Here is a 49,269-nt window from a genome sequence, read left to right as displayed (position 1 = left end):
CGCAGGGCGAACTGCTCGTGCTCGACGATGCGAACCTGTCGCTGCGCGAAGGCGAGATCGTCGGCCTGCTCGGCCGTTCCGGCTCGGGCAAGTCGACGCTGCTGCGCATCATCGCCGGGCTGATCGAGCCGACCGGCGGCGAGGTGACCTATCTCGGCAAGCCGCTGCGCGGCCCGGCCGAAGGCGTCGCGATGGTGTTCCAGACCTTCGCGCTGTTCCCGTGGCTCACCGTGCTGCAGAACGTGGAAGCCGGGCTGGAAGCGCTCGGCGTCGGCGCGCGCGAGCGGCGCGAGCGTGCGCTTGCCGCGATCGACCTGATCGGTCTCGACGGTTTCGAGAACGCGTACCCGCGCGAGCTGTCGGGCGGCATGCGCCAGCGCGTGGGCTTTGCGCGCGCGCTCGTCGTCGACCCGACGATCCTGCTGATGGACGAACCGTTCTCCGCGCTCGACGTGCTGACCGCCGAGACGCTGCGTACCGACCTGCTCGACCTGTGGACGCAAGGCCGCATGCCGATCAAGTCGGTGCTGATCGTCACGCACAACATCGAGGAAGCCGTGTTCATGTGCGACCGGATCCTCGTGCTGTCGTCGAACCCGGGCCGCGTGATCGCCGAGATCAAGGTGCCGTTCAAGCATCCGCGCAACCGGCTCGACCCGGCGTTCCGCAAGCTCGTCGACGACATCTACGCGAAGATGACGGCCCGCCAGACCGGCGAGGCGACGAAGAAGGGGCTGGAGCTCGGCAGCTGGCTGCCGCAGGTGTCGACCAACCTGATGGCCGGCCTGATCGAGACGCTCGCGATGGCGCCGTACCACGGCCGCGCGGACATGCCGGAAATCGCGCGCACGCTGCATCTCGAGGTCGACGACCTGTTCCCGATCGCCGAAGTGCTGCAATACCTCGGCTTCGCGGACGTGCGGGAAGGGGACGTGTTCCTGACGCCGCCGGGGCGCGTGTTCGCGGAATTCGGCACGCAGGAGCGCAAGCTGATGTTCGCGGATCACCTGCTGAAGCACGTGCCGCTCGCTGCGCGGATCAAGAAGGTGCTGAACGAGCGCCCGGGCCATCGCGCGCCGCGCGTGCGCTTCGAGCAGGAGCTGGAGGATTTCCTGTCGGACGGTGCCGCCGAGGAGACGCTCGACGCGGTGATCGACTGGGGGCGTTACGGCGAGATCTTCTCGTACAACGACCAGACGGAGATTTTCAGTCTCGAGGACGTCGAGACCTGAAGCTGGCCAGGTCTCGACAGCATCCGGCGGACACGGCGCGAATTCCATGACCTATGACTGAAAAAGGGAATCTGTACGCCGTCGCGGTGGAAACGTTTGACCTGGTGCTCGTATCCGTTATCGACTCCCCGGGTCCACAGATCTTTCGGGCGAAGGTCGAGCGCATCTATTCCAGCGGCAAGAGCATCACGCCGGATCGCCTCGGGGCGGTGATCGAGTTCTGCGGCGGTCCGCCGACCTGGGGCAATGTACCGCTTCAGGCCGGGGAGTGCGCCCTCATGTTCGTGAGAGTGCAGGCCGGCATGCTCCATGAATATCCGTGGCGCGGACACATGGTGCTGGAGGAGATGGACGGGGAATCGTACGCCAGGCTGCAGATTCCCGAGTTGTGGTTGAGGGACGATCTGCCGGAAGCCGTGAAGGCCGCGACGCGTCCGCATCCGACCAGGCGGAATGCGTCGATCGTCAGGCTCGGTGTGCTGGAGCATTACCTGATGGACTTGATCGGAAAGTCGGCGCGCTGAGCCGAGCGCGCGATTCATGCGCAATGATTCGCGCCGGCGCGGTTGGAGCCGTCGCAGGGCAGTCGATGTCCGGGCCAGCCGCCGGCGCGCGGTGCCTCCGCTACTGCAAATTCCCCCACCGATCGACCGCCGGCTCCGCCGACGCCCACTTCCAGTGCGTGCCTTGCTGGCACGCATTCGCGAAATACCAGTCGGCCTTGTCGCCGTCCTTCACCGAGAACGCGAATTCCTTGCACAGCGCGAGCGCCGACGAGTACGCGCGCGTGACGCGCACTTCGCCTTCGCCGTTTTCGAGCGGCAGCGTGTTCTTCACCTTCCACGGCTTCACTTCTCCGACGGCGAGACTGCCGGCCGTCTTCGCGATCGCGTCCTGCTGGTTCTGATGGAGCTGCTTCATCGTGCGGTTCACGGCTTCGTCGGTCGCGGCCTGCACGGCGATCCCGACGCCGACGCCGACCGCCGGGTTCGCGGTGACGAGGCCCGTCGCGGCGCCGGCAAGCGCGCCGCTCGCCGCGCCGACCGACCCGCAGCCCGACAGCGTGGCCGCCGCCGCGCACAGCACGCCGATGGCCGCGATACGGATCGCGACGCTCATTGCAGCGAGCCCCAGCGTTCGGTTGCCGGCTCCGCCGACGCCCATTTCCACACGGGGCCGTCGCGGCAGATCGTGGCGACGTAGAACGCCGATTGTGCGGCCTTGTCGGCTTTCGCGGGCGTGTCGACCGCGAACACGATTTCCTTGCAGTCGAGCGGGCCGATGCTGATCATCCGGCTGACCGTCACGCGGCCCTGTTCGTCGTCCTCGATCGGGAACGAGTGGTGCGTCGACCACGGCGCGACGCCGCCCACGTCGAGCGGGCCGGCCGCCTTCGCGATCTGTTCCTGTGTGTAACGGTGTGCGACGCGCTGCGAGTACTGGACGCCCGCACGCGCACCGGCGACGGCGCCGAGGCCGATGCCGGTCGCGACGGCGGCGTTGTTGGTGACCTTGGAGGCGATCGCGGCACCCGCGATACCGGCGCCGGCTGTCGCGCCCTCGCTGTACAGCGAGTTGCAGCCGGACAGCAGTGCGGCCGCGGCGATCGCGGCCAGCACGACGCGCGCCGGGATGGCCCGACGCGGCGATTCGAAACGAATGTTCATCCCTGAGTGCAAGTCCTGTCTGGGTGAGCGGCAACGCGTGCGCGCCCTCATGCCGCGTCATTGTTTCGCAATTGTCATAGGAAAAATGCAAAGCTTTGACAAATCGCCGGACGGCATCCCGCGCGCGTACGCGCGGCGTTATTGTCGGACAGGTGGATCGTGAGGGGTCGAAACGTTACAAATTGAAGGTAATTGTTACTTTGGCGTGCAAGGAAGCGACCTAGACTTTTCAGTTATGGAATGTTTCTACGACGGCCTCGGGCCGCGCCGCACATGAGACACCCGGCCATGCGACGTTCGAAACGGTTTTCGTCCCGGCCGCCCGACACAGGGGCGGTTCGCCCGCATCCGCAGACCGACGCGCCATCGGCACCGCCTGCCGGCGCGCCCGGCGAGACGCCGTCCGACGGCGATCACAACCAGGGTGGTGCCCGCCCGGAAGGGCTCGACTATCAGCGGGATCTCGGTCAGGAGCAGGACGCCTGATGTCGTTGTCGTCGTATTCCGCCGCTGCCTTTCACACCTGCATTTCTCACGTCTGAATCGCCGCACGGCCGCCTTCGGGCAGCCGTGCCAGCCTTGGCGCGCGCCGCGCGCCAGCCCATCGAATCGAGGAGGGAAAGCCGCATGAGCAGATTGATCGTGGTATCGAACCGTGTCGCCGCCGGCGAGGACACGCGCCCGAGCGCCGGTGGCCTGGCGGTCGGCGTGATGGACGCGCTGAAGGAAACGGGCGGTGTCTGGTTCGGCTGGAACGGCGAGATCGTCGGCGCACCCGACACCGAGCCGGCGATCCAGCGGGACGGCAACGTGACCTATGCGACGGTCGGGCTGACCCGGCGCGACTACGACCAGTATTACCGCGGCTTCTCGAACGCGACGCTGTGGCCGGTGTTCCATTACCGCGGCGATCTCGCGCGCTTCGACCGCCAGGAGTACGCGGGCTATCTGCGCGTGAACGCGATGCTGGCGAAGCAGCTCGCCGCGTTGCTGCGTCCCGACGACCTGATCTGGGTGCACGACTATCACCTGCTGCCGTTCGCACATTACCTGCGCGAGCTCGGCGTGAAGAATCCGATCGGCTTCTTCCTGCACATCCCGTTTCCGTCGCCCGACATGCTGCGTCTCGTGCCGCCGCACGAGGAGCTCGTGAAGTTCATGTGCGCGTACGACGTCGCGGGCTTCCAGACCGAGGCCGACAAGCAGGCGTTCACCGACTACATCGAGCGGCGCGGGATCGGCGCGGCGAGCGACGACGGGATGCTGCACGCGCACGGTCGCGTCGTGAAGGTCGCCGCCTATCCGATCGGCGTCTATCCCGACGCGATCGCGCAGGCGGCCGTCCAGTACGGCGCGCGCAAGCCGGTGAAGATGCTGCGCGAGGCGCTCGACGGCCGCAAGCTGGTGATGAGCGTCGACCGCCTCGATTATTCGAAGGGGCTCGTCGAGCGCTTCCAGGCGTTCGAGCGGATGCTCGCGAACGCGCCGGGCTGGCAGGGGCGCGTGTCGCTCCTGCAGATCGCGCCGCCGACGCGTTCCGACGTGCAGACCTATCAGGACATTCGCGAAACGCTGGAAGGCGAGGCCGGCCGCATCAACGGCCGCTTCTCGCAGCTCGACTGGACGCCGATCCAGTACCTGAACCGCAAGTACGAGCGCAACCTGCTGATGGCGTTCTTCCGGATGTCGCAGGTCGGCTACGTGACGCCGTTGCGCGACGGGATGAACCTCGTCGCGAAGGAGTACGTGGCATCGCAGGATCCGGCCGATCCGGGCGTGCTCGTGCTGTCGGAGTTCGCGGGCGCCGCGGCCGAGCTGACCGGCGCGCTCCTCGTCAATCCGTACGACCTGTCGCAGATGGCCGAGGCGCTCGAGCGCGCGCTGTCGATGCCGCTCGCGGAGCGGCAGGCGCGCCACGAGGAGAACCTCGCGCGGCTGCGCGGGAACGACCTGTCGGTCTGGCGCGATACGTTCGTCGCCGACTTGCGCAGTGTCGCGGCCGCCGCGTCGGTCACGCGGCGCGCGGGCCGGCGGGTCGTGCATGCGTGAGGTCGTACAGGGGCGCGGCGCCGCCGACGACACGAGCGACGACGCCACCCGCCGCTTCTTCGTCGTGACCGGTGGCCCGGGTTCGGGCAAGAGCACGCTGCTCGATGCGCTCGAGCGCGCCGGTTGCGCGCGCTCGCAGGAAGCCGGGCGGGGCGTGATCCGCGACCAGATGGCGATCGACGGTCACGCGTTGCCGTGGCGCGACCCGGCCGCGTTTGCCGAGCTGATGCTGAGCTGGGAGATGCGCTCGTACGATCTCGCGCGGCATGCGCGCGGGCCCGTGTTCTTCGATCGCGGCGTGCCGGACGTGATCGGCTATCTGCGGCTGACGGGGCTGGCCGTGCCCGCGCATGCGGAGGCCGCGGCCAACCGTTTCCGCTATCACCCGCGCGTGTTCATCGCGCCGCCGTGGCCGGACATCTATGCACAGGACACCGAGCGCCGGCAGGATTTCGCGGAAGCCGTGCGCACCTACGACGCGATGGTCGAGTGCTACACGTCGTACGGCTATCGGCTGATCGAACTGCCGCGCGAGAGCGTGCAGGCGCGCGTGCGTTTCGTGATGGACGCGCTCGACGCCGAATGACGCGCGGGGCGGCGCGCGACGGTATCAGGTTGCCGCGTCCGGTCGCGGCGACGCGATGCGCAGCATGCTGACGAGCGCGGCCACCGCCGCGAATGCCGCGGCGACATAGAGCGCAATCGTCGGCCCGCGATCGGGGACGAGCCCGAAAATCAATGCGACGAGCGCGGCGCCGAGCGTCTGCCCGGTCAGCCGCGCGGTGCTCAGCATGCCACCCGCGCCACCGCTGCGTTCGCGCGGCGCCGACGACAGCATCGCGCGGTTGTTCGGCGACTGGAACAACCCGAAGCCCGCACCGCACAGCGCCATCCGCCACACGATGTCGACGGTGCCCGGGTGCGCGCCGATCGTCGCGAGCGACAGCAGCCCGGCCGCAAACAGGGCGAGCCCGATCCCGCCGAGGATGCCCGCCGAATAACGATCCGACAGCACGCCCGCGAGCGGCGCGGCGAACACGATCACGAGCGGCCAGGGCGTCATGTAGAGGCCCGTCTCGACCTGCGAGAAACCGAGCGAGTGCTGCAGCCAGAACGGCAGCGCGACGAACGCGAGCATCTGCGACGTGAACGACGCCATCGACGTATAGATCGACAGCGCGAACATCGGGATGCGCATCAGGTCGACGGGCAGCAGCGGCGCCGGCTGCGACAGCTGGCGCTTCACGAAGAAGTAGCCGATGACGAACGCGACGGCCAGCTCGGCCGCGACGTACGCATGGCCTTCGCCGTGGCCGAGCCCGTCGACCGCCGTGATCAGCAGACCGAACACGCACGCGTTCATCAGCGCGCTCGGGAAATCGTACGGCGCATCGTGCAGCGGGTTGGACGGCAGCGCGCGCAGGCTGCCGATCACCGCGGCGATGCCGATCGGCACGTTGACCGCGAAGAGCCACGGCCACGATGCGAACGACAGGATCGCGGACGCGACCGTCGGCCCGATCGCCGACGACAGCGCCACGACCATCGCGTTGATCGACAGCCCGCGCCCGAGCATCGACGACGGGTAGATCATCCGCACGAGCGCCGCGTTGACGCTCATGATGCCGGCCGCGCCGAAACCCTGGATCACGCGCATCACGGCCAGCATCGGCAGCGAGCCGGCGAGCGCGCAGCCGAGCGACGCCGCGGTGAACAGCGCGAGCCCCGCGACGTAGATGCGGCGATAGCCGATGCGCTCGCCGAGCGAGGCGAGCGGCAGCAGCGTGATCGTGACCGCGAGCTGGTATGCGTTGACGATCCAGATCGATGCGGCGTCGGACGCGTGCAGGTCGCGCGCGATCGTCGGCAGCGCGACGTTTGCAATGGCGCCGTCGAGCACGGCGAGCGTGATGCCCAGTGCGACGCAGAGGATCGCCCAGTAGCGTTGCGGAAGCGGCAGGCCGGTATCGGCGTTCATGGCGGGAGCAGATGCGTGGTTGTCCGCGCGCCCGGCTGCCGGTTGCGTGCGCAACCATGCGGAAGGGTGGAGGCGGCGATGAGCGGCCCGGCCGGCCCAACTGCACCGGGGCGTGGCCGGCCGAGTGTATCACCGGGCCGCATTGCGCGACGTCGGCACTCAGCCTTCGAAGTCGAGGCCGCCGAGCCGCACGAGCGGGTCGGCCTGCGTGCGCGACAGGAGATCGATGTCGCGCGCGCCCTGCCATGCGCCCAGTTTTTTCGGCAGCGCGGCCAGGTAGTGCTCGAAGCGCCGCGGGCCGTCCGGCTCCATCAGCCGCTCGATTTCGTCGGTGTCCCAGGTCAGTTCGAGATTCAGCGGATGCTCGAAGCCGCTGACATGCTCGTGCGGCGCGCTGCGGATCTGCACGCGCGTCGGGTGCCCGTGGCCGCCATACGGGACGACGTCGGTCAGCACGTGATCGGCGAAGAAGGCGGCGATCGCCTGTGCGATGCGCGGGGCGAATTCTGTATCGAAACGGCGGGCGGTTTCGGGCTGCATGAAGGCGTCTCCTGTATGCCGAAAATCCTAGCATGGCGGCGCCGCGTTTCGGTGTGCGTGATAGCGGTAATCGCGCGTTACCACTTGCTGCATCTATTACGGCCGCCTGCCGCCACAATGCATCGCATCCAGTACCACTTCGCGTGGGAGCCCATCATGAAAAAAATTGCCGCAGTGTGTGTCCTCGCCGGTTCGCTTGCCGTGGCGGGTCCGGCGTCCGCGCATGGCCGCGACGGCGGCGCCGTCATCGGCGCATTGATCGGCGGCGCGGTGCTGGGCGCGATCGTGACGTCCGCGATGAATCCGCCCGTCGCGTATCAGGCGCCCGTGTACCAGGCACCGGCCTATCAGCCGCCGACGTACTACCAGGCACCCGCGTACCAGCAGCCTGCCTATCCGACCTACCAGCAGGCGCAGTATCAGGACGACGGCCCGAACTATTGCTACGACCGCTACCAGCGCGCGTACGTGTGCGGCGCGCCGGTGCGGGGCGGCTACGCGCAGCCGGCCGGGTGGTAAGCGGGCGGATGCGTGGCGCGTGTCGTGTGACCGGCCAGTGCCGGGCGGCCTGCGCCGCCGACGTTCGCTTCACCGCACCGGACGACAAAAGGCCCTCGCTTCGTGCGAGGGCCTTTGTCTTTTGCGCGGGAGTCCGTTCGTCTGCGTAACGCACGACCGGCAAGACCGGCACGACCGCTCATCGGCGGGCCGTGCGCGGATACAAACGGTTGCAATTGTGCGTCAGTGGCGATGGCCGCCGCCTCCGCCGCCATCGTTCCAGTCGCCGCGGCGTCCGCCGCCGTGCCCCCAGCCGTTGCCGCGGTTGCCGCGATCGCCGTCCCAGCGATGGTAGTCGCGCCGGCCGCGATCCCAGTCGCGTCCGCCGCCACCGCCCCAGATGTTGACCGTGCCGTACACGGGGGACGGCGCGTAGGCGTAGCCCGGGTCGGAATAGTAGGGCTGGCCGTAGCCGTATCCGGCGTCCGGGGCGACGACGCAGCCGGCCAGCAAGGTCACGACGCCGGCGGCAGCAATGAGCTTCAGCATGATGTTCTCCGTTGGTTCCCGTATAAGTACCGCGCAAGGGGATTGCCAGCTGTTTGCAATTGTGTCGTCAAATTACAGCGCCGTAAGGTCATGCGACGAAAGTGTTAGCATCCGGAGCTCATTTGTTTTCCAGGAGTACCTCGATGAAATTCGCGATCCGGGCCGCGCTGGCCGCCTTGTGCGTGACGACTGCCGCCGCCTGCGTGGCCGCGCCTGCATCGGCGCCCGCCGTGCCGGCCGAGTCGATCAAGATGTTTCCGCAGGCAGCGGCCGGCCAGCAGCGCGTCGTGATCGCGCTGCCCGCGCTCGAGAACGAAGGCGATGCGCGCGTCGAACTGATGATCGGCAAGACGTTGCAGACCGACTGCAACCAGCAGTGGTTCGGCGGCGAGCTGACCGCCGAGGACGTGAAGGGCTGGGGCTATACGTACTACCAGCTCACCGACGTGAAGGGCCCGGCGTCGACGCTGATGGCGTGCCCGGGCCAGGCGCCGCAGCAGCGGTTCGTGCAGGTGCGCGGCGATGGCCAGCTGCTGCGCTACAACAGCCGCCTGCCGCTTGTCGTCTATGTGCCGGACGGTTTCGAGGTGCGTTATCGCGTGTGGCATGCGTCGAAGGACGTGCAGCACGCTGAAAGGCAGTAACGCGCGGGGGAGGCCGTGTGCGGCGGCGTCCTGCCGCTACGCGCCGCCCATACCGACGAGCGCTGGCCACGCGGCCAGCGCAGCCGTCGCGACGGCCTCGAGATCGCGACGGCTCGCACCATCGCGGGCCTGGATCGACATCCCCTGCTGGACGGTTACGTAGTACCGCGCGATCGCGTCGAGGTTCGCGTGCGCCGAGATCTCGCCGGTCGCGACACCTTGCCTGAGGCGCTCGCGCAGGCTCTCGACCGTGCCCTCGCGCATCGCGATCAGCGTTTGCCGAACCGTATCGGAGCGCTCGGCCGGATGCAGCGCCGACAGCACGACCAGGCAGCCCGCCGGCTTCGACCGCCGCGTGAACACGCGTGCGGTATCCATCAGGTAGTTCCGCACGGCGTCGTGTGCGCTGCCGGCCTCCTCGACGCCCCCCCAGATTTCTTTTCCCTCCGTTGCGCGGTAGTGATCGAGCGCTTGCCGGAACAATGCTTCCTTGCTGCCGAACGCCGCATACAGGCTCGGCGATGCGATGCCCATCGCGGCCGTCAGGTCGGTCATCGACGCGCCCTCGTAGCCGAGGCGCCAGAACACTTCCATCGCGCGTTCCAGCGCCGCTTCCTTGTCGAAGCTCCTCGGTCGGCCCCGTTCAGCCATTGCGTCCGTTCCTTCGTCGATATCTGTGTCGATCGATAAAATAAATCAATTGACTGTGCCGCGCAACTTGCCACATTCTGTGCCGGTCGTTACATAAATGAGGAAAGGAACCGACATGAATCGACTTCAGGGCAAGCGTGCACTCATCACGGGCGGCAGCCGCGGCATCGGTGCGGCGATCGCGAAACGGCTGGCGGCCGACGGCGCGGACGTCGCGATTACCTACGAGAAATCGGCCGAGCGGGCGCAGGCCGTCGTGGCCGGCATCGAGGCGCTGGGCCGGCGCGCCGTCGCGATCCAGGCCGACAGCGCCGATCCGGTGGCCGTGCGCGACGCAGTGGATCGTGCCGCGGAGGCGTTCGGCGGTCTCGACATCCTCGTCAACAACGCGGGGATTTTCCGGGCCGGCGGGCTGGACGATCTCACGCTCGACGATATCGACGCGACGCTGAACGTGAACGTGCGCGCGGTGATCGTCGCGTCGCAGGCAGCGGCGCGGCATCTCGGCGAGGGCGGGCGCATCGTGTCGACCGGCAGTTGCCTCGCCACGCGCGTGCCCGATGCGGGGATGAGCCTCTATGCGGCGAGCAAGGCCGCGCTGATCGGCTGGACTCAGGGGCTCGCGCGCGATCTGGGCCCGCGCGGCATCACGGTCAATATCGTGCATCCGGGGTCGACGGATACCGACATGAATCCGGCCGACGGCGAACACGCCGGCGCGCAGCGTTCGCGGATGGCGATCCCGCAGTACGGCAAGGCCGACGACGTCGCGGCGCTCGTCGCGTTCGTCGTCGGGCCGGAAGGGCGGTCGATCAACGGGACCGGGTTGACGATCGACGGCGGCGCGAATGCGTGATCGCGTGATGGCGGACGCCCGGTGTGAGTTGACCGGGCGGCGTTGCGTTCGTTATCGGCAGCCGAGCCGTTGATGCTCGGCTTCGAGATCGGCGCGCTTGTCGTAAGCGCGCAGTTCGTTGCGCAGCTTGCCGTCCGGGCCCATCCTGCGCACGACCTTCTGGCCGCGGTCGGGGGTGTGCGTCACGGCGTCGATGCCGGCAGCCAGTTCACGGCAGCGTGAGTCGGAGGAGGTTTTTTCCGGGCGCGGTGCCGCTGCGTTCGCGACGTTGGCGATGCCGGGGCTGACATAGCGCCGCTTCGCGGGCGCGGTGATGGTGTCTGCGGCGTTCGCCGTGCCGGTAATCGCGGAAAGCGCGGCGAGTGCCGCGATCGTTCGAATCATTGCGGAAGTCCGGATGCTGAAGAAGGTTCGGAATTCTACGCAATGTCTGGTGCGGAGCCGTGGCGATCGGGCGGGATGCGATCGTGTGTCGCAGGTGGTGCCGGCGGCTGAATGTTCCGCAATTTGTCGGCGATGCCGGCCAGGCGGTGCGCACGCAGCAGTGCATGCGGAAAGCAAAAAGCCCGCTTGCTTTCGCAAAGCGGGCTTCGGTATTGGTTGCGGGGGTAGGATTTGAACCTACGACCTTCGGGTTATGAGCCCGACGAGCTGCCAGACTGCTCCACCCCGCGGCGCGAAGTGTACTTGGGCTGATGCCGAGAGTCAAACGATCTTTGATTTGCGTCGAATGGAAGCCGTGGTTCACCGGCAGGCTCGACACGCATCGTGAAGGCCGCACAGAAGGGTGAGCAGCCCACGAAAGGCCAAACTTGGCCGATCGACAACGGTCGGTAGATCGTCAAAAATCACGATTCGCTCCGCACACCGTGAAGAGCCGTGTTTGAATGAAAAAAATAATGGAGTAGGTTCGAATGAGCTTTCACACTCAGGTTTCGGTTCATCCGTTCGATGGTGAGCCGTTGAATGTTGCCAGTGTCCGTGAGGAACTCTTGAGGTTTCTTGACGAATATTCGCTAAGCCACGACGTATTGACCAACCTCACCGAAGCATGTGGTTCGGCTCTACCAACGTCAACTCTCTTCTTTCTGAACAGCATGGCGATCGTCATGCTGTTCGACAAGTTGGCTTCATGCCTGCCGAACGCGTCGTTCGCGGTAAAGGGCTCCGGCGAGGATCACCGCGATATATGGGTGCGAGAGTATGCCGACGGAGTGGCTACGTTCGAAGCCGGGCCGTTCGACGAGTAAGCTGGCGGCAGTCCAACGTCGTCGCGCCTCGCCCGTCGCCGGCGGTGGGGCGGAAAGGGCGAGTTGGGGCGCGGCCAGTGTTGATGCGTTAGCGAGCTGACGCGATATCTGCGCGTCCGTGAGAGGTATTGTTGGTATCTGCTGATACCAACGAAAATCGCAAGAGTCTCGGGTACGGCTGAGAGGTAGAGTGGCGCCAGACGGGGGCGAAGCGGGGAGATTCTTGTGAATCCGGGGGATGGCTGAGAGCTTGACTGGTCCCCCCGACAGGAATCGAACCTGTATCTAGCGCTTAGGAGGCGCTTGTTCTATCCATTGAACTACGGGGAGCGCCATGTCCGGGTGATCGCGCGGAAAAACGCGAACCGGACGGCAGTGTGGACAGCGCGCAGAGTATAGCAAACGCGCGGCGCGTCGGCGGGGTGGAATGCGCGCCGACGCGCGCGATCGGGCAATCAGCCGCGATCAGAACATCGTCGAATCAGAAATCGACGACAACAAAATCTTCCTTGCCCACGTCGCACAGCGGGCAGCGCCAGTCGGCGGGAATGTCGGCGAAACGGGTGCCGGGTGCGATGCCTTCGTCGGGCAGCCCTTCCGCTTCGTTGTAGACCCACCCGCAAATCAGGCAGACCCAGCTCTGGTATTCGGTTACTTCGCTCATGTGGCGCTCGGTAAAAATGGAAATCCGGTGATGCCGTCCGCCGCCTGGCCGGCGGACGAAAGGCGCAATGGTACCGGAATTTCGCCGAACGGCTCCGCAACGTCGTTTTAAACGTACGCATCGCGAACAACGCAACCGGAACACGCATGCCGTACGTGCGGTGTATGCTTCCCGGGCTGTCCAACCATAAGGAGAATGCGATGCTGAACAAAAAGTGGATCGCGAGTGCGGTATGCGTGGCGGCGATGGCCGTGTCGACGGTCGCGCGGGCCGAGGCGCGCGTGTTTTTCGAAGCGCCGAGAGACGGCGCGACGGTGTCGAATCCGGTGCTCGTGAAGTTCGGGCTCGAAGGGATGGCGCTTCGGCCCGCCGGCGACATGACGCCGGATACCGGCCATCATCATCTGCTGATCGACGGCCGGCCGATTCCGAAGGGCGACGTGATTCCCGCTGGCGAACGTTCGCTGCACTTCGGCAAGGCGCAGACCGAAACCGAGCTCAGGCTGCCGCCCGGCCAGCACACGCTGACGCTGCAGTTCGGCGACGGCGCGCACCGCTCGTACGGTCCCGAAATGAGCTCGACGATCTCCGTGAACGTCAAGTAAGCACGCATATCCGCGAGGGCGGCCGTGCCGTCCTCGCGACGGAGTGAGCCCGCGCCAGCGGGCGCGGGTGCCCGCCGCACGCGCGGCACTCGACCTCCGGCAACCGGCCCGCGCGAGCGGTCCTGCACCTTATCCGTCCGGCCATACCGGTGCCGGCGCCCGCGACCGGTACAATGGGCGCTTCCGATTTCTCTCTTCGCCGTCTCCCCATGTCGCTCTATTCCATTACCGGCGCGCAGCTCGCGTTCGGTCACGTCGCGTTGCTCGATCACGCGGATTTCTCGCTGGAAGCCGGCGAGCGCGTCGGCCTGATCGGCCGCAACGGCGCGGGCAAGTCGTCGCTGCTGAAGATCGTCGCCGGGCTCGCGAAGCCCGACGACGGGCTGGTCACGCGCCAGCAGGAGCTCGTGACCGTCTATGTGCCGCAGGAGCCCGAGTTCGAGCCGGGCGCGACGGTGTTCGATGCGGTCGCGTCGGGGCTCGCGCACACGCGTGAAGTGCTCGAAGAATACGATTCGATCGCGCACCGCCTCGCGGATACGCCCGAAGGCGCCGAACACGATGCGTTGCTCGCGCGGATGAACGCGCTGCAGTCGTCGCTCGACGCGCACGACGCGTGGAACTGGCGCACGCGCGTGTCGATGACGCTCGCGCAGATCGGCCTGGCGGACGTCGACGCGCGCGTCGACGCGCTGTCGGGCGGGATGCAGAAGCGGGTCGCGCTGGCGCGCGCGCTGGTGCTGCAGCCCGACGTGCTGCTGCTCGACGAGCCGACCAACCACCTCGACTTCGACGGCATCCGCTGGCTGGAAGAGCTGCTCGTCGCGCAGCGCGCGGGCCTGCTGTTCATCACGCACGATCGCGCGTTCCTCGACCGCGTCGCGACGCGCATCGTCGATCTCGACCGCGGCCGGCTGTTGTCGTACCCGGGCAATTTCTCGGCGTACCAGACGCGCAAGGCGCAGCAGCTCGAAGTCGAGCGCGTGGAAAACGAGAAGTTCGACAAGCTGCTCGCGCAGGAGGAAGTGTGGATCCGCAAGGGGGTCGAAGCGCGCCGCACGCGCAGCGTCGGCCGCATCGCGCGGCTCGTGCAGATGCGCAACGAGCGCGCGGAGCGCCGCAATTCGCAGGGCAACGTGAAGCTCGACGTCGCGCAGGGCGAGAAGTCCGGCAAGATCGTCGCGGAGCTGACCGACGTGACGAAGCGCTACGGCGGCCGCACGGTTGTCGATCGTTTCTCGACGACGGTGATGCGCGGCGACAAGATCGGCTTCATCGGCCCGAACGGCGCCGGCAAGACGACGCTGCTCAAGCTGATTCTCGGCGAACTGAAGCCCGACGAAGGCACGGTGCGCACCGGCACGAACCTGCAGGTCGCGTATTTCGACCAGATGCGTGCGCAGCTCGACCAGGAAAAGAGCCTCGCGGATACCATCAGCCCCGGCAGCGAATGGGTCGAGATCGGCGGCGTGCGCAAGCACGTGATGAGCTATCTCGGCGATTTCCTGTTCGCGCCGGAGCGCGCGCGTTCGCCGGTGAAGTCGCTGTCGGGCGGCGAGCGCAACCGGCTGCTGCTTGCGCGCCTGTTCGCGCGTCCGGCCAACGTGCTGGTGCTCGACGAACCGACCAACGACCTCGACATCCCGACGCTCGAACTGCTCGAGGAGCTGCTGGCCGACTACGACGGCACGGTGCTGCTCGTCAGCCACGATCGCGCGTTCCTCGACAACGTCGTGACGTCGGTGATCGCGTCCGAGGGCGACGGCAAGTGGCGTGAATATGTCGGCGGCTTCACCGACTGGCAGATCCAGAGCGCGCGCGCGGATCAGCTCGCGCAGCAGGAAGCCGCGAAGCGCGCGGTGAAGGAAGCTGCACCCGTCAAGGAGGAGCCGGCAAAAAGCGCCGCGGGCCGCAATGCGCAGCGCACGGTGAAGCTGTCGTTCAACGAGCAGCGCGAGCTCGATTCGCTGCCGGAGAAGATCGCCGCGCTCGAGGAGGAGCAGAGGACGATCAATGCCCGGCTCGAAGACGGTTCGATCTTCGCGAAGGATCCGCAGGAAGGCACGCGCCTGACCGAGCGGTTCGCGGCGATCGACGACGAATTGCTCGCGGCGCTCGAACGGTGGGAAACGCTCGAGGCGAAGCGCAAGCCGGCGTAATCCGCATGACGCGTCGCGCGGCCGGCGGCGGCCGCGCGCGATTGCGCGATTGGCGCGCCACGCGGAACCAGTAAAATACCGCGCGTCCCGGGCAGCGCAGCCAACGCCGCGCGCCCGCTTTCGGAGCAGTCCAAGCACACCGTTGTTTCGATTCGCTTTTTTACGGAACTCAACGTTTTGTCCACGACGTTATCCACACGAGGTGTGGACAACGTCCCGATGAATGACGAAATTCAGCGCCTATGTCAACGAAGAAACCCAGCGCGGCCTATAGCGAAGCATCGATCAAGGTGCTCAAGGGTCTCGAGCCGGTCAAGCAGCGGCCCGGCATGTACACCCGTACCGAGAATCCGCTGCACATCATCCAGGAAGTCATCGACAACGCGTCCGACGAAGCGCTCGGCGGCTACGGCAAGCAGATCACGGTCACGCTGCACGCCGACCAGTCGGTCTCGGTCGAGGACGACGGCCGCGGCATCCCGTTCGGCATGCACCCGGAAGAGGGCGTGCCGGTCGTCGAGATCGTATTCACGCGCCTGCACGCGGGCGGCAAGTTCGACAAGGCCGCGGGCGGCGCCTATACGTTCTCGGGCGGCCTGCACGGCGTCGGCGTGTCGGTGACGAACGCGCTCGCGACGCGCCTCGACGTCACCGTCTGGCGCGACGGCAAGATCGCGGAACTCGGCTTCGCCGAAGGCGATGTGGTGAAGCCGCTCACGACGCAGGGCGCGGGCCGCGGTGAAAAGAAATCCGGCACGCGCGTGCAGGTGTGGCCGAATCCGAAGTACTTCGATTCGCCGAACCTGCCGCTCGGCGAGCTGCAGCGCCTGCTGCGCTCGAAGGCCGTGCTGCTGCCGGGCGTCGAGGTCGTGCTCGTCAACGAAAAGAGCGGCGAGCGCCAGACGTGGAAATATGAAGACGGCCTGCGCGGCTACCTGCTCGACGAAATGAACGGCAGCGAGTTGCTGATCCCGTTGTTCGAAGGCGAGCGTTTCGCCGATTCGCGTTCGGGCGACGACACCTTCGCCGAAGGCGAGGGCGCATCGTGGGTCGTCGCCTGGAGCGAGGAAGGTTCGCTCGTGCGCGAGTCGTACGTGAACCTGATCCCGACGCCGGCCGGCGGCACGCATGAATCCGGCCTGCGCGACGGTCTCTACCAGGCGGTGAAAAGCTTCGTCGAACTGCACAACCTGCAGCCGAAGGGCGTGAAGCTGCTCGCGGAAGACGTATTCGCGCGCGTGTCGTTCGTGCTGTCGGCGAAGGTGCTCGATCCGCAGTTCCAGGGGCAGATCAAGGAACGCCTGAACAGCCGCGACGCGGTGAAGCTCGTGTCGTCGTTCTCGCGTCCGGCGCTGGAGCTGTGGCTGAACCAGCACGTCGAGCACGGCAAGAAGCTCGCCGAACTCGTGATCAAGCAGGCCCAGGCGCGCACGCGCGCGGGCCAGAAGGTCGAGAAGCGCAAGAGCTCGGGCGTCGCGGTGCTGCCCGGCAAGCTGACCGACTGCGAGACCGAGGACATCACGCGCAACGAGCTGTTCCTTGTCGAGGGCGACTCGGCGGGCGGTTCCGCGAAGATGGGCCGCGACAAGGAATACCAGGCGATCCTGCCGCTGCGCGGCAAGGTGCTGAATACCTGGGAAACCGAGCGCGACCGCCTGTTCGCGAACAACGAGGTGCACGACATCTCGGTGGCGATCGGCGTCGATCCGCACAGCCCCGATGAAAGCGTCGACCTGTCGAACCTGCGCTACGGCAAGATCTGCATCCTGTCGGACGCGGACGTCGACGGCTCGCACATCCAGGTGCTGCTGCTCACGCTGTTCTTCAAGCATTTCCCGCAACTGATCGAGCGCGGCCACGTGTGCGTCGCGCGGCCGCCGCTGTTCCGTGTCGATGCGCCGGCACGCGGCAAGAAGGCGGCGCAGAAGCTCTATGCGCTCGACGAGGGCGAACTGGAAGCGATTCTCGACAAGCTGCGCAAGGACGGCGTGCGCGAGACGCAATGGAGCATCAGCCGCTTCAAGGGGCTCGGCGAAATGAGCGCCGAGCAGCTGTGGGATACCACGATGAACCCCGACACGCGCCGCCTGATGCCGGTGAAGCTCGGCGAACTCGACTACGAGGCGACCGTCGCGCGCATGACGATGCTGATGGGCAAGGGCGAGGCAGCCGCGCGACGCGGCTGGCTCGAGGAAAAGGGCAACGACGTCGAAGCGGACATTTAAGCCGGGAATCCGCGCGGCCGGGCATGACGCCCGGCCCGGCCTCACGCCACTTACGAATACGGAATTCAGATGGACGACAACACCTCCGATCTCTTTGCCGACTCCGGCGCGCCAGAGAGCGATGCGCTGACGCTCGGCAACTACGCGGAGCAGGCGTATCTCAGCTACGCGGTCAGCGTCGTGAAGAGCCGCGCGCTGCCCGACGTGTGCGACGGCCAGAAGCCGGTGCAGCGCCGGATCCTGTTCGCGATGAACGAAATGGGCCTCGGCCCGGACGCGAAGCCGGTGAAGTCGGCGCGCGTCGTGGGCGACGTGCTCGGTAAATACCACCCGCACGGCGACCAATCGGCGTACGACGCGCTCGTGCGTCTCGCGCAGGATTTCTCGCTGCGCTATCCGCTGATCGACGGGCAGGGCAACTTCGGCTCGCGCGACGGCGACGGCGCGGCGGCGATGCGATACACCGAAGCACGGCTCACGCCGATCTCGAAGCTGCTGCTCGACGAGATCGACCAGGGCACGGTCGACTTCATGCCGAACTACGACGGCTCGTTCGAGGAGCCGAAGACGCTGCCGAGCCGCATGCCGTTCGTGCTGCTGAACGGTGCGTCGGGTATCGCGGTCGGTCTCGCCACCGAGATCCCGTCGCACAACCTGCGCGAGGTCGCGGCGGCGGCGGTCGCGTTGATCCGCAATCCGAAGCTCTCGCACGCGGAGCTGATGAACCTGATCCCCGGCCCGGATTTCCCGGGCGGCGGCCAGATCATCTCGAGCGACACGGAAATCGCGGCGGCCTATGAAACCGGCCGCGGCAGCCTGAAGGTGCGCGCACGCTGGAAGATCGAGGATCTCGCGCGCGGCCAGTGGCAACTGGTCGTCACCGAGTTGCCGCCGAACACGTCGGGCCAGAAGGTGCTCGAGGAAATCGAGGAGCTGACGAACCCGAAGCTCAAGCTCGGCAAGAAGACGCTCACGCCCGAGCAGCTCAACACGAAGAAGGCGATGCTCGACCTGCTCGACGCGGTGCGCGACGAGTCGGGCAAGGAAGCGGCGGTGCGGCTCGTGTTCGAGCCGAAGTCGCGCACGATCGACCAGACGGAATTCGTGAACACGCTGCTCGCGTACACGAGCCTCGAGTCGAACGCGACGCTGAACCTCGTGATGATCGGCGCCGATGGCCGGCCGGGCCAGAAGGGCCTGCTGACGATCCTCGACGAATGGGTGAAGTTCCGCCAGCTGACGATGACGCGCCGTTGCCGCCATCGTCTCGCGAAGGTCGACGACCGCATCCACATCCTCGAAGGGCGGATGATCGTCTTCCTGAACATCGACGAGGTGATCCGCATCATCCGCGAGTCGGACGAGCCGAAGGCCGCGCTGATGAGCGCGTTCGGCCTCAGCGAACGGCAGGCGGAAGACATTCTCGAAATCCGGCTGCGCCAGCTCGCGCGGCTCGAGAAGATCAAGATCGAGAAGGAACTCGAAGCGCTGCGCGACGAGAAGGCGAAGCTCGAGGAGCTGCTCGCGAACGAAAGCGCGATGAAGCGGCTGATGATCAAGGAGATCGAGGCCGACGCGAAGCAGTACGGCGACGATCGCCGCACGCTGATCCAGCAGGAAAAGCGCGCGACGTTCGAGGCGAAGGTGGTCGACGAACCGGTGACGGTGGTCGTGTCGCAGAAGGGCTGGGTGCGTGCGCTGAAGGGCCACGGGCTCGACCCGGCCGGCTTCACGTTCAAGGCCGGCGACCATCTGTACGCGGCGTTCCAGTGCCGCACGCCGGACCGCCTGATCGCGTGGGGCAGCAGCGGCCGCGTGTATTCGGTCGACGTGTCGGTGCTGCCGGGCGGGCGCGGTGACGGCGTGCCGGTCACGTCGCTGATCGAGCTCGAATCGGGCTCGCACCTGATGCACTACTACGCGGCGCCGGCCGACCAGCAACTGCTGCTCGCGTCGAGCAACGGTTTCGGCTTCCTCGCGAAGGTCGGCGACATGGTGAGCCGCGTGAAGGCCGGCAAGTCGTTCATGACCATCGATGCGGGCGCGGTGCCGCTCGCGCCGATGCCGGTGCTGCCGAACGCGACGCAGGTCGCGTGCCTGTCGAGCGGCGGCCGCCTGCTGGTGTTCGGGATGGACGAGATGAAGACGCTGTCCGGCGGCGGTCGCGGCGTGATCCTGATGGCGCTCGACGACAAGGAAACGCTCGTTCAGGCGCTCGCGATCGATCCGGCCGGCGTCGTGCTGATCGGTACCGGCCGCGGCGGCAAGGCGCAGGACGAGACGCTGTCGTACGCGGGGCTGGCGCCGCACGTCGGCAAGCGCGCACGCAAGGGCCGCGCACCGGAGACGAAGCTCAAGGTCGTGAACGAGCTGCGTCCGCTGCTCGGCTGACGCGACGCACGATCGATCGACCGGCCGGCCGATTCGGCCGTGATCGAAGGCCGCACCTCCGCTTCGGCGGGCGTGCGGCCTGTTCTTTTTGAGCGGGGATTCGGGTAAGCAAGCGTGGCGCTGTCACGCGGAACTTGCAAAATAGTGTGAAATCGCGCCTGGGGTCTGAACCGGGCGGCGACAATCCGGTCGAACGTCGCTCGATGCCGCGTGCGACGCGGCCGTTCGCCGTACCCCACTCCTCACAGGATTGCCGTCATGTCCCATGCTGTCTCCGTCGCGCTGTTTCTTCATCTGCTGGCCGTCGCCGTGTGGGTGGGCGGGATGGTCTTCGCCAACTTCTGCCTGCGTCCGGCGCTGTCCGACCTGTCGCCGCAGCTTCGGTTGCCGCTGATCGAAGGCGTGTTCGGCCGCTTCTTCAACTGGGTGTCGGGCGCCGTGATCGTGATCCTGCTGTCCGGCGGCTTCCTGCTCGTGGAATTCGGCGGCGCGCACGCAACGTGGTCGCTGCACGCGATGGCCGGGCTCGGCGTCGTGATGATGCTGATCTTCGGGCATATCCGGTTCGCGCTGTTCCCGCGCATCCGTCGTGCGGTGCAGGCGCAGAAGTGGCCGGACGGCGCGCGCGCGGTGAATACGGTGCGCCTGCTCGTCCTCGTGAACCTCGTGCTCGGCGTCGTGACGATCGGCGCGGCGGTGTTGTCGCGCGGTTTCTGACCTGTCGGTGCCGGCCGGCGCGCAGCCGCCGGCGCATCGGCCTGCGTCGCTACGCGGCCAGCATCGCATCGAGCAGCCATGAGCCGACCGGGCCGAGCGGCCGGTTGCGTGACCAGACCGCATCGACCCGCACGCGGCGCGGCCAGCCGCGCGCACGCAGTTCGCACAGGCGATCGCGCGCAAAGTGGTCGACCATCCAGCGCGGCAGTTCGGCCCAGCCGAACCCCTGCACGGCCATCTCCAGCAGCATCAGGTAGCTCGGCGCCAGCCAGTGGTGCGTGCCGACGACGATCCGGTCGCCGGTGCCGCGACCTTCCGGTTTCACATAGGTATTGAGGCGCAGTTCGCGCACGTCGCGCAGCGCGGCGTGCGGCACGTCGGCGTCGCCGTATTCGGCGAGCGCGTGCATGCGGCCGACGAACAGCCCGATCTCCGATTCCTCCGCGATCGTCGCCGCGCCGATGTCGGCCGGGTAGGCCGCGCGCGCGGCCATCAGCCCGAGCTGCGCGCGTCCCTGCTGGATCAGGTCGAGCACGTCGTCGTGCTCGGCGATCTGGCATTCGAACTCGAGCGCCGGAAAGCGCCGCTCGAGCGCCATCAACGTTTCCTCGTAGCGCTTCGACTGGTAGGTATCGGACACGACGAGCGTCAGCCGCGCTTCCTCGCCGCGCGCGAGCCGCGCGGCCGTGCGGTCGATTGCCGCGCCGGCCTCGAGTGCGCGCTGCACCTGCGGCAGCAGCGCCCGCCCGGCGTCGGTCAGCGTCGGCGTGCGCGTCGAGCGGTCGAACAACTGCACGCCGAGATCGATCTCGAGGTTCGCGATCGCCTCCGACACGGTCGACTGGCGCTTGCCGAGCTTGCGCGCGGCGGCCGTGAACGAGCCGAGCAGCGCGGCTTCGGCGAATGCGAGCAGGGCTTCGGGGGCGTGACGCATGCGGCGCTCCTGATGGCGTTATATCGGAAAAACCGATGATATCAAACTGGATTCATACGGTTGTGCCGATCAAAATGGCCGCCATCAACGAAGCAGACGAATCGGAGGGAATCATGAAACAGGTCAACAAAACGGTGACGGAACGGTTGCTGCATGCACTGACGTTCGAACTGGTCGCGATCGCGCTGTGCGCGCCGCTCGGCGCGTGGCTGCTCGACATGCCGGTGTCGCACGTCGGCGTGCTGACGGTGATGGTGTCGCTGATCGCGATGGCATGGAACATGGCGTTCAATACGCTGTTCGACCGCGTCGAGCGACGCGCGGGGTGGTCGCGCACGCTCGGCGTGCGGATCGCGCATGCGGCCTTGTTCGAGCTCGGCCTCGTCGTGCTGGTGGTGCCGGTCGCCGCGTGGTGGCTGAACGTGAGCCTCGTCGAGGCGCTGCTGCTCGACCTCGGTATCGTGCTGTTCTTCCTGCCTTACACGTTCGCCTTCAACCTTGCGTACGACGCGCTGCGCGCCCGCTGGATGGCACGCCGGGTCGCGGTGCAGGCAGGTTGAGGACGGGCGAATGCCGGTCAAGGCCGACGGGGCGGCGGCTGCCGCCCGTCAGCGCGCGGCGGCCCACAGCCACACGCCGCACGCAACCGCGACCGTGCCGTACACGGCATAGACGGGCACCTTGAAGCGCGCGAAGCAAAGCGTTGCGAAGGCGCCCGTCAGCCAGTAAACGGGGTCGGCCGGTTCGCGGTGCAGGATCCTCACGACCGCGACGACGAGAAAACCCGTGGTCGCCGCGCGCAGCAGGCGCATCCCGTGCTCGAAACGCGAATGGCGCTTGAGCCGGGACAGATGGTTCTGCGCAAACACGACGAGGCAGCCCGACGGAATGAACAGCGCGGCCGTCGCGAGCAGCGCGCCGACCCAGCCGTCGGTCAGGTAGCCGAGAAACGGCACGACGTTCAGCAGCGGCCCGGGCGCGACGGGCGACAGCGCGAACGCAAGCGTGAAGTCGTGATCGGAGATGCCGGTTGCCGGCGTGACGAACAGCGTCTTGAGCACGGGCAGCGCGGAAAAGCCGCCGCCGAACAGCGTCATGCCGGCGCCGGCGAGGCGCGGCCACAGTAGCGTCGCCTGGTAATCGCCGGGCAGCGGCACCGCGAACAGCGTGACCAGCACGCCGAGCAGCACGAGCAGGTTGCGGTCGCGGGCCGACAGCGTGAAATCGACCGCGTCGCGCTGCGGCGGCCCGGTCAGCCAGCCCGCCGCGAATGCGGCGAAAAGAATCCCGACGAAAGCGGCCGGATTATGCGCGAAAGCAAGCAGAATCGTCGACAGCGCGGCGATCAGCTGTTCGCCCCGTGTGCGCGCGAGCGAGCGCAACTGCTTGACCCACGTCACGCCGATCAGTGCGGCGAGCACCATCCCGAAGTGATTGATCAGCATCGGCGCCGCCAGCGAGCGCACGAATGGCGTGCGATAGAAGATCGCGAACAGCGTCATCAGGATGGAGAAGGGCAGCACGCTCGCGATGCCGGCAACCCATGCGCCGACGCGGCCATGCAGTATCTGGCCGACCTGTACCGCCACGTTGCAGCCTACGGGACCCGGCACGAGCCAGGCCAGCGCGACGAGATCGCCGAATACGTGAGGCTCGATGCGCTGCAGCCGCTCCACGTAGTGGCGTTCGAGCTGCGCCATCATCGAAAGCCCGCCCCACGAGACCGCCGAAATGCTGGCAACGACCTTGAACAGGTCCCACAGGGAAGCCTGTGCCTGTTCGACATCAGCGGTCGCTTCGATTTCGACGGTTGTCATCTTGGTGGTATGGGCTCGGGGCCCGATCTCTCGCGTATGGCCATGCCGGCGGCCCGCCGACACGTTGCCCCTCCCGATTGTCCGCCGCGCATCGTGACACGACCATGAGCGAAAACGCTAGTTCATGAACCGAACAATCGGATCGGAAAACGAAACAATGACGGTGCACGCAACGCCCGCCACGGCTACGGTGCGCTTACGCGCCCGTGCTGCCTGTCGCGCGGTGCGCGATCACGTTCGGTGAATCGCTGCGCACGCCGAAGCGTGCGATCAGCGCGGGAATCGCGTCGGCCGGCACCGGTCGCGAGAACAGGAAGCCCTGCGCCTCGATTTCGCCGAGCGCGGACAGCCACGTGATCTGCTCCTCGGTTTCCGTGCCCTCGACGACGACGGTCAGCCCGAGCGAGCGCGCGAGATGCACGATCGACGACACCATCACGCACACGCTGCGATCGTTCGGGATCGCCTGCACGAACGAGCGGTCGACCTTCAGCGTGTCGACGGAGAAGCGGTGCAGGTACGACAGCGACGAATAGCCGGTGCCGAAATCGTCGAGTGCGATCCGGATGCCGAGTTTCTTCAGTGCGACGATCTTCTCGGACACGAGCTCCGGATATTCCATCATCGCGGTTTCGGTGATCTCGATTTCGAGCCGGTTCGCGTCGATGCCGGTTTCCTGCAGCGTGCTCGAGATCGTCTCGATCAGGTCGCCGCGCCAGAACTGCACCGGCGAGATGTTGACCGCGAGCGTCAGCGTATCGTGGCCCTCGTCGCGCCAGCGCGCGATCTGCTCGCACGCGGTGCGGATCACGAAGTCGCCGATCGGCACGATCAGGCCGGTCGATTCGGCAATCGAAATGAATTCGTTCGCGGAGATGATCCCGTGCTCCGGGTGATCCCAGCGCGCGAGCGCCTCGAAGCCGGTGATGTGGCGGTGCGTGAGGTCGATCTTCGGCTGGTACGCGAGAAACAGCTGCCCCTCGGCGAGCGCGACGCGGAGTTGCTGTTCCCAGCGCATCAGGTGGTCGGCGCGGTGCGACAGGTGCGGCGCGTAGAACTGATAGCAGTTCTTGCCGGCGTCCTTCGCGCTGTACATCGCGAGATCGGCCTTCTTCAGCAGGTCGATCTCGCTTTCGTTCGCGACCGTGTGCAGCGCGATGCCGATGCTCGCGTGCAGGACGAACGAGCTGCCGCGCACGTCGAACGGCTCGCTGAACATCCGGATGATCGCTTCCGCGAGCCGCACCGCGCGCCGCTCGACGTCGTCGCCCTTCATCACGACGACGAACTCGTCGCCGCCGATCCGCGCGAGCGAGCCTTCGTCGCCGACCGCATCGGCCAGGCGCGACGCGGTCATCTGCAGCACGATGTCGCCGGCGTTGTGGCCGAGCGTGTCGTTGACGGTCTTGAAGTTGTCGAGGTCGATGAACAGCAGCCCGAGTCGCGACAGGCTCGTCGGCATCGACACGTCGTTGCGCAGCCCGCGCAGCGTCGCATAGCGGTTCGCGAGGCCGGTGAGCAGGTCGTATTCGGCGAGCTGCGTCATTTCCCGCTCGCGGCCGAGCAGCTTGCCGATCAGGCCCGTCGCGACGCCGAAGAACGCGAGCATCGCGAGCGTGATGAAGCTCGTCATCAGCAGGTAGACGTTGCGCGTGTGGTAGTAGTCCGCGAATTCCTCGGTCTGCGACAGCCCGACCATCACCGCGAGCGGGTAGCCGTCGAGGTGGCGGTACGACACGATGCGCGTCACGCCGTCGATCGGGTCGATGATCGTGCCCGTCACGCGCTCGGCGATCGGGTAGACGCCCGACGCCGAAAACGCGCCCGGCGCGTTGCTGACCGAGCCCGTGCGCCGCGCGAGCACGCCGCCCGTATCGGACACGACCGCGATCACGCCTTCCTTGCCGATCGCCGCGTTGTTGTAGAAGTCGTTCGTGAAGTAGCTCGGGTCTTCCGACACGACGACGATGCCAGCGAAGCTGCCGTCCGGGTTGTTCAGGCGGCGTGTCATCTGCAGCGTCCAGTGGCTCGATACGCGGCCGAGCACGGGCTTGCTGATGAAGAGGCGGTCGTCGTTGTGCGCGAGGTGGACCTTGAAGTGCTCGCGGTCGGACAGGTTGATCGGCTGCGGATGCAGCTCGGCCGTGTTCGCGAACAGGATGCCCTTCGCGTTGACGAGCGACACCTGGATCAGCGTGTCGCTCGGCACGACGCCTTTCTCGACGGCGCTCGCGAGGTTGAAGCGTGCGGGGGACTTCTCGAATTCGAACTTGACGAAGCGGGTGATCTGGTCGACCTGGTGGATCGCCTTGACCGTATGCTGCTCGAGCGCGGAGGACAGGATCGCCGCGGAAGCCGCCGCCTCCTTGTATGCGCTGTCCTTTTCCACCGAGAGACGCGCGATGATCACAGCCCACAGCAGCGCAAGCGCCAGCATCCCGAGCAGCGGGATCGCAAATAGCGCACGCCGGCGCGATTTGCGCGGCGCGCGAAGCGGCCGGGTCGGCGGCGTGTGGTTGGACCGGGCGGAGCTCATCGAAGAGGGTGGCGTCCTGCTCGCGTGCGCCATCCGTCAGGATGGCTGGCTATGGTTCGGGTTGTCCCGACGTCTGTTCGTTCGCGGGACACGCAACCATGGACAGACCTCCGAAACAACGGATTAGGCCCGATATTACTGGCTGGAACGTTTTTGCGATAGTTGGGCGAAGCGTAGGGGGGCGCCGGGCGGGCCGGCGCCATCGCACATCGCGAAATGTCACACGGGTGACAGGAAGGTGCCGTCGACGACCGTGACGACGTGGCCGCCGATCCAGGTGGTGCCGTCTTCGGCATAGCTGACGAAGATGCGGCCGTCGCGGCCGATCGCCGTACCCTGGCGGGCCGTATACGACGGGCCGGGGCGGCGCTCCTGCCGCGTCAGCAGCCCCGCCAGTGCGGCGTTTGCGCTGCCGGTGACGGGATCCTCGCCGAAGCCGAAGTTGCCGCCCGTCATCAGGCAGCGGATTTCGAACGTCGCGGGGCCGCCTTCGGCGTGCGGTGCGTAGACGGCGAGGCCGTCCATGCCGTAACGGTGCGTGAGCGCCTCCAGCGCGGCCGGATCGGGCGACAGGCCGATGCACGCGTCGGCCGACTTCAGCCGCACGACCAGCCACGGCGCGCCGTTGTCGACCGCGCACGGCTCGGCTTCCAGGTCGATCGCGTCGCTGCGCAGCGCGGCAGCCAGCGCCGCGTAGTCCGAACGGTCGAGCGGCGTGACGCGGGCCGGCGGCGCGGCGAACGCCCAGCCGTCGGCCTGCTCGCGCAGCGCAACCAGGCCGACCCCGCACTGCTGGATCAGCCGGCCCGGCGTACGCGGCCGCGCGCCGCTTTCCAGGAACGCATGCGCGGTGCCGAGCGTCGGGTGGCCGGCGAACGGCAGTTCACCGGCCGTCGTGAAGATCCGGACGCGGTAGTCGGCTTCCGGATCGGTCGGCGTGCAGACGAACGTGGTTTCCGACAGGTTCGTCCAGCGGGCGATCTCGAGCATGGCGTCGTCGCCGAGCGAATCGGCGTCGAACACCACGGCGAGCGCGTTGCCCTTGAACGGCACCGACGTGAACACGTCGACCTGCTTGAAGCGGACGAGACGGCCGGGCACTGCGTTGCGCCCGTTACGCAACTTCGGCGATCAGCTCGATCTCGACGCACGCGCCGAGCGGGATCTGCGCGACGCCGAAAGCCGAGCGTGCGTGCTTGCCCGCGTCGCCGAACACTTCGGCGATCAGTTCCGACGCGCCGTTCGTCACGACGTGCTGTTCGGTGAAGTCGAGCGTCGAGTTGACGAGGCTCATCAGCTTGACGATGCGCGTGACCTTGTTCAGGTCGCCGGTGTGCGCGTGCAGCGTCGCGAGCAGGTCGATCGCGATCGAGCGCGCGGCCGCCTTGCCGTCTTCCGTCTGAAGATCCGCGCCGAGCTTGCCGGCCCAGACCTTGCCGTCCTTCTTCGCGATGTGGCCCGACAGGTAGACCGTATTGCCGCTTTGCGCGCTCATCACGTAGGCGGCGGCCGGTGCGCCGGCGGTCGGGAGCTCGATGCCGAGCGACTTCAGCTTGTCGTAGACGTTAGCCATGGATTCGATTCCTCGTAGAGAGTCGTGACAGGAAAAAGGGGATCAGAGGCGCTCGCGCAGCAGCTTGCCGAGGCGAGCGACGCCTTCCTCGATCTTCTCGGGCGGCACCGTCACGAACGACAGGCGCAGCGTGTTCTGCTGCGCGTTGTCCGCGAAGAACGGCGCGCCCGGCACGAAGGCGACGTGGTTGTCGACGGCCGCGGCGAGCAGCTTCATGCTGTCGATCTGCGCGGGCAGGTTCACCCAGATGAACATCCCGCCTTCCGGCCGGTTCCACGTGACGCCTTCCGGCATGTGGCGCTCGAGCGAGCCGAGCATCGCGTCGCACTGCGCGCTGTACAGCTCGCGGATCGTCGGGATGTGCTCGTCGAGGAAACCGTCCTTGATCACTTCGTGCGCGATGCGCTGCGTGAGCGTCGGCGTATGCAGGTCGGTGGCCTGCTTGGCCTGCACGAGCTTGAAGTGGAGTTCCTCGGGCGCAATGATGTAGCCGATCCGCAGGCCCGGCGCGAGCACCTTCGAGAACGTGCCGAGGTGCACGACGTGATCGGGCGCCATCGACAGCATCGTCGGCAGCGGCTCGCCGCGGTAGTTCAGCGCGCCGTACGGATCGTCTTCCAGCACCGGGAACGGGCTCGACTGCGCGAACGCGGCGAGCGCGCGGCGGCGCTCGACGGGCAGGCGGCGGCCGGTCGGGTTCTGGAAGTTCGGCTGCGCGTACAGCAGGCGCGCGCCTTGCGTGAGTTCCGGCGTCAGGCCTTCCGGCAGCAGGCCCTGCTCGTCGGTCGGCACCTGCACGTAGCGCGGCTCGTACAGCGAGAACGACTGCAGTGCGCCGAGGTAGGTCGGGGTTTCGACGAGGATCGGACTGCCCGGATCGACGAGCGCCTTGCCGAGCAGGTCGAGCGCCTGCTGCGAGCCGGTCGTGATCAGCACCTGCGACACGCGCACGCTGTAGCGCTCGGCGATCCATTCGCGCAGCGGCAGGTAGCCTTCGGTCGCGCTGTACTGGAGCGCGGCGGCCGGCGCGTCGCGCAGCACGCGATCGGCGGCGGCGCGCATGCGTTCGGCCGGGAACGTCGCGGGGGCGGGCAGGCCGCCGGCGAACGAGATGACCTCGGGGCGTTCCGTGACCTTCAGGATTTCGCGGATCGCAGAGCTCGTCAGCTTGCGGGCGCGTTCGGAAAGCTGCCAGTGCGGCGGATGCAGGTCGCTCGGATTCATAGTCTCCTCGTTCGGATATCGTGGTCAGTCAAGAAAGGTCGTTCGGGCAAATCGCTTCGACGCTGCCGGGTGGGCATGCGCGAGCGCGATCGAGCCTTCGCGGCCGGGTGGGCAAAACCGATCAGGCAAAACGTTCATTATGGCGCACCTGTTCAGCCGGCGCGAGCCGGTTGCGCGGCCGTGGCGACCGCCGAGCGGCGCCCGAGCACCACGGTGGCGATCACCGCGGCCGCGAACAGCCACGTGGACGACGTGACCGTTTCGCCGAACAGCAGCGCGGAAAAGGCGATCGTGAAGAAAATCTGCAGCAGTTGCACCTGGCCCACGCGCGCGATGCCGCCCATCGCGAGCCCCGCGTACCACGCGAAAAAGCCGATGAATTGCGAAAAGAGGGTCACGTAGCCGAAGGCGAGCCACGTGCGCAGGGCGAGCGGGCCCGGATGCGCGGCATGCTGCATCCATGCGAGCCAGCCGACCGGCAGCACGAGGAACGGCGCGGACACGACGAGCGCCCAGCAGATCACCTGCCAGCCGCCGATCTGGCGCGCGAGGCGCGCGCCTTCCGCATAGCCGAGCGCGCCGATGCCGACCGCGACGAGCATCAGCGCGTCGCCGGCCTGCACGGTGCCGCCGCCGTCGCGCAGCGCGAACGCGATCACGAGTGCGCTGCCGGCCACCGCGCTGGCCCAGAACGCCTTCGACGGCCGCTCGTGCGACAGCCATGCCGCGTACAGCGCGACGAACAGCGGCTGGAGGCCGTTGACCACTGCGCCGTGCGACGCCGGTACCGATTTCATCGCCCACGCGGAGAACACCGGATACGCGATGATCACGCCCGCCGACGTGATCGCGAGGCTTTTCAGTTGCGCGCGGGTCGGCAGCGGCTCGCGGCGCCACCACAGCAGCAGGCCGGCCGGTACGGCGGCGGCGAGCGCGCGGCCGAGCCCGTTGAGCAGCGGATGGAGTTCGGAGACGACGATCCGCGTCATCGGCAGCGTCAGGCTGAAGATCATGACGCCGATGAGGCCGAGCAGCATGCCTCGGGTTTCGCGCGAATTCATGGGGTAAGTGTCTCCGTGTTGCCGGTATTGGGGTGGGGGCGGGGCGGCCGAGGGCTCAGCGCAGCGTGCGCGGGCCCTGCGGCGTGTCGAATTCGGCGACGAGCGCGGGCGGGCCGTCGGCGGCTTCGAGGTCGAGCAGATGGGCGGCGCCGAGCCAGTCGAGCTGCTCGCGGACAGCGTCGGCACGCGGGTGGGTGCCCTTGAGCGCCTTCAGCGCGATGCCGTTATCCGGCAGCGACTCGGCCGGGTGGCGCGGGCTGTCCCACTGGATCAGCGACGGCACGAGCCCGTCGCCCGCGCCTTGCCACGCGGGGAATGCGCCGTCGTCGGGCACGGTGAGGCCCCAGCTCAGGTCGCCGCGCCGCATCGCGACGACCGGCGCGATGCGTGCCGGGTACTGGCTCTGCCACAGCGCGAGCTGGCGCGGACGGTCGACGCGCGCGACCCAGTGCGCGAGAAACGGGCCTTGCGCGAGCCGCGCGTGCATGGCCGGCTCGTCGAGCGCGAACAGCCGGGCGCGCGGCGGCTCGGCGCCGTCGTTCGGCGCCGGCGCGTCGGGGTCGATCGCGATCACCTCGAGGTACAGCCCGCCCCACGCGCCGAACAGCGCATTGTGGGTTCGCATCAGCGGGTGGCGGCCGCCGCCGGCCGGATCGATGCCGAGCGCGTCGGCGACATGGCGTACGCCTTCGTCGAGCGTACGCGCGGCGATCACGAGATGGTCGAGTGTCAGGGAGCGGGCTGGCATGAACGTCGGTCGGGAAGCGAAAGTGTCATGGTGGGCAGGCGAGGCGCCGGGCGGTGGCCGGACCGGCCGGCGTACCGGCCGCGATGCGGGCCGGTGGGCGCCGTGCCGGGTGCGGCGCTGCCGGAACGGCAGCCGCACGATCGCCAGTCCGGTCAACTGTAATCGTCGCTACCGGCACAGTAACGGTACAATCGGCGCGATAGCCTTCGGTACAGTTGGAGCTGCCGCCCATGTCCACCGTCCCACTCGCCCAGATTCCCGCGCCGCACGATACGGCCACGCTCACGCTCGTCGACCAGCTGGTCCAGTGGGCGCGGCGGCGTATCGACGAACGCGTGTTCCGGCCCGGCATGCGGATGCCGTCGATCCGCAAGCTCGCGCTCGACAAGAGCGTATCCCGCTTCACCGTCGTCGAGGCCTATGAGCGGCTCGTCGCGCAAGGCTATCTCGACTCGCGGCGCGGCTCGGGTTTCTACGTGCGCGAGCGCACGGCCGCCGGCCCGCAGCCGGCCGACAGCGTCGCGCGCGTGGCCGAGGCCGCGCCGGTGCACAACACGATCGACGTCGTCTGGCTGCTGCGCAACATGCTGCACACCGTCAGCCCGGAAAAGGGGCCGGGTCTCGGCTATCTGCCGGGCCGCTGGCTCGACGGCGAACTGATTACCGGCGCGCTGCGCGCGCTCGGGCGCCAGTCCGGCGCGCAGATGCTCGGCTTCGGCACCGCGCAGGGCTTCCTGCCGCTGCGCCAGCAACTGCAGACGCGCCTCGCCGAAGTGGAGATCGGCGCGAAACCCGAGCAGATCGTGCTCGTCTCGGGGATCACGCAGGCGATCGACCTGATTTCGCGGATCTACATGCGGCCTGGCGACGCGGTGATCGTCGGCGATCCGGCCTGGTTCCAGATGTTCGGCCGCTTCGCGGCGCAGGGCGCGCAACTCGTCGGGATGCCTTACACGCCCGACGGCCCCGATCTCGACGCGCTCGAAACCCTGGTGCAGATGTGGCGGCCGAAGATGCTCGTGATCAACTCGGTGCTGCAGAACCCGACCGGCACGTCGCTGTCGGCCGCGCAGGCGTTCCGGATCCTGAAGCTCGCGGAGGCGTACGACTTCCTCGTCGTCGAGGACGACGTGTACGGCGACCTGTGCCCGCCGAGCTATCCGGCCACGCGCCTCGCGAGCCTCGACCAGCTGAAGCGCGTGATCTACCTCGGCAGCTATTCGAAGACGCTCGCGGCGAACCTGCGGGTCGGCTATGTCGCGTGCGCGCCGGAGATCGCGAAGGCGGTCACCGACCAGAAGATGCTGGTCGGGATGACGACGCCCGAGCTCAACGAGCGCGTGCTTTACAAGATCCTGACCGAAGGGCATTACCGGCGCCACGTCGAGCGGCTGCGCGCGCGGCTCGACGGCGTGCGCGACAAGACCGCGCGGATGCTCGAGCGCACCGGGCTCGGCCTCTTCACGATGCCGGCGGCAGGGATGTTCCTGTGGGCCGACACGGGCGTCGACTCCGACGCGCTCGCGGCGGTCGCGCACGAGGCCGGCTTTCTGCTGACGCCGGGCAGCCTGTTCTCGCCGCAGCAATCGCCGTCGACGTGGATGCGCTTCAACGTCGCGAACTGCGGCGATCCGGCGCTGCCGGGGCTGCTGTCGCGCTATATCGATTCGGCCGTACGCCGCGCGTCGTGACCCGGCGCGGCACGCCGGCCCTTGAAATCGGGCGTGCGATCCCCAGATACGCGCGCAAACCGCTTGCGCCAGGCGGTGGCCCTCCAGGGCCGTCCGGCATCGCGCGCCGGGCGCCTGCGCCACACCATTCAAGTTCAAGTAAGAGGAAACAGCATCCATGGCACATGAAACGATGAGCTTTCAGGCAGAGGTCAAGCAACTTCTCCACCTGATGATCCATTCGCTCTACAGCAACAAGGAAATCTTCCTGCGCGAACTGGTGTCGAACGCGTCCGACGCGGCCGACAAGCTGCGTTTCGAGGCGCTCGCGGACAACGCGCTGTACGAGAACGATCCGAACCTGCGCATCCGCATCGGCTTCGACAAGGCTGCACGCGCGATCACGATCGAGGACAACGGCATCGGCATGAGCCGCGACGAGGCGATCGCGAACCTCGGCACGATCGCGCGTTCGGGCACCAAGGAATTCTTCACGAAGCTGTCCGGCGACCAGCAGAAGGACGCGGCGCTGATCGGCCAGTTCGGCGTCGGTTTCTACTCGGGCTTCATCGTCGCGGACAAGATCACCGTCGAGACGCGCCGCGCGGGCCTGCCGGCGAACGAAGCCGTGCGCTGGGAAAGCGCGGGCGAGGGCGACTTCACGATCGACGCGATCGAGCGCACACAGCGCGGCACGACGATCACGCTGCACCTGCGCGAAGGCGAGGACGAGCTGCTGTCGTCGCACCGCCTGAAGTCGATCATCCAGAAGTATTCCGATCACATCGCGCTGCCGATCCTGATGCAGAAGGAAGAGTGGGATCAGGAAAAGGGCGAGATGGTCCTGAAGGACGAGGACGAGACCGTCAACCAGGCGAGCGCACTGTGGACGCGTTCGAAGAGCGACGTCACCGACGAGCAGTACACGCAGTTCTACCAGCACATCGCGCACGACCACCAGGATCCGCTCACGTGGACGCACAACCGCGTCGAGGGCCGCAGCGAATACACGCAGCTGCTGTTCGTGCCGGCGCACGCGCCGTTCGACCTGTGGAACCGCGACTACCGCGGCGGCCTGAAGCTGTACGTGAAGCGCGTGTTCATCATGGACGACGCCGAGCAGCTGCTGCCGCAATACCTGCGCTTCGTGAAGGGCGTCGTCGATTCGGCCGACCTGCCGCTGAACGTGTCGCGTGAAATCCTGCAGGAAAGCCGCGACGTGAAGGCGATCCGCGAAGGCGTGACCAAGCGCGCGCTGTCGATGCTCGAGGAACTCGCGAACGCGGAAGAGGATGCCGGCAAGGAGAAGTACAAGACGTTCTGGGGCGCGTTCGGCCAGGTGCTGAAGGAAGGCCTCGGCGAGGATCACGCGAACCGCGAGCGCATCGCGAAGCTGCTGCGCTTCGCGTCGACGCACGGCGACACCGACGCGCAGGACGTGTCGCTCGCCGACTACGTGTCGCGCATGAAGCCCGAGCAGAGCAAGATCTACTACGTGACGGCCGATACGTGGCAGGCCGCGAAGAACAGCCCGCACCTTGAAGTGTTCCGCAAGAAGGGCGTCGAGGTGCTGCTGCTGACCGACCGCGTCGACGAATGGATGCTGTCGTTCCTGCATGAATTCGACGGCAAGCCGCTCGCGAGCGTGGCGCGCGGCGACCTCGACCTCGGCGAGCTGAATGACGAAGAGAAGAAGGCGCAGGAAGAAGCGGGCGAGGCGATCAAGCCCGTCGTCGAGAAGATGAAGGAAGCGCTCGGCGACAAGGTGAAGGAAGTGCGCGTCACGTTCCGCCTGACCGATTCGCCGTCGTGCCTCGTCGCCGACGACAACGACATGAGCGGCTACCTGCAGCGGATGCTGAAGGCGGCCGGCCAGAATGCGCCGGCGATGCAGCCGATCCTCGAGATCAACCCGGAGCACGCGCTCGTCAAGCAACTGAAGGCCGACAGCGCCGATTTCGGCGACTGGGCCCATCTGTTGTTCGATCAGGCGCTGCTGGCCGAAGGCGGCATGCTGGACGATCCGGCGAGCTTCGTGAAGCGGACCAACGCGCTGCTGCTGTCGCGCACCGCGTGAACGCGCGTTTGCGATTCGACGGCGGGCAGGCCGGCTGGCGCGAGACGCCGCGGCCTGGCTGCACGCTCGACCAGCGCGACTGGCTGACGCGCGGCGGATCGCTGACCGCGCACCTCGCGCGGCTCGGCCGCGTGAACGTGCGGGTGACGCGCGAGGCCGTCGACTGCCCGTGGTTCGACGAGCCGGACGCGCTCGCCAGTTCGCCGCGCGCGCCGATGTGGGTGCGCGAGGTGATCCTGTCGGTCGACGGCACGCCTTTTGTTGCCGCGCACAGCATCGCGCCGCTCGCGGCCAGCAAGGGCGTGTGGCAGGCAATGCGGCGGCTGCGCACGCGGCCGCTGGCCGAGTTGCTGTACAGCGATCCGCAGGTCGAACGTTCTGCGCTCGTCAGCCGGCGCGTGATCGCCGGCCATCCGCTGTACGCGCTCGCGAGCCATGCGCTTGGCGCGGGCGTGCGCGCGCCGCACGCGTTTGCCGCGCGACGCTCGGTGTTTCAGCGTCACGGCAAGCCGTTGATGGTCACCGAATGCATGCTGCCGGCGCTGTGGCGTCATCTCGATGCGCACGGCGACGGGCCCCGGTCCGTCGGGCCGCGTGGAGTCGCGTGATGCTGCAGGGGTTTGCGCCGGTCGTCGGGCCGGATACGCACACGATGATCCTCGGCAGTTTTCCGGGCGAGGCGTCGCTCGACGCCGCGCAGTATTACGCGCATCCGCGCAACCAGTTCTGGCGGTTGCTGGGGGCGGTGCTCGGCGAGCCGACGCTTCATGACCTGCCGTACGATGCGCGGCTCGTGTGCGTGCTTTCGCATGGCATCGGCATCTGGGACGTCCTCGATGCATGCCATCGGAAAGGCAGTCTCGACTCGGCGATCCGGAATGCGAAGCCGAACGACTTCGATTCGTTGCGGGAACATGCGCCGTTGCTCAAGCGCGTGTGCTTCAACGGCAAGACGGCAGGGCGGTTCGCCGACGTGATCGGCCACGCCGGATACGACACGCTCGTGCTGCCTTCGTCGAGTCCGGCGAATGCAATGTTGTCGTTCGAGCAGAAGCTCGCGCAGTGGCGGGGGATTCTCGTTTGACGATTCGACAGATCGTCGTTTCGTCGCTTATTCGTCCTTGCCCCAGCGCCACTTGGGCTTTTCACCTTTCAGCCAGCACACGGCCGTGAGCGCGGCCACCAGCGCCACGATGCATGCCGCGAGCGCGAATGGCGCCTGCGCCGGCGGGAAGACCCTCGACGCCGCCACGAGTCCGAGCACAAAGAAAAGCAGGACCACCCAGCCTTGCCACGCAACCGGCAGCGCCCATCCCCATCCGTAGCGCTTTGCCGGGAACCAGATCTTCTTGTCGGTTGATTCCATGGAATCTCCGAAACGTCATGGCGGCGAGCGTACCTGCGCCGGACGAATGCGCGCAGGCGCCATTTCCACATCCTTGCGGCTCGAGGTCCGATCGATATCCGAAGTACGAGATCGATAGCCGGCGCCGAGCCGTATTGTGCGCCGATTTCCGATCCGGAAACGGCGTGCTGTCGACTTCCCTGTAACGTCGTATGAACGGCGGCGAACAGGTCGCCGCTGTTCATGTCGTTGCGCGCGCAACCGAGCACCGCGATGCGTCAGAACGTGATCGCCGCCTTCACGGACTGGACGGCCGCACTGTTCAGCGTGATGTAGAAGTTCTGGGGGGCCGTGCTGCTACCGACCGCGAGCGTCGTGCCGTCGCGCATCAGGGCTCCGGCGTCGATCTGCCCGTTGTTCTGATAGAAGACCCGATATTCGAGAGTCGGTCCGTTGAGTGGCGAGTTGGCAACCCATGCGCGAACCCCCGCGAGCGTGACGATCTGTCCGTCGCTCAGGTTGTAGGTCTTGTTGTCCCCAGCGCTTGTGTGCGGAAAGAACGCTTCCAGTGTCGATGCCGTCGTACGGCACGGCGTGACGTTCGCGCCGGTCGTTTGCGGTGCGGTGCAGTCGCCGGTGAGTACCGTATCGCCGACCACCTGTCGGGTCACCTTCATATAGGCGGCACCCGATTGCCAGGTTGCCTGCTTGTTATAGAGCGATGTGCCGTTGATCGTATTCGTGATGACGCCAAGCGGGCTGCCGCTGAACAACTCGGACGGGGCGCTCGAGATCGCGCCGGACAGCGGTACGACCGTGTAGTTCGTGCCGAGGAGCGTCACCGCAACGGTCTGGCCGTCGGCGGTGAGTTCGGTGAACCGGATGTTTGCTCCGCTGTAACTGACCTGCTCCTGCATGCTCGCCACGATTGCGCCGTTGACGAGATAACGCTGGGCGACGGGTGCCGGCACCGACAGCACCGGGTCGATCGACGACCGGCCGAGCATCAGCGATTGCGTGCCGCCGGCCGGGCTTTGCGCAATGCGTTGATCTTGCGTATAGAAATAGCTGCCCGGACCGACGCTCAGGGCGCCGGTGCTCGACGTGGAAAGGTCGAGCTGCGCTTGCGGGTAGTGCAGCCCGCCGTTGGCGGCCAACGCGAAGCTTTCATAGTTCTGTTGCGCGGCACTGAGGTTGCTGGCCGGCGTGCCCGAAGCACCGCCGCCGTCGCCACCGCATGCGCCGAGCAGCAGGGTTGCGGTCAGCGCAGCGGTGTAACCGACGCGCGTCAGGCGTTCTTTTTGTATCATGAGGCCCCTCGTTTTTGTTGGTATTCCGTAAGATTGGTCGCGCCGCTACGAGCGGCCGACGCGGGAGCTTAGCGTTTCGGGGGCAACTTGGCGAGTGACATCGTGGCCGTTTGACGCGGCTGTGGGCACGAATCGATTACCGCGCATTTCCGGAGGGCGCCGGCATGGTCGAGCGTGTTCGCAACGATTGCCGTACGTGAAGCAATCGGCTGGACGGCAAGGCGCCCGCTGTGCGCTTTCGGTCAACGTGCTTCTGGCGTGGAAACGCGCGGGACGCTGCGTCGAAACAGCGGACGTGGGGCCATCCGCACGGCTCGCCTCCTGCACCAATGCTATCCTCTCGTCCGCTAAAACCAGCGTCATCCAGCGAGATTCAATCATGACCCGACTGATCAAGCGCGCGTCCGCCGAGGCGCGCGCGTTCAAGAATCGCAAGCCGTCCTCCTACAACGGCTCCGAAAAACTCCAGCCGCCACGCGTGAAGCGCCGCCCGGACATCGACGAACACGACGACGTGCCCGTGCTCGAAGCGCCGCGCAAGCCGCGCTTCGCGCCCGTCACGTTCTCGGAAGAGGGCGGCGTGCGCTTCCTGCACTTCGGCACCGAGTGGGTACAGGGTGCGATGCGGATCTCGAAGCCGCTGCACATCGAGCTCGAATACGCGCAGCAGATGATGGCGTGGCTGCTGTTCCTCGAAACGCCCGGGCGGATCGTCCAGCTCGGGCTCGGTACCGGCGCGCTGACCAAGTTCTCGCACCGCTTCCTCCCGCAAGCAAAGGTCGAGGCCGTCGAGCTGAACCCGGCCGTGATCGTCGCCGCGCGCACGATGTTCGCGATGCCGCCCGACGACGCACGTCTCGTCGTGCACGAAGCCGACGCGTGGGACTTCGTCAACGACCCGGCCAACCGCGGCACGACGGGCGCGATCCAGATCGACCTGTACGACGCGACCGCGCGCGGCCCGGTGCTCGACAGCGTCGCGTTCTACCGTGCGGTGCGCGGCTGCCTTGCCGACGCGGGCATCGCGACGATCAACCTGTTCGGCGATCATCCGAGCTTCGTGCGCAACATGAAGCACCTGAACGCGGCGTTCGATCATCGCGTGATCGCGCTGCCGGAAGTGCATGACGGCAACCGCATCGCGATCGCGTTCTCGGGCCCCGCGCTCGACGTGTCGTTCGCGCAGCTCGACGCGCGTGCGAAGCTGATCGAGGACACGCTGAAGCTGCCCGCACGCAAGTGGGTGAAAGCTTTGAAAGAAACGACCGGCGCGCGCGATACCTCGTTCGCGATCTGACGTTTCAGGCACCGGCGGCAGGCCGGTGCAACCACGCGGCAAGGGGCGGATCACCTCGGGTTCGCCCCCGCTTGACCGCGTGCTCGCGGCTCCTATACTGGCGCGAAGCCAGGGGAGCCGCAGCCTACCCGTTTTGCGCTCCTCTCGGCGCCGTACCCGCTCAACAAGATCGATAACCGGGAAAGAAGAGGAGACGTCATGGCTCACGATGCCGACGCCAACCGGGCCGCCAAGCGCTGGCTCTGGCTGCTGGTACTGCCGTTGATCGCGATGGTCTGGGTACCGTCGTACAGCAAGATCGAACCGCAGGTGTTCGGTTTTCCGTTTTTCTACTGGTACCAGCTGCTTTGGGTCTTCATCAGCGCGGTGATCACCGCGTTCGTGTACTTCAAGACCAAGAACGCGTGGAAGGCGAGCGGCCCGCAGGGAGGTGCACGATGAATCTCGGCGCAACCTTCGTCTTCGTCCTGCTGTTCATCGGCGTCACGATCATCGGTTTCCTGGCCGCAAACTGGCGGCGCGGCGATCTCGCCCATCTCGACGAATGGGGCCTCGGCGGACGCCGCTTCGGCACGATCGTCACGTGGTTCCTGCTCGGCGGCGACCTCTATACGGCGTACACGTTCGTCGCGGTGCCCGCGCTCGTGTTCGGCGCCGGTGCGATGGGTTTCTTCGCGCTGCCCTATACGATCCTGATCTATCCGTTCGCGTTCGTCGTGTTCCCGAAGCTGTGGAGCATCGCGAAGCGGCACGGCTACGTGACGGCCGCCGACTTCGTCAACGCGCGCTACGGCAGCCGGATGCTCGCGCTCGCGATCGCGGTGACGGGCATCCTCGCGACGATGCCGTACATCGCGCTGCAGCTCGTCGGCATCGAAGTGGTGATCGGCGCGCTCGGTTTCGACACGACCGGCTTCGTCGGCGACCTGCCGCTGATCATCGCGTTCGCGATCCTCGCCGCGTATACGTACACGTCGGGCCTGCGCGCGCCCGCGATGATCGCGATCGTCAAGGACATCCTGATCTACATCACGATCGCCGCGGCGGTCATCGTGATCCCGGCGAAGCTCGGCGGCTTCGGACACATCTTCGCGAGCGTGCCGCCGGCCAAGTTGCTGCTGAAGGCGCCCGACGCGATGAGCCTGAACGGCTACAGCGCGTACGCGACACTCGCGATCGGCTCGGCGCTCGCGTTGTTCCTGTATCCGCACTCGGTCACGGCGATTCTGTCGTCGTCGTCCGGCAACTCGATCCGCCGCAACATGGCGATGCTGCCCGCGTACTCGTTCGTGCTCGGCCTGCTCGCGCTGCTCGGCTACATGGCGCTCGCGGCGGGCGTGAAGGACATGCCGCAGTACGCGCCGTACTTCAAGGCGTTCGGCCCGAACTTCGCGGTGCCCGCGCTGTTCCTCGAGTATTTCCCGTCGTGGTTCGTCGGCGTCGCGTTCGCGGCGATCGGCATCGGCGCGCTGGTGCCCGCGGCCATCATGTCGATCGCGGCCGCGAACCTGTACACGCGCAACATTCACCGCGAGTTCGTGAACCGCAACATGTCGCACGAGCAGGAGACGCACGTCGCGAAGCTCGTGTCGCTGATCGTGAAGGTCGGCGCGGTCGCGTTCATCCTCGGGCTGCCGCTGACCTATGCGATCCAGCTGCAGCTGCTCGGCGGGATCTGGATCATCCAGACGCTCCCCGCGATCGTGCTCGGCCTCTATACGCGCGTGCTCGACCATCGCGGCCTGCTGGCCGGCTGGGCGGCCGGCATCGTGTGCGGCACGTGGATGGCGATTTCGCTGAAGCTGGCCGGATCGATCTTCACGATCCACCTGTTCGGTCTCGCGATTCCCGGCTACGCGGCCGTGTGGTCGCTGATCGTGAACCTGGTGGTGGCGGTGGTGGTGAGCGTGCTGGTGCGCGTGATGGGCATGGCGCATGCGGAGGATCGCACGCGGCCGGAGGACTATCTCGACGTCGTCGAAGGCTGAGACGGACGACGCGCGGTAACGAAAACGCCCGCCACCGTGAGGTGGCGGGCGTTTTCCTGCGTCAACCCTGCGCGCGTTTCGCGAGCTCCTCGCGCTGCGACAGGTCTTCGACGTTGACCATCCAGTGCACGCCGAAGCGATCCTTGGCCATCCCGAAGCCGAGCGCCCAGAACGTCTTGCCGAACGGCATCGTCACTTCGCCGCCGTCGGCGAGCGCATTGAACAGCTTCTGGCCTTCCTCGACCGTCTCCGGGTTCAGCGACAGAGAATAACCGGCGTGCGTGGCGCCTGCCGGCTGGCTGCAGTCGCCGTCCGAGCACATGATCATCGAGTCGCCGATCGTGAAGCTCGCATGCATCACCTTGTCGCCCATCTCCGGCGCCATCGGGTAGTCGGGATTCGGCGGCGCGTCCTTGAAGTGCATCTTGAACATCGTCTTCGCACCGAGTGCCTTTTCGTAGAACTGAAGGGCTTCGTCGGCGCGACCGTAGAACGTCAGGTACGGTTGAACTTGCATCGTTGTCTCCTGTGATGAGCCGGCCTGCGCATCTGCGCGGGTTCGGCGTCGAACAAGACTGACCGGGAAAAGGGGGCATCGGGAGGCGGCCGCCGCACCCGTGACGTGGATTGTAGTGCGCGTGCTTGACGATGGAATGAAAAATAAAAACGGCCGCGAACATGACGTTCGCGGCCGTGCGCTTGCTGACGGCTGTTGTCAGTGTTGCCGACAGCTGCTGACGCGTATCGCGGCTCAGCGCAGCGAGTCGATCAGCTTCTCGAGCTTCACCGCATCGGCGGCGAATACGCGGATGCCTTCGGCGAGCTTTTCGGTTGCCATCGCGTCGTCGTTCAGCTGGAAGCGGAACGCTGCCTCGTCGATCGCGACACGCGCGGCGGGCTTGTCGTGCAGCGCTTCCGGCGACAGCTTGCGCGTGACCGTCTCGTTGCTGTCCTGCAGCTTCTGCAGCAAATCGGGACTGATCGTCAGCAGGTCGCAACCGGCGAGTTCGGTGATCTGGCTGGTCGTGCGGAAGCTCGCGCCCATCACTTCGGTCTTGTAGCCGAACGTCTTGTAGTACGTGTAGATGCGGCGCACCGACTGCACGCCCGGATCGTTCGCGCCACCGTCCTTCTCTTCATTCCACTCCGCGCCGGCCTGCTTCTTGAACCAGTCGTAGATGCGGCCGACGAACGGCGAGATCAGCTGCGCGCCGGCTTCCGCGCAGGCGGCGGCCTGCACGAGCGAGAAAAGCAGGGTCATGTTGCACTTGATCCCGTCCTTCTGCAGCACTTCGGCGGCGCGGATGCCTTCCCACGTCGACGCGAGCTTGATCAGGATGCGCTCGCGGCCGATGCCGGCTGCTTCGTACAGCTTGATGAGCTCGCGGCCCTTGTCGATCGAGCGCTGGGTGTCGAACGACAGGCGCGCGTCGACCTCGGTCGACACGCGGCCCGGGATCAGCTTCAGGATCTCGGTGCCGAATGCGATCAGCAGGCGGTCGATGATGAAGTCGGTGCTTTCGTTGCGATGATCGCGGACGGTTTTCTCGAGGATCGGCTTGTACGCGTCCTTCTGGACGGCCTTCAGGATCAGCGAAGGGTTCGTGGTCGCGTCCTGCGGCTGGTATTGCGCAAGCTGCTGGAAATCGCCCGTGTCGGCGACGACGGTCGTGTACTGCTTCAGCTGGTCGAGTGCGGTAGTCATGGCGATTCGGAAGAAGGGCGCAAGGCGCCGGGTTCTCACGGGCCGCGCGAGCGCGGCGGCGAAGCGAAGCGGCGCCGGGCGCCGCTTCCAAGCCATCATTCTAGGCCCGATTCGCGTCGAGCACGTTTTGGCATGTCCGGCGAGCGCCGTGCCGCATTACGCGGGGCGGCGCGCGTTCAGGATCACCTGCGTGACGATCCCCGCGACGAGCCCCCAGAAGGCCGAGCCGATCGACAGCAGCGTGAGGCCCGACGCGGTGACCATGAACGTGACGAGTGCGGCTTCGCGCTGCTTCACGTCCTGCATCGCGTTCGCGAGGCCGCTCATGATCGAGCCGAACAACGCGAGCGCGGCGACCGACACGACGAGCGCCTTCGGCAGCGCCGCGAACAGCGCGGCGATCGTCGCGCCGAAGACACCGGCGACCAGGTAGAACATGCCGCACCACACGGCGGCCGTGTAACGCTTCGCGTGATCCTCGTGCGCTTCCGGGCCCGTGCAGATCGCGGCCGTGATCGCCGCGAGGTTCACGCCGTGCGAGCCGAACGGCGCGAGCAGCAGCGATGCGAGGCCGGTGGTCGCGATCAGCGGCGACGACGGGGTCTGATAACCGTCCGCGCGCAGCACCGCGATGCCCGGCACGTTCTGCGACGCCATCGCGACGACGAACAGCGGAATGCCGATGCTGACGATCGACGCGATCGAGAACGCCGGCATCGTGAACACGGGCTTCGCGAACGCGATGTGAAAGCCGCTGAAGTCGAGCAGGCCGAGGCCGCCGGCCACCGCCGTGCCGACGATCAGCGTCGTCGGAATCGCATAGCGCGGCGCGAGCCGCTTGACGATCAGGTACGTGAAGAACATCGCGAGCACGAGCGCGGTCTGGAACTGCGCGGCGCGGAAGATCTCGATGCCGATCTCGAACAGGATGCCCGCGAGCAGGGCGGCGGCGATGCCGGCCGGAATCTTGCGCATCAGCGTGTCGAACAGCCCGCTCACGCCGACGGCCGTCAGCAGCACCGCGCAGACGACGAACGCGCCGATCGCCTCGGGGTAGGGCACGCCGGGCAGCGACGCGATCAGCAGCGCGGCGCCGGGCGTCGACCACGCGACGACGACGGGCGAGCGAAAACGCAGCGACAGGCCGATCGTCGTCAGCGCCATGCCGATCGACAGCGCCCAGATCCACGACGAGATCTGCGCATCGGTGAGGTGGGCGGCGCGGCCGGCCTGGAACATCAGCACGAGCGAGCTCGTGTAGCCGGTCATCATCGCGACGAAGCCGGCGACGAGCGCGGACACGGACGTATCGGCAAAAAAACGGCGGCCGCCGGCGCGGCTGGCGCTCGCGGTGGGCGAGGGGTTCATGCTATCTCCGGGGGGAGGCCGCTCGGAGGCGACCTTCGTGTCTTGGTGGGTGTCGTTACTTGCTGAGTGCGCGCATCGCGGTTTCGAGGCCCGCGAGCGTGAGCGGATACATGCGATGGCCGAGCAGGTCGCGGATCACCGCGACCGACTGCCGGTATTCCCATAGCCGCTCGGGCTCCGGGTTCAGCCATGCATGATGGGGGAACTGGTCGGCGAGGCGGCGCAGCCACACGGCGCCGGCTTCCGGGTTGTTGTATTCGACCGAGCCGCCGGGCTGCAGCACTTCGTACGGGCTCATCGTCGCGTCGCCGACGAAGATCAGCTTGTAGTCGGGCGTGAACTTGTGCAGCACGTCCCACGTCGCGGTGCGTTCCGAGTGGCGGCGGCGGTTGTTCTTCCACAGGTGGTCGTACACGCAGTTGTGGAAGTAGAAGAACTCCAGGTGCTTGAATTCGGCCTTCGCGGCCGAGAACAGCTCTTCGGTGCGCTTGATGTGATCGTCCATCGAGCCGCCGACGTCGAGCAGCATCAGCACCTTCACGTTGTTGTGGCGCTCGGGCACCATCCGCAGGTCGAGCCAGCCCGCGTTCGCGGCGGTGCTGCGGATCGTGCCGGGCAGGTCGAGCTCCTCGGCTGCGCCTTCGCGCGCGAAGCGGCGCAGCCGCCGCAGCGCGACCTTGATGTTGCGCGTGCCGATCTCGACGGAATCGTCGTAGTCGCGGTATGCGCGCGCCTCCCACACCTTGACCGCGGTGCGGTTGCCGTTCGACGGGCCGCCGATGCGCACGCCTTCCGGGTTGTAGCCGCCGTGCCCGAACGGCGACGTGCCGCCGGTGCCGATCCACTTGTTGCCGCCTTCGTGGCGCTCCTTCTGCTCGTCGAGCAGCGCCTTCAGGCGCTCCATCAGCTTGTCGAGGCCGCCCATCGCCTCGATCTGCGCCTTCTCCTCCGGCGACAGCTCGCGCTCGAGGCGCTTTTCGAGCCAGTCGAGCGGGATGTCGAATGCTTCGGACGGCAGCGCGGACACGCCGTGGAAATACGCGCCGAACGCCTGGTCGAACTTGTCGAAGTACTGCTCGTCCTTGACGAGCGTCATCCGTGCGAGGAAGTAGAACGCGTCGATCGACGGCGAGATCAGCCCGGCCTTCAGCGCTTCGAGCAGCGTCAGGTATTCCTTCACCGAGACGGGCAGCTTGGCTGCGCGCAGCGCGTAGAAGAAATTGAGCAGCATGGCTGGGCCTTCGCGGGTGAGGGGGGATTACCGGTTGTGCCGGTTCATGTACACGAGCCGCTCGAGCAGGCTCAGGTCCTGCTCGTTCTTCAGCAGCGCGCCCGCGAGCGGCGGCACGATCTGCTTCGCGTCCGCGCCGCGCAGCGCGTCGGCCGGGATGTTCTCGGCGAGCAGCAGCTTCAGCCAGTCGAGCAGCTCGGACGTCGACGGCTTCTTCTTCAGGCCCGACACGCCGCGCAATTCGAAGAAACTCTCGAGCGCCGCGCGCAGCAACTCCTCGCGGATGTCGGGGAAGTGCACCGCGACGATCTTCTGCATCGTCGACGGGTCGGGGAACTGGATGTAGTGGAAGAAGCAGCGGCGCAGGAACGCGTCGGGCAGCTCCTTCTCGTTGTTCGACGTGATGATGACGAGCGGGCGGTGCTTCGCGCGGACCGTCTCGCGCGTCTCGTACACGTGGAATTCCATCCGGTCGAGCTCGCGCAGCAGGTCGTTCGGGAATTCGATGTCGGCCTTGTCGATCTCGTCGATCAGCAGCACGCTCGGGTGCTCGGCATCGAACGCCTGCCACAGCACGCCCTTGACGATGTAGTTCGAGATGTCCTTCACGCGCTCGTCGCCGAGCTGCGAATCGCGCAGCCGCGACACGGCGTCGTATTCGTACAGGCCCTGCTGCGCCTTGGTGGTCGACTTGATGTGCCACTGCAGCAGCGGCATGTCGAGCGCGGCGGCCACTTCCTCGGCGAGCATGGTCTTGCCGGTGCCGGGCTCGCCCTTGATCAGCAGCGGGCGTTGCAGCGTCAGCGCGGCATTGACCGCGAGCTTCAGATCGTCGGTGGCGACGTAGTGCGAGGACCCTTCGAAACGCATGGCGGCGCTCTTCTCAATCGCGAAAAAAACCCAGTATAAGTCAGAAGGGCTGTCCGGTTGGGCCTCGCCCGCGTATCGTTGCGGGACTGTGGCGGGGCGCCTTGTGGACGGGTTCCCCGCCGACGCGGTACAATCTGGCCGTTTTTTTTGGCCTGCGTGGCGACCGACAAGCAAAACGGCGCGGGCCGTTGCCGCTTCGGCGCCAGTTTCCCCTCAAGCTAGGTTACAAGAGCTATGAACAAATTCGTCGGCAAACACGTCGTTGTCGCAGCGCTCGTGGCGCTCGCGGGCAGCGCGCAGGCGGCCGGTGTGGTCGGCAACCCGAAGGACGGGGCGAGCAAGGTCGCCATGTGCATCGGTTGCCACGGCATCCAGGACTACCGCGCGGCGTACCCGGAGGTCTACCGGGTGCCTGTCCTCGGCGGCCAGAACCAGCAATACCTCGAGAACGCGCTGAAGGCCTACCGCAAGAAGGATCGTCACTTCCCGTCGATGAATGCGATCGCCGGTTCGCTGACGGACCAGGACATCGCGGATCTGTCGGCGTACTACGCCGCCCAGAAGGCCGACTCGAAGGACAACCCCTACAAGTAAGCGCGCGCCGCCGATCTCTCGGCGGGACAGGAGCATTCATGAACAACGCATTCAAGACGGCGGCGGTTGCACTGGCGGCCGGCCTCGCGATCGGTACCGCGCACGCGGCGGACATCACGAAGGGCAAGGAACTGGTCGAATCGCACAACTGCGCCGCCTGCCACGGCGCGCAGATGAACAAGCCGATCAACGCCGAATACCCGCGCCTCGCCGGCCAGCATGCCGACTACCTCGTGTGGGCGATGCGCCAGTACCAGATGGGCCTGACGAATCCGCTGCTCGGTCGCAACAACGCGATCATGCAGGCACAGGTGCAGAGCCTGTCGGTCAGCGACATGAAGGACATTGCGGCCTACATCGAGTCGCTGAAAGAGACCGATCTCGTGTTCAAGAAGTAAGCGCGACGGGCCCGGCGGGCCCGCGCAGCAAGGATACCCCGCCCTGGCGGGGTATTTTTTTGCCCGCGCGCCGGCGCCCGCGGGCCGCCGCGGCGGCGCTCAGTCGCGCGATGCGCGGCGCAGGATGCGCTGCAGGTACGCGTCGGTATCGGGCGGCGTGTTCGTGCGCTGGGCTTCCCAGATCGTCTCGCCGAGGCATTCCATGATCACGTGCTGCGCGTCGTGGGTCGAGTCGAGCTTCGCCGCGAGCTTGTCGTGCGCGGCGCGGATGCCGGGCGGCTGGTCGATCGACAGCTGCTCGCTGATCGCGAGATGCATCGACAGGTGCAGGAACGGGTTCGTGCGGCCTTCCTCGGGCGTGTACTCGCGCGCGGTGGCGCCATCGGCGTCGGCGAGTTCATCGTGGTATTCGGGATGCTCGACGATCCAGTCGGCTGCCATCGCTTCCAGCGGCGTCAGGATCTCGCCGGCGCGCTGCTTGCGCCAGGTCTCGGTGAAAAAGCGACGCACTTCGTCGCGGCTTGGATTGAACATGGTGGGGAAACGTCGTGATTCGGACGGCTTGATGCCGCGTCGCGCATTGTACGCCGGGTCGGCGGGCGGCGCAGGCGGCGGGTTTGGCGCGATCGCGTGGCCGCAGCGGCGGGGGTTCCGCGGGCCTTGCGGGTGAGCGGCGCGGGCCGGTGGCGTGCGCCGCCGGTGCCGGGTAACGGGTAAGCGTGGGGTAAGCGCGGGGTAAGCGCGGGCTAGGCTCGCGGCCGCCGCGCCGTTACACTCCAACGCTTCCCGTCACCGCACCGTTCTCATCCGTTCCGTCATGACCGCCACCGCCCGCCCATCGTCCGCAGCCCTGCAGGGCACGCTTTACGTCGCGCTATCCGCCGCCGCGTTCGGCGCGATGGCGATCTTCGGCCGCTACGCGTATGCGGCCGGTGTCGACGTGCTCGGGCTGCTGATCGTGCGCTTCGCGATCGGCGGCGCGGTGCTCGCCGCGATCGCACGGCATCGCCGCGTCACGTGGCCGCGCGGGCGCGCGCTCGCGCCGCTCGTGGCGATGGGCGCGCTCGGCTACGTCGGGCAGTCGTTCTGCTACTTCAGCGCGCTGCAGCACGCGCAGGCGAGCCTTGTCGCGCTGCTGCTGTACCTGTATCCGGCCTTCGTCACGCTGCTGGCCGCGTGGTGGCTCGGCGAGCACCTCACGCGCGCGAAGGCCGTCGCGCTCGTGCTGTGCGTCGCGGGTTCGGCGCTGATGGTCGGCGGCGGGCATGGCGAGCCGCTCGGGATCGCGCTCGCGCTGGCCGCCGCGGTGATCTATTCGCTGTACATCGTCGGCGGCACGAAGGCGACGCGCGGCGTCGATCCGCTCGCGACCACCGCGATCATCTGCCTGTCGGCGACCGCGACGCTCGTGGCGATCGCCGTCGTGCGGACCGCGGCGTTCGGCGCGCCGCCGCGCTGGCCCGCGACGGCCGGCGGCTGGGCGTCGATGCTTGCGATCGCACTCGTGTCGACGGTCGCGGCGATGATCGCGTTCTTTGCGGGGCTCGAACGGCTTGGGGCCGCGCGCACGTCGATGCTGTCGACGCTCGAACCGGTCGTGACGGTCGCGCTGGCGGCGCTGCTGTTCGGCGAGGCGCTGTCGCCGCTGCAGTGGGCGGGCGGCGTCGCGATCCTGGCTGCCGTGCTGGCGCTGGTGCGCGCGGGCGGCGCGGCGGCCGACGATGCGACCGCGACCTCCAACGCATAGTCGGGAAGGGGAAAGCGGCGGCGCGGATGGCTACGCGCTGTCGCGGCCGCGGTTTGCCGGCGGAGGGCGGCCGGTGGGGCGTGCGTCGAGCGTCGGGCCGCATGGCGTCCGGCGGTTTGCGGCAGTCCGGCCGCGGTTGCGCGTCACTCGTTGGGCGGCGGGGTCTTCGGCCTGAATTCGCACAGCGGCTCGATCGCGCAATGCCAGCATTCGGGCTTGCGGGCCTTGCACACGTAGCGACCGTGCAGGATCAGCCAGTGATGTGCGTCCTGCAGGAACTCCTTCGGCGTGAACTTCTCGAGCGCGGCCTCGACGGCGCGCACGTCCTTGCCCGGCGCGAGCCCCGTGCGGTTCGCGACGCGGAAGATGTGCGTGTCCACCGCGATCGTCGGCTGGCCGAACGCGGTGTTCAACACGACGTTCGCGGTCTTGCGGCCGACGCCCGGCAGGCCTTCCAGCGCTTCGCGATCGGCCGGCACCTCGCCGTCGTAGCGGTCGAGCAGGATCCGGCACGTCGCGACCACGTTCTTCGCCTTGGTCCGGTACAGGCCGATCGTCTTGATGTACTCGGTGACGCCTTCTTCGCCGAGTGCGACGATTTGTCGCGGGGTGTTCGCGACCGGAAACATCTTCCGCATCGCCTTGTTGACCGATACGTCGGTCGCCTGAGCGGACAGCATCACGGCGATCAGCAGCTCGAACGGCGTCGAGTATTCGAGCTCGGTGGTCGGATGCGGATTGAGGCTCTGCAGCGTTTCGTAGATCGCGCGTCGTTTGCTGGCGTTCATGGAGCGTTCTGGTCGGGCGGTGCGGACGGGCCGTCGTTGCCTGCGTCGTTTTCTTCGTCGTTGCCGCTCGCGGCCGCCGCTTCGGCGTCGCGTTGGGCCTGCTGTTCCGCGAGCCGCTTGCGGCGCGCCTCGGCGGCGTCGATCTGCGCCTGGACGGCCGCGCTCACGCCCTCGGTGTTCTTCGGCCCCGCACCTTGCCCGGACAGTTCTTCCTTCTTCTTGCGCGCACGCTCGAGCGCGGCGGCGATGATCGCGCGCTTCTTCGCTTCGGCGTCGTCCGGGGCAGGTGCGGCGGATGGCGTTCCCGCGGGGG

Annotated in this window: 50 protein-coding genes, 2 tRNA genes and 1 pseudogene; 25 read left to right on the top strand and 28 right to left on the bottom strand. The window is 67.1% G+C overall.

Going from position 1 to position 49,269, the window contains the following annotated elements; genetic code table 11:
• Positions 1–1,232, top strand: a 1,232-nt coding sequence (locus ABY44_RS33465) for an ABC transporter ATP-binding protein (RefSeq protein WP_431643361.1), incomplete at its 5' end; no start/stop codon positions are given.
• Positions 1,233–1,285: 53 nt separating this feature from the next.
• Positions 1,286–1,756 carry a hypothetical protein gene (locus ABY44_RS33460; protein ID WP_060172936.1) on the top strand — a complete coding sequence of 157 codons (471 nt, stop codon included), beginning with the start codon at positions 1,286–1,288 and terminating at the stop codon, positions 1,754–1,756.
• Positions 1,757–1,856: 100 nt separating this feature from the next.
• Here ABY44_RS33460 and ABY44_RS33455 read toward each other — a convergent pair whose 3' ends face one another.
• Together ABY44_RS33455 and ABY44_RS33450 are read right to left on the bottom strand one after the other, a co-directional pair.
• Positions 1,857–2,351, bottom strand: a complete 495-nt coding sequence (locus ABY44_RS33455) for a hypothetical protein (protein WP_060172937.1) — start codon at positions 2,349–2,351, stop codon at positions 1,857–1,859.
• The gene (locus ABY44_RS33450; protein WP_059698004.1) at positions 2,348–2,899 is read right to left on the bottom strand and encodes a hypothetical protein; all 552 of its coding nucleotides are present in this window, start codon (positions 2,897–2,899) and stop codon (positions 2,348–2,350) included. The genes ABY44_RS33455 and ABY44_RS33450 overlap by 4 nt, the downstream gene beginning before the upstream one ends.
• A gap of 288 nt (positions 2,900–3,187) precedes the next feature.
• Here ABY44_RS33450 and ABY44_RS33445 point away from each other — a divergent pair, with 288 nt between their 5' ends.
• The 3 genes from ABY44_RS33445 to ABY44_RS33435 all read left to right on the top strand — a co-directional run bounded on the left by ABY44_RS33445 (position 3,188) and on the right by ABY44_RS33435 (position 5,534).
• Entirely contained in the window at positions 3,188–3,385 is a 198-nt protein-coding gene (locus ABY44_RS33445) for a hypothetical protein (RefSeq protein ID WP_081072564.1), read from the top strand.
• A gap of 141 nt (positions 3,386–3,526) precedes the next feature.
• A complete protein-coding gene (gene otsA / locus ABY44_RS33440; RefSeq protein WP_060085984.1) occupies positions 3,527–4,948 on the top strand; it encodes an alpha,alpha-trehalose-phosphate synthase (UDP-forming) in 1,422 nt (473 codons plus the stop codon).
• Positions 4,941–5,534 carry an AAA family ATPase gene (locus ABY44_RS33435; protein ID WP_222212028.1) on the top strand — a complete coding sequence of 198 codons (594 nt, stop codon included), beginning with the start codon at positions 4,941–4,943 and terminating at the stop codon, positions 5,532–5,534. The genes otsA and ABY44_RS33435 overlap by 8 nt, the downstream gene beginning before the upstream one ends.
• Positions 5,535–5,558: 24 nt before the next feature.
• On the opposite strand, the gene ABY44_RS33430 is transcribed toward ABY44_RS33435, so the two are convergent.
• Both ABY44_RS33430 and ABY44_RS33425 read right to left on the bottom strand, forming a co-directional pair.
• Positions 5,559–6,926: an MFS transporter gene (locus ABY44_RS33430; RefSeq protein WP_175829613.1), complete on the bottom strand. Its 1,368-nt coding sequence runs from the start codon at positions 6,924–6,926 to the stop codon at positions 5,559–5,561.
• A gap of 159 nt (positions 6,927–7,085) precedes the next feature.
• On the bottom strand, positions 7,086–7,466 hold the full coding sequence (locus ABY44_RS33425; protein WP_059697999.1) for a DUF5594 family protein: 381 nt from the start codon (positions 7,464–7,466) through the stop codon (positions 7,086–7,088).
• Between the two features lie 117 nt (positions 7,467–7,583).
• On the opposite strand from ABY44_RS33425, the gene ABY44_RS33420 reads away from it, so the two are divergent.
• Positions 7,584–7,985 carry a hypothetical protein gene (locus ABY44_RS33420; protein ID WP_021158522.1) on the top strand — a complete coding sequence of 134 codons (402 nt, stop codon included), beginning with the start codon at positions 7,584–7,586 and terminating at the stop codon, positions 7,983–7,985.
• A 222-nt stretch (positions 7,986–8,207) separates the two neighbouring features.
• Here ABY44_RS33420 and ABY44_RS33415 read toward each other — a convergent pair whose 3' ends face one another.
• On the bottom strand, positions 8,208–8,513 hold the full coding sequence (locus tag ABY44_RS33415; RefSeq protein WP_060172940.1) for a hypothetical protein: 306 nt from the start codon (positions 8,511–8,513) through the stop codon (positions 8,208–8,210).
• Between the two features lie 143 nt (positions 8,514–8,656).
• On the opposite strand from ABY44_RS33415, the gene eco reads away from it, so the two are divergent.
• Positions 8,657–9,157: a serine protease inhibitor ecotin gene (eco, locus tag ABY44_RS33410; protein ID WP_021158524.1), complete on the top strand. Its 501-nt coding sequence runs from the start codon at positions 8,657–8,659 to the stop codon at positions 9,155–9,157.
• Positions 9,158–9,193: 36 nt separating this feature from the next.
• Here eco and ABY44_RS33405 read toward each other — a convergent pair whose 3' ends face one another.
• Complete coding sequence (locus tag ABY44_RS33405) at positions 9,194–9,808, bottom strand: TetR/AcrR family transcriptional regulator (protein WP_060172941.1); 615 nt, start codon at positions 9,806–9,808, stop codon at positions 9,194–9,196.
• Positions 9,809–9,923: 115 nt separating this feature from the next.
• Here ABY44_RS33405 and ABY44_RS33400 point away from each other — a divergent pair, with 115 nt between their 5' ends.
• Positions 9,924–10,664 (top strand): SDR family NAD(P)-dependent oxidoreductase, encoded by a 741-nt coding sequence (locus ABY44_RS33400; protein WP_027786779.1) that lies wholly within the window; start codon positions 9,924–9,926, stop codon positions 10,662–10,664.
• 51 nt (positions 10,665–10,715) lie between these two features.
• Here the strand turns inward: ABY44_RS33400 and ABY44_RS33395 are convergent, their stop codons facing one another.
• Entirely contained in the window at positions 10,716–11,048 is a 333-nt protein-coding gene (locus tag ABY44_RS33395; RefSeq protein ID WP_027786780.1) for a hypothetical protein, read from the bottom strand.
• Positions 11,049–11,261: 213 nt separating this feature from the next.
• Positions 11,262–11,338, bottom strand: a tRNA-Met gene (locus tag ABY44_RS33390).
• 240 nt (positions 11,339–11,578) lie between these two features.
• On the opposite strand from ABY44_RS33390, the gene ABY44_RS33385 reads away from it, so the two are divergent.
• Entirely contained in the window at positions 11,579–11,914 is a 336-nt protein-coding gene (locus ABY44_RS33385) for a hypothetical protein (protein ID WP_048025383.1), read from the top strand.
• Between the two features lie 255 nt (positions 11,915–12,169).
• Here the strand turns inward: ABY44_RS33385 and ABY44_RS33380 are convergent.
• Positions 12,170–12,244: transfer RNA gene (locus ABY44_RS33380), tRNA-Arg, on the bottom strand.
• Positions 12,245–12,395: 151 nt separating this feature from the next.
• A complete protein-coding gene (locus ABY44_RS33375) occupies positions 12,396–12,578 on the bottom strand; it encodes a rubredoxin (protein WP_006398668.1) in 183 nt (60 codons plus the stop codon).
• A 200-nt stretch (positions 12,579–12,778) separates the two neighbouring features.
• Here ABY44_RS33375 and ABY44_RS33370 point away from each other — a divergent pair, with 200 nt between their 5' ends.
• The 5 genes from ABY44_RS33370 to ABY44_RS33350 all read left to right on the top strand — a co-directional run bounded on the left by ABY44_RS33370 (position 12,779) and on the right by ABY44_RS33350 (position 20,675).
• The gene (locus ABY44_RS33370) at positions 12,779–13,183 is read left to right on the top strand and encodes a DUF4399 domain-containing protein (RefSeq protein ID WP_027786782.1); all 405 of its coding nucleotides are present in this window, start codon (positions 12,779–12,781) and stop codon (positions 13,181–13,183) included.
• 209 nt (positions 13,184–13,392) lie between these two features.
• Positions 13,393–15,342: an ATP-binding cassette domain-containing protein gene (locus ABY44_RS33365; protein ID WP_027786783.1), complete on the top strand. Its 1,950-nt coding sequence runs from the start codon at positions 13,393–13,395 to the stop codon at positions 15,340–15,342.
• A 242-nt stretch (positions 15,343–15,584) separates the two neighbouring features.
• Positions 15,585–17,567 (top strand): DNA topoisomerase IV subunit B, encoded by a 1,983-nt coding sequence (gene parE / locus ABY44_RS33360; RefSeq protein ID WP_021158532.1) that lies wholly within the window; start codon positions 15,585–15,587, stop codon positions 17,565–17,567.
• Between the two features lie 69 nt (positions 17,568–17,636).
• A complete protein-coding gene (gene parC / locus ABY44_RS33355) occupies positions 17,637–19,958 on the top strand; it encodes a DNA topoisomerase IV subunit A (protein WP_059697995.1) in 2,322 nt (773 codons plus the stop codon).
• A 258-nt stretch (positions 19,959–20,216) separates the two neighbouring features.
• A complete protein-coding gene (locus tag ABY44_RS33350) occupies positions 20,217–20,675 on the top strand; it encodes a CopD family protein (RefSeq protein WP_021158534.1) in 459 nt (152 codons plus the stop codon).
• Between the two features lie 49 nt (positions 20,676–20,724).
• Here the strand turns inward: ABY44_RS33350 and ABY44_RS33345 are convergent, their stop codons facing one another.
• On the bottom strand, positions 20,725–21,609 hold the full coding sequence (locus tag ABY44_RS33345) for a LysR family transcriptional regulator (protein WP_059697994.1): 885 nt from the start codon (positions 21,607–21,609) through the stop codon (positions 20,725–20,727).
• Between the two features lie 113 nt (positions 21,610–21,722).
• On the opposite strand from ABY44_RS33345, the gene ABY44_RS33340 reads away from it, so the two are divergent.
• Positions 21,723–22,169: a multidrug/biocide efflux PACE transporter gene (locus ABY44_RS33340; RefSeq protein ID WP_059698014.1), complete on the top strand. Its 447-nt coding sequence runs from the start codon at positions 21,723–21,725 to the stop codon at positions 22,167–22,169.
• A gap of 48 nt (positions 22,170–22,217) precedes the next feature.
• Here ABY44_RS33340 and ABY44_RS33335 read toward each other — a convergent pair whose 3' ends face one another.
• The 7 genes from ABY44_RS33335 to ABY44_RS33305 form a co-directional block, all read right to left on the bottom strand.
• Positions 22,218–23,426: a chromate transporter gene (locus tag ABY44_RS33335; protein WP_027786787.1), complete on the bottom strand. Its 1,209-nt coding sequence runs from the start codon at positions 23,424–23,426 to the stop codon at positions 22,218–22,220.
• Between the two features lie 196 nt (positions 23,427–23,622).
• Entirely contained in the window at positions 23,623–25,962 is a 2,340-nt protein-coding gene (locus tag ABY44_RS33330; RefSeq protein ID WP_027786788.1) for a bifunctional diguanylate cyclase/phosphodiesterase, read from the bottom strand.
• A gap of 219 nt (positions 25,963–26,181) precedes the next feature.
• Positions 26,182–27,063: a PhzF family phenazine biosynthesis protein gene (locus tag ABY44_RS33325; protein ID WP_059688839.1), complete on the bottom strand. Its 882-nt coding sequence runs from the start codon at positions 27,061–27,063 to the stop codon at positions 26,182–26,184.
• A 13-nt stretch (positions 27,064–27,076) separates the two neighbouring features.
• Positions 27,077–27,535, bottom strand: coding sequence for a RidA family protein (locus ABY44_RS33320; protein ID WP_006478174.1), 459 nt, complete (start codon positions 27,533–27,535; stop codon positions 27,077–27,079).
• 42 nt (positions 27,536–27,577) lie between these two features.
• Positions 27,578–28,759 (bottom strand): PLP-dependent aminotransferase family protein, encoded by a 1,182-nt coding sequence (locus ABY44_RS33315; protein WP_048025387.1) that lies wholly within the window; start codon positions 28,757–28,759, stop codon positions 27,578–27,580.
• A gap of 152 nt (positions 28,760–28,911) precedes the next feature.
• Positions 28,912–29,820 (bottom strand): DMT family transporter, encoded by a 909-nt coding sequence (locus ABY44_RS33310; protein WP_021158543.1) that lies wholly within the window; start codon positions 29,818–29,820, stop codon positions 28,912–28,914.
• A 55-nt stretch (positions 29,821–29,875) separates the two neighbouring features.
• Entirely contained in the window at positions 29,876–30,568 is a 693-nt protein-coding gene (locus ABY44_RS33305; RefSeq protein ID WP_060172942.1) for a VOC family protein, read from the bottom strand.
• Positions 30,569–30,798: 230 nt separating this feature from the next.
• Between ABY44_RS33305 and ABY44_RS33300 the strand changes: the two genes are divergently transcribed.
• The 4 genes from ABY44_RS33300 (at position 30,799) to ABY44_RS33285 (ending at position 35,399) form a co-directional block, all read left to right on the top strand.
• Positions 30,799–32,259: a PLP-dependent aminotransferase family protein gene (locus ABY44_RS33300; RefSeq protein ID WP_027786792.1), complete on the top strand. Its 1,461-nt coding sequence runs from the start codon at positions 30,799–30,801 to the stop codon at positions 32,257–32,259.
• A 157-nt stretch (positions 32,260–32,416) separates the two neighbouring features.
• On the top strand, positions 32,417–34,315 hold the full coding sequence (gene htpG / locus ABY44_RS33295; protein ID WP_060172943.1) for a molecular chaperone HtpG: 1,899 nt from the start codon (positions 32,417–32,419) through the stop codon (positions 34,313–34,315).
• An 8-nt stretch (positions 34,316–34,323) separates the two neighbouring features.
• On the top strand, positions 34,324–34,923 hold the full coding sequence (locus tag ABY44_RS33290; RefSeq protein WP_060172975.1) for a chorismate--pyruvate lyase family protein: 600 nt from the start codon (positions 34,324–34,326) through the stop codon (positions 34,921–34,923).
• Positions 34,923–35,399: a DNA-deoxyinosine glycosylase gene (locus ABY44_RS33285; protein WP_060172944.1), complete on the top strand. Its 477-nt coding sequence runs from the start codon at positions 34,923–34,925 to the stop codon at positions 35,397–35,399. Before ABY44_RS33290 ends, ABY44_RS33285 begins: the two co-directional genes overlap by 1 nt.
• Positions 35,400–35,426: 27 nt before the next feature.
• On the opposite strand, the gene ABY44_RS33280 is transcribed toward ABY44_RS33285, so the two are convergent.
• Entirely contained in the window at positions 35,427–35,681 is a 255-nt protein-coding gene (locus ABY44_RS33280) for a hypothetical protein (protein WP_060172945.1), read from the bottom strand.
• 257 nt (positions 35,682–35,938) lie between these two features.
• A complete protein-coding gene (locus ABY44_RS33275; RefSeq protein ID WP_060172946.1) occupies positions 35,939–36,970 on the bottom strand; it encodes a hypothetical protein in 1,032 nt (343 codons plus the stop codon).
• A gap of 379 nt (positions 36,971–37,349) precedes the next feature.
• Between ABY44_RS33275 and ABY44_RS33270 the strand changes: the two genes are divergently transcribed.
• The 3 genes from ABY44_RS33270 to mctP all read left to right on the top strand — a co-directional run bounded on the left by ABY44_RS33270 (position 37,350) and on the right by mctP (position 40,255).
• Positions 37,350–38,267: a hypothetical protein gene (locus ABY44_RS33270; protein WP_060172947.1), complete on the top strand. Its 918-nt coding sequence runs from the start codon at positions 37,350–37,352 to the stop codon at positions 38,265–38,267.
• 198 nt (positions 38,268–38,465) lie between these two features.
• Entirely contained in the window at positions 38,466–38,708 is a 243-nt protein-coding gene (locus ABY44_RS33265) for a DUF3311 domain-containing protein (protein ID WP_027786798.1), read from the top strand.
• Positions 38,705–40,255: a monocarboxylate uptake permease MctP gene (gene mctP, locus ABY44_RS33260; protein ID WP_059697981.1), complete on the top strand. Its 1,551-nt coding sequence runs from the start codon at positions 38,705–38,707 to the stop codon at positions 40,253–40,255. Before ABY44_RS33265 ends, mctP begins: the two co-directional genes overlap by 4 nt.
• A 61-nt stretch (positions 40,256–40,316) precedes the next feature.
• On the opposite strand, the gene ABY44_RS33255 is transcribed toward mctP, so the two are convergent.
• The 5 genes from ABY44_RS33255 to ABY44_RS33235 form a co-directional block, all read right to left on the bottom strand.
• On the bottom strand, positions 40,317–40,772 hold the full coding sequence (locus ABY44_RS33255; RefSeq protein ID WP_060172948.1) for a VOC family protein: 456 nt from the start codon (positions 40,770–40,772) through the stop codon (positions 40,317–40,319).
• A gap of 234 nt (positions 40,773–41,006) precedes the next feature.
• Positions 41,007–41,960 (bottom strand): transaldolase, encoded by a 954-nt coding sequence (gene tal, locus ABY44_RS33250; protein ID WP_027786801.1) that lies wholly within the window; start codon positions 41,958–41,960, stop codon positions 41,007–41,009.
• 156 nt (positions 41,961–42,116) lie between these two features.
• Complete coding sequence (locus ABY44_RS33245; protein ID WP_060172949.1) at positions 42,117–43,328, bottom strand: benzoate/H(+) symporter BenE family transporter; 1,212 nt, start codon at positions 43,326–43,328, stop codon at positions 42,117–42,119.
• Between the two features lie 55 nt (positions 43,329–43,383).
• The gene (locus tag ABY44_RS33240; protein ID WP_059697977.1) at positions 43,384–44,559 is read right to left on the bottom strand and encodes a vWA domain-containing protein; all 1,176 of its coding nucleotides are present in this window, start codon (positions 44,557–44,559) and stop codon (positions 43,384–43,386) included.
• Positions 44,560–44,586: 27 nt separating this feature from the next.
• Positions 44,587–45,429, bottom strand: coding sequence for an AAA family ATPase (locus ABY44_RS33235; protein ID WP_021158556.1), 843 nt, complete (start codon positions 45,427–45,429; stop codon positions 44,587–44,589).
• 234 nt (positions 45,430–45,663) lie between these two features.
• On the opposite strand from ABY44_RS33235, the gene ABY44_RS33230 reads away from it, so the two are divergent.
• Together ABY44_RS33230 and ABY44_RS33225 are read left to right on the top strand one after the other, a co-directional pair.
• Positions 45,664–46,023 (top strand): c-type cytochrome, encoded by a 360-nt coding sequence (locus ABY44_RS33230; protein ID WP_021158557.1) that lies wholly within the window; start codon positions 45,664–45,666, stop codon positions 46,021–46,023.
• Positions 46,024–46,061: 38 nt separating this feature from the next.
• Positions 46,062–46,421, top strand: a complete 360-nt coding sequence (locus ABY44_RS33225; protein WP_027786804.1) for a c-type cytochrome — start codon at positions 46,062–46,064, stop codon at positions 46,419–46,421.
• 99 nt (positions 46,422–46,520) lie between these two features.
• On the opposite strand, the gene ABY44_RS33220 is transcribed toward ABY44_RS33225, so the two are convergent.
• Positions 46,521–46,955, bottom strand: coding sequence for a DUF1841 family protein (locus ABY44_RS33220; protein WP_027786805.1), 435 nt, complete (start codon positions 46,953–46,955; stop codon positions 46,521–46,523).
• 283 nt (positions 46,956–47,238) lie between these two features.
• Here ABY44_RS33220 and ABY44_RS33215 point away from each other — a divergent pair, with 283 nt between their 5' ends.
• The gene (locus ABY44_RS33215) at positions 47,239–48,168 is read left to right on the top strand and encodes a DMT family transporter (RefSeq protein WP_059688848.1); all 930 of its coding nucleotides are present in this window, start codon (positions 47,239–47,241) and stop codon (positions 48,166–48,168) included.
• Positions 48,169–48,311: 143 nt separating this feature from the next.
• Here the strand turns inward: ABY44_RS33215 and nth are convergent, their stop codons facing one another.
• Positions 48,312–48,956, bottom strand: coding sequence for an endonuclease III (gene nth, locus ABY44_RS33210; protein WP_042976184.1), 645 nt, complete (start codon positions 48,954–48,956; stop codon positions 48,312–48,314).
• Positions 48,953–49,269: pseudogene (locus ABY44_RS33205) on the bottom strand (electron transport complex subunit RsxB); the annotation flags it as partial. The gene nth and the pseudogene ABY44_RS33205, both read right to left, overlap by 4 nt.

The organism is Burkholderia sp. ZZQ-2, assembly GCF_050768715.1.
Classification (GTDB): Bacteria; Pseudomonadota; Gammaproteobacteria; order Burkholderiales; family Burkholderiaceae; genus Burkholderia; species Burkholderia cepacia.
Note: the sequence above shows the minus strand (reverse complement) of the source record. Positions and strands in the feature narration are given on the sequence as shown.

Excerpts from the sequence above, each read along its gene's own strand:
- ABY44_RS33225 (WP_027786804.1), top strand. The coding sequence starts at position 46,062 with ATGAACAACGCATTCAAGACGGCGGCGGTTGCACTGGCGGCCGGCCTC.
- ABY44_RS33275 (WP_060172946.1), bottom strand. The coding sequence starts at position 36,970 with ATGATACAAAAAGAACGCCTGACGCGCGTCGGTTACACCGCTGCGCTG.
- ABY44_RS33340 (WP_059698014.1), top strand. The coding sequence starts at position 21,723 with ATGAAACAGGTCAACAAAACGGTGACGGAACGGTTGCTGCATGCACTG.
- ABY44_RS33430 (WP_175829613.1), bottom strand. The coding sequence starts at position 6,926 with ATGAACGCCGATACCGGCCTGCCGCTTCCGCAACGCTACTGGGCGATC.
- ABY44_RS33310 (WP_021158543.1), bottom strand. The coding sequence starts at position 29,820 with ATGAATTCGCGCGAAACCCGAGGCATGCTGCTCGGCCTCATCGGCGTC.
- parE (WP_021158532.1), top strand. The coding sequence starts at position 15,585 with ATGTCAACGAAGAAACCCAGCGCGGCCTATAGCGAAGCATCGATCAAG.
- ABY44_RS33385 (WP_048025383.1), top strand. The coding sequence starts at position 11,579 with ATGAGCTTTCACACTCAGGTTTCGGTTCATCCGTTCGATGGTGAGCCG.
- ABY44_RS33305 (WP_060172942.1), bottom strand. The coding sequence starts at position 30,568 with ATGCCAGCCCGCTCCCTGACACTCGACCATCTCGTGATCGCCGCGCGT.
- ABY44_RS33240 (WP_059697977.1), bottom strand. The coding sequence starts at position 44,559 with ATGCTGCTCAATTTCTTCTACGCGCTGCGCGCAGCCAAGCTGCCCGTC.
- ABY44_RS33300 (WP_027786792.1), top strand. The coding sequence starts at position 30,799 with ATGTCCACCGTCCCACTCGCCCAGATTCCCGCGCCGCACGATACGGCC.
- ABY44_RS33315 (WP_048025387.1), bottom strand. The coding sequence starts at position 28,759 with ATGAATCCGAGCGACCTGCATCCGCCGCACTGGCAGCTTTCCGAACGC.
- ABY44_RS33370 (WP_027786782.1), top strand. The coding sequence starts at position 12,779 with ATGCTGAACAAAAAGTGGATCGCGAGTGCGGTATGCGTGGCGGCGATG.
- ABY44_RS33375 (WP_006398668.1), bottom strand. The coding sequence starts at position 12,578 with ATGAGCGAAGTAACCGAATACCAGAGCTGGGTCTGCCTGATTTGCGGG.
- ABY44_RS33350 (WP_021158534.1), top strand. The coding sequence starts at position 20,217 with ATGTCCCATGCTGTCTCCGTCGCGCTGTTTCTTCATCTGCTGGCCGTC.
- ABY44_RS33335 (WP_027786787.1), bottom strand. The coding sequence starts at position 23,426 with ATGACAACCGTCGAAATCGAAGCGACCGCTGATGTCGAACAGGCACAG.
- ABY44_RS33395 (WP_027786780.1), bottom strand. The coding sequence starts at position 11,048 with ATGATTCGAACGATCGCGGCACTCGCCGCGCTTTCCGCGATTACCGGC.
- ABY44_RS33365 (WP_027786783.1), top strand. The coding sequence starts at position 13,393 with ATGTCGCTCTATTCCATTACCGGCGCGCAGCTCGCGTTCGGTCACGTC.
- tal (WP_027786801.1), bottom strand. The coding sequence starts at position 41,960 with ATGACTACCGCACTCGACCAGCTGAAGCAGTACACGACCGTCGTCGCC.
- ABY44_RS33405 (WP_060172941.1), bottom strand. The coding sequence starts at position 9,808 with ATGGCTGAACGGGGCCGACCGAGGAGCTTCGACAAGGAAGCGGCGCTG.
- ABY44_RS33330 (WP_027786788.1), bottom strand. The coding sequence starts at position 25,962 with ATGAGCTCCGCCCGGTCCAACCACACGCCGCCGACCCGGCCGCTTCGC.
- nth (WP_042976184.1), bottom strand. The coding sequence starts at position 48,956 with ATGAACGCCAGCAAACGACGCGCGATCTACGAAACGCTGCAGAGCCTC.
- ABY44_RS33280 (WP_060172945.1), bottom strand. The coding sequence starts at position 35,681 with ATGGAATCAACCGACAAGAAGATCTGGTTCCCGGCAAAGCGCTACGGA.
- ABY44_RS33400 (WP_027786779.1), top strand. The coding sequence starts at position 9,924 with ATGAATCGACTTCAGGGCAAGCGTGCACTCATCACGGGCGGCAGCCGC.
- ABY44_RS33220 (WP_027786805.1), bottom strand. The coding sequence starts at position 46,955 with ATGTTCAATCCAAGCCGCGACGAAGTGCGTCGCTTTTTCACCGAGACC.
- ABY44_RS33255 (WP_060172948.1), bottom strand. The coding sequence starts at position 40,772 with ATGCAAGTTCAACCGTACCTGACGTTCTACGGTCGCGCCGACGAAGCC.
- mctP (WP_059697981.1), top strand. The coding sequence starts at position 38,705 with ATGAATCTCGGCGCAACCTTCGTCTTCGTCCTGCTGTTCATCGGCGTC.
- ABY44_RS33450 (WP_059698004.1), bottom strand. The coding sequence starts at position 2,899 with ATGAACATTCGTTTCGAATCGCCGCGTCGGGCCATCCCGGCGCGCGTC.
- ABY44_RS33420 (WP_021158522.1), top strand. The coding sequence starts at position 7,584 with ATGCATCGCATCCAGTACCACTTCGCGTGGGAGCCCATCATGAAAAAA.
- ABY44_RS33320 (WP_006478174.1), bottom strand. The coding sequence starts at position 27,535 with ATGGCTAACGTCTACGACAAGCTGAAGTCGCTCGGCATCGAGCTCCCG.
- ABY44_RS33270 (WP_060172947.1), top strand. The coding sequence starts at position 37,350 with ATGACCCGACTGATCAAGCGCGCGTCCGCCGAGGCGCGCGCGTTCAAG.
- ABY44_RS33285 (WP_060172944.1), top strand. The coding sequence starts at position 34,923 with ATGCTGCAGGGGTTTGCGCCGGTCGTCGGGCCGGATACGCACACGATG.
- ABY44_RS33415 (WP_060172940.1), bottom strand. The coding sequence starts at position 8,513 with ATGCTGAAGCTCATTGCTGCCGCCGGCGTCGTGACCTTGCTGGCCGGC.
- otsA (WP_060085984.1), top strand. The coding sequence starts at position 3,527 with ATGAGCAGATTGATCGTGGTATCGAACCGTGTCGCCGCCGGCGAGGAC.
- parC (WP_059697995.1), top strand. The coding sequence starts at position 17,637 with ATGGACGACAACACCTCCGATCTCTTTGCCGACTCCGGCGCGCCAGAG.
- ABY44_RS33455 (WP_060172937.1), bottom strand. The coding sequence starts at position 2,351 with ATGAGCGTCGCGATCCGTATCGCGGCCATCGGCGTGCTGTGCGCGGCG.
- ABY44_RS33445 (WP_081072564.1), top strand. The coding sequence starts at position 3,188 with ATGCGACGTTCGAAACGGTTTTCGTCCCGGCCGCCCGACACAGGGGCG.
- ABY44_RS33345 (WP_059697994.1), bottom strand. The coding sequence starts at position 21,609 with ATGCGTCACGCCCCCGAAGCCCTGCTCGCATTCGCCGAAGCCGCGCTG.
- htpG (WP_060172943.1), top strand. The coding sequence starts at position 32,417 with ATGGCACATGAAACGATGAGCTTTCAGGCAGAGGTCAAGCAACTTCTC.
- ABY44_RS33265 (WP_027786798.1), top strand. The coding sequence starts at position 38,466 with ATGGCTCACGATGCCGACGCCAACCGGGCCGCCAAGCGCTGGCTCTGG.
- ABY44_RS33435 (WP_222212028.1), top strand. The coding sequence starts at position 4,941 with ATGCGTGAGGTCGTACAGGGGCGCGGCGCCGCCGACGACACGAGCGAC.
- ABY44_RS33230 (WP_021158557.1), top strand. The coding sequence starts at position 45,664 with ATGAACAAATTCGTCGGCAAACACGTCGTTGTCGCAGCGCTCGTGGCG.
- ABY44_RS33425 (WP_059697999.1), bottom strand. The coding sequence starts at position 7,466 with ATGCAGCCCGAAACCGCCCGCCGTTTCGATACAGAATTCGCCCCGCGC.
- eco (WP_021158524.1), top strand. The coding sequence starts at position 8,657 with ATGAAATTCGCGATCCGGGCCGCGCTGGCCGCCTTGTGCGTGACGACT.
- ABY44_RS33460 (WP_060172936.1), top strand. The coding sequence starts at position 1,286 with ATGACTGAAAAAGGGAATCTGTACGCCGTCGCGGTGGAAACGTTTGAC.
- ABY44_RS33245 (WP_060172949.1), bottom strand. The coding sequence starts at position 43,328 with ATGAACCCCTCGCCCACCGCGAGCGCCAGCCGCGCCGGCGGCCGCCGT.
- ABY44_RS33235 (WP_021158556.1), bottom strand. The coding sequence starts at position 45,429 with ATGCGTTTCGAAGGGTCCTCGCACTACGTCGCCACCGACGATCTGAAG.
- ABY44_RS33215 (WP_059688848.1), top strand. The coding sequence starts at position 47,239 with ATGACCGCCACCGCCCGCCCATCGTCCGCAGCCCTGCAGGGCACGCTT.